This window comes from Rufibacter radiotolerans (genome assembly GCF_001078055.1).
GTDB classification, from domain to species: Bacteria; Bacteroidota; Bacteroidia; order Cytophagales; family Hymenobacteraceae; genus Nibribacter; species Nibribacter radiotolerans.
The window spans coordinates 343734-401404 of record NZ_CP010777.1; the positions used below are offsets into that span (position 1 = coordinate 343734).

The following is a 57671-nucleotide window of genomic DNA, read 5'->3' on the forward strand; positions in this document are numbered from 1 at the left end:
GTGGTGGTCTCTGGGTTACCAAACATCACCCCAATCTTCTCACGCAACTGGTTAATGAAGATACACAAGCAACCTGTTTTGTTGATGGTACCGGTCAGTTTACGTAAGGCCTGAGACATCAAACGCGCCTGAAGACCCATTTTGCTGTCACCCATGTCGCCTTCCAGTTCGCCTTTAGGCACCAGAGCGGCCACGGAGTCAATCACGATAATGTCAATGGCACCGGAGCTGATCAAATGGTCGGCAATCTCCAGGGCCTGCTCACCGTTGTCTGGCTGCGCAATCAGGAGGTTTTCTGTGTCAATGCCTAGTTTCTCTGCGTATGCTTTGTCAAAAGCGTGCTCAGCGTCAATAAACGCGGCAATACCACCTTTTTTCTGAGCCTCGGCTATGCAGTGCATGGTAAGGGTAGTTTTACCGGACGATTCTGGTCCGTAAATCTCTACCACCCGTCCGCGGGGAAGACCACCAATACCAAGGGCTATATCTAGGCCCAAAGAACCAGTGGAAATGGCTGGGACGTCCACTACCTGCGTATCATTCAGCTTCATGACAGTACCTTTACCATAGGTTTTGTCCAGCTTGTCGATGGTAAGTTGGAGCGCTTTTAATTTCTCGCTTTGTACACTCATGTTTGTGTTTTCTTTGCTTTTAATTTGTTGAATTTACAACTTCCTGAGCCAATCTGCAAACGCTTGCCGCGGCGTTTCAGCTGCTTTCCAGACTCATTCCGGAGGCGTATAAAGGAAACACCCAAAGTACCGGATTTGTGCCAAGAATTACTATTTTTTTTAGTTATTTTTTATTACTGAATGCTATTGAAAATAGCAACAGGTAATAGAAAGAGAAGCAGGCAGTTGCAGGATAAATCTCTGGTGGCCGGTCTTTTTCTCTATTCTCTTGCAACAACATTTCCCGCGTTTTAGTTACAGGCAGGGCAGGTATTTCCCAAGATTTTAGGGCCGTTCCTTTTAAACCCGTTTTTGCCTACCTTTCGGGTTAGGGCAATAGCGGTTGGCAGGGGCAAGCACCCTTTTTATTCTTTTCATAGCGGCAACGCAAACCTTATTATATGCCTAAGAAGTGGCTTTTACTGGCGACCGGCGCCTTTTTTCTGAGTTTATCGGGCTATGCCCAGTTAAACAATGCGGCCTTTGAAACCCGGCAACCGGTAAAGCCAGACCAGACCGGCGAGCTGCAGCTGGGCCTGAACGTACTGGGCTACCAGAAAAACAACGAGTACTTCAATGACATCGCCGAGGGCTACACGCTGTTTGGCTACCACCTCAACCCCCGGCTTATTTACCATGCCTCGCCCACGGTGCGGCTAGACGTGGGCGTGCAGGTGCAGAAAGACTTCGGGACTAAGAAATATTCCCTGGTACAGCCCACCTTCACGCTGCGGTACGAGGAAAACGGCATGGCCCTGCTGTTGGGTACCCTGGAAGGCCACCTGAACCACGGCTACATTGAGCCTCTCTATGACTTTGAGCGCGTCATGACCAACCGCCTGGAAAACGGCCTGCAGTTTCTGCTGGACAAGCCCGGCACCAAGGTAGACGTCTGGATTGACTGGCAGCGCTACCTGCGGCGCCTGGACCCGTTCCAGGAAGAGGTGGCCGGCGGGGTCTCCTCAGAGATTACGCTCTACCGCACGCCAGTTTCCCTGGGTTTTGAGGAAAACACCCCAGAAACGGAAACTTACATCGGCCTGCCGCTGCAGTTCACGGCCCAGCACCGCGGCGGCCAGATAGATGATACAGACCTGCCCCTGGTTACGCTTGCCAATGTGGCGGCGGGGCTGGTGTTCAAGAAAAGCTATGACAGAAAGGTGTTGAAGGCGCTGCATTTTCAGCCGTACGTGGTGGGTTGGAAGGATTTCTCCAATGAAAAGAACCTGGCCTTTACGCAAGGCGGGGGGCTGTACCTGAACGCGGGGGTAGACACCAAATACCAGAACGTGATGCTGAGCTACTGGCGCGGCAACGGGTATTACTCAGAGCTGGGCGGCAAGCTGTTCCCGTCGGTCTCCTCTAACTTTAAGACGCCAGATTATACCCAGAAAAACCGGCAGCTGCTCATTCTGCGCTTCATGCATGACATCAAGCTAATGGACGGACTGGACCTGACCTTGCGGGTAGAGCCGTACTATGACCTGGATTTTCCTAAGCTGGAATTCTCCAATAGCCTGTACCTCAATTTCAACTCTGATTTCTTTCTGGCCAAGCCCAAACGGAGGTAATGCCGTTTTGGGCCTGTTTTCCGGAAAACGGGCCTGAAACGCCTACCGAAGCTGGGCCGCCTGGTGGTCATGGCGCAGCAGCCGGTACACATTTATGGGGCGTGACGGAACGCCTGTCTCCTCCTGTACCAGGGGCGTATAGGTTCTGGTATAGGTGAATCCGCACCGTTCGGCCACCCGTTTGCTTCGGTCATTGCCTTCGGCGCAGCGCACGTTCACGCAATCCATGCGCAGCACCTGAAACGCGTACCGCAGCATGGCCTTGAGGGCCTCGGTGGCATAACCCTGCCCCTCTGCTTCTTCACTTAGGTAGTAGCCCACCTCGGCAAAAAGCTTTCCCCGCGCCAGGCGCCTGAGGGTAATATCGCCTATGTAGTCTTGTTCTTCCTGGCGCCAGATGCCAAAGCTATAGAGGTCACCGGCCCGCAGCTGAAGGGCCAGAAGCCTGAGGCGCCGTTCGGCGTCAGCCAGGGTCTGCACGGCCTTGGTGCGGTCCGGGAAATCTGACTGCAGGCGGGAGCGGTTCTGGTCCAGCAGTTGCCAGAACTCCTGGGCCATGCCGGGGCCATAGGGCTTAAGGAGAAGCCGGTCTGTGAGAAGCTCAGTCTGGGTAGCCGGCGAAGAAGAAAGTTGCCGCATAAGATTGCCTTGGGTCTGGCTTATGTGTACGGGCATCGCGGGCCGCAGATGTGGCAATGGTAGGTTTTTGTGTCGGGTTTCGGGCAAAATTACTTGTCCGTATTACTACGGCCTATGCCTGGGTGTTTTTCACAGCCGTCAGATAAACTCTGGCTTTGGGTTTGCCGTTAAGCACTTAGTTTAAAATCACATGCAAGACAGGACCATAGAAGAATCATTGCAGGAATACGGCCGGGGCATTATTGGGGGCTTGCTATTCAGTTTGCCCATGCTCTATACCATGGAGGTGTGGTGGACCAGCTTCCATATAGTGCCGTGGCAACTGGTTCTCTATATTGTGGTCACGTTTGTGCTGCTTTTAGCTTACAACACCTACGCCGGCCTCCGGCCCTCCGCCTCCTGGAAAGAGGTGGCCATTGACTCTGTGGAGGAAATGGGGCTGGGGCTGCTTCTGTCTTTTTTAATTCTTTGGCTTTTGGGGCGCATTGACCTGGGGGAGATGCCCCTGGAGCGCGTGGTGTACAAGGTAGTGGTGGAGGCCATGACGGTCGCCATTGGCGTTTCGGTGGGTACCGCCCAGCTAGGCGCCTCCGGCGATGAGGAGGAGGAACAGAAAGAGGAGGGAAATGAACCGTTGGGCCTTCAGCAGGCCTCCACCCTGGAAGCCGTGTTACTGGCCACCTGCGCCGGCATGCTGTTTGGGGCCAACATCGCGCCCACCGATGAAGTGGTGATGATTGCTGCCTCCGTGACCCCGTTTCAGTTGCTGCTCTTGTGTTTGGCCTCGTTGGCGCTGAGTACCCTGGTGTTGTTTTACATTGGGTTTAAGGGTGCGTATGAAACCCCGGCCAACGAGAAGCCCAAGCTCCTGGAGCTGCTCTGGAGCGTGAGTATTACCTATGCCACCGCCTTCTGCGTTTCTGCGGGCGCGCTGTGGTTTTTTGGCCGGTTCAACGGGGCCGGCCTTGAGTTTTGCATTGCGATGACGGTAGTACTGGCGATGGTTTCCTCCTTGGGGGCATCGGCGGGCCGGTTCTTGTTTGACCAGGAATATAAAGAACACCATGAAAAAAAATCTGCTTGAGTGGTCTGTCTTCGGGGTGAGTTTGCTCCTGATTCTGGCGCTAGTGGGCTACCTGGCCATCAAGTCCTTCTCCTACCAAGACAACCCACCCGACCTGAAGGTGATGATCATTCCGGAGCCGGGTAGGCAAGACCAGAACATCTACCGCCTGGAGCTCATGAACCATGGCGAGCAGGCCGCGGAAAATATTCAGGTGGAAGTGGCCCTGGTGTTGCAAGGACAGGAGCTGGAAACCGCCCAGGCCATGTTCCCGCTGGCACCCCATAAAAGCACCATGAAAGCCTGGGTCACGTTCAGGAGCCCCAGAGCCGCAAACCAGGAGGTAAAGGTGCATGTGCTGGGCTATAACCAACCGTAGGTAAGCGAAGGAATCCTTTAAAAGAGCATCGCCTGCCCCATAACATAATTGTTATAGGGCAGGCGATTTTTTATTGACCACAAGGCGTTTGGTGGAAGGACCCTGGGTATTGACTTAAGCGGAAGCTTATTGGTTCAGGAACGGGTATTTGTGCTGCAGGGGGCTATGCAGCTGCTGCTGGCGGGCAATCACCTCCATGGAGTGGGCAATCTCATTGAAATACTCCAGACGCCGGATCAGCTGCTCTTTCAAGAGTACGGTGCCTTCTGGGGTACGCAGGTACGCCCGCTTGTTTTCCAGGATCTTGTGCATCACGTCCTGCACCAGCTTTCCTTCCCGCATGTACAAATCATGGAACTCCACCAAGGCGTCAAAGCCGGGTTTGGTGACCTGGCACGGGAAGCCGGCATGCGATAACACATCACACAGCAGGTTTACCTCCAGCGGCATGGTAATGTCATAGGGCGTGGTACGGACATCAAGGCCTCTCTTAATGTAGGAGAAGATGGTTTCCAGGTTTTGTTCAAAGCGTTCGTAAAGGGCTGCGGCTTCCATGCAAGTTTGGTTTTAAAGGAATCAGGGGCAAAAGTACACAATGCGTTACTCTTTTTCACCACCTGCTGTTTCTTGTACCCAGAAAGGGTTTCTGTTTTAAGCCTGTTTTCCGGAAAACAGGCTTAAAACAGGTGTAAAATTTCCTGGCTCAGGGCCTGGGCCTGTTCCCGGAGCTCGGGTACGGCGTTAGATTCCCAAAGCTCGCCGCGCAGGGCCGCGCCCAGTGTGAAAAGCCCCTGGCACGGTTCCCCGTTGGCTTGCAATACCCGGTAATGCGCATCGGCTTTCAGGCCCATGCCCATGGGGTGCGGGAAGAGAAGGTCCTGCGCCAGCATTGATTTCACCAGCGGGTCCTTTAGTTTAGCGTACTCCAGTTGCGGGCCGGTGCAGTTAATGACGCGGTCGGCCAACAGTGTCTGGGTAGTGCCTAGTGTTTTTACCTGCACTTCAATCTGTCCGTTTTGTGGGTGAATTTTTTGAATGCGGCCGGGCATAATCTCCAGGAAACCGTCTTTGATGGCCTGCTTTATCTTAGCGTGCACTTGCGGCGGTAATCTATGCCGCGCCACCGTCCAGAGAGAGCCCAGCTTCTGGCTGAAGCGCTTCTTGTCTGCGTCTGAAAAGCGTTGCCAGAGCGCCTGGGTCTGGGCCCGAACCCCATTGATTAAAGGCTCCCAGTGGTCCTGGCCCTTTTCCTGAAGCGCTTTCTTGAACAGGTCCACCACCTCACGCAGAGAAGAAGCCCCGGCAATTTGCGTACTGAAGGCGGTGTCAAGGGTAGACGTGCGGTAGGGATAGGGTAGGTAGCCGTTGGTGGAGACGGCGGTAATGGTGCCGTTGAAGCCTTGTTTGAGCAGGGCCAGAATGATGTCAATGCTGGTCAGTCCCGTGCCTATCAACAGCAAGCGGCCCTGATCCGGGAGGTTTTGCCAGGCCTCAGGTTTCCAAGGGTTGTGGTAGTACAGGGGCGGGGCCAGTTGCGGGCTGGTTCCGCGCAGCGGCGAAGGTTGGAAATTGCCCAGGGCCAGCACCACCTTGTGCGCGGGTATTTGTTGACCATCCTTTAGTTGCAGCTGGTAGGGGAATTCTGCCTGTGCTGTATGCTGGAGGTGCACCACCCGCTGGGAAAGAACCTGGGCCGTGTTGTGGCCGGCCGGCTGGGCCAGGGCCTGGGTTAGCTGTTCCTCCAGGTACTGGCCGTACACTTTTCTGGGCATGAAGATCTTCTCCAATTCTTCAGGGGGCGTGTAGGCGTACAGCGGTTGCTGCCGCAGCCAATCCACGAAATGATGGGGCTGGTCTGGGTAGGCGCTCATGCGGCCGGCGTACACGTTCAGCAAAAAGAGGTCTGAGCCAGCGGAATATGCCACGCCTTTGCCCACCGGGTAGCCCTCATTCAGGAGCAGCACGTGCACGGGTGTCTGCTGCTGCCGGAGCAAATGCACGGCCACCATGGTCCCACTGAACCCTCCTCCCACAATAGCAATTACTTGGCGCATGGCATCTGTTCTTTTGAAAACCAACGGGAACGGAGGTGCTCCCTGGCAATATGTACCACGTGAACTGATTTTACCGGAAAAAGTTATGGGTGTTTTGCACCAGCGAAGAGTAGATCTTTCGTTTTAAGCCTGTTTTAGCCAAAACGGGCTCAAAACAGCCTAAAGAAGGCCTTTGATAATTTGCTCCACGGAAATGCCTTCGGCTTCGGCTTTGAAGTTGCGCACCAGGCGGTGGCGTAGGATAGGCGTGGCCACGGCCTGCACGTCTTCAATGTCTGGGGAGTACTTTCCTCTGATGAGGGCATTGCACTTGGCGCCCATGATCAGGTGTTGTGAGGCCCGGGGGCCGGCGCCCCACTCCAGGTACTGGGTAGCCTGCGGACCTGCCATTTCTGTGTTGGGCCTGGTTTTATGCACCAGTTGCACGGCATACTCCACCACGTTATCCGTAACGGGCACGCGGCGGACCAGCTGCTGGAAGGCAGAGATCTCGTCGGCGTGCAGGATCACAGTGGGTTTGTGCTGGCGGTCGCCGGTGGTGTTTTTGACAATCTGCAGCTCGGCCTGGTAGCTGGGGTAGGAGAGAGCCACGTGAAACATAAAGCGGTCCAGCTGGGCCTCAGGTAAGGGGTAGGTTCCTTCTTGCTCAATGGGGTTCTGGGTGGCCAGCACAAAGAACGGCCTAGGGAGCTTGTAATGGTGGCCGGCCACGGTCACGGAGTATTCCTGCATGGCCTCCAGCAACGCCGCCTGGGTTTTAGGGGGCGTCCGGTTGATCTCATCTGCCAGTACTATGTTGGCAAAAACGGGCCCCTTCACAAACTGGAACTGGCGGTTCTGGTCCAGGGTCTCTGAGCCCAGAATGTCTGAAGGCATTAAGTCTGGGGTGAACTGTACCCGGTTAAAGGTAAGGTCCAGGGAGTTGGCAATGGTCTGGATAAGAAGGGTCTTGGCCAGACCCGGAACGCCTACCAACAGACAGTGACCCTGACAGAAAACGGCCGTGAGCACCAGCTTCACTACTTCCTCCTGGCCAATAATGGTTTGAGAAATCTCAGCGGTCAATCGCTTATAGGCATGATGCAGGGCATCTGCGGCTTCTCTGTCAGAGGCAAAAGGAGGCATAGAGAACGGGTTAGTCGTCTAAATTGCAGGATTTGAATTCGGGGGCCAGGTCCACAAAAACAGTGTCTTTGTTTTTCTCAAACCAATCTGAGATGGCTCGGTTCCGTTTCTCACTCAACGCCGCGGCCGCGATCTTCTGGTAATCATCTTTCATGTTGGCCTGGTGCGGAGGAGTCTTTGATTTAAGGTACAAGATACGCATGGCTTCCTTGCCGTCTTCGGTGCGGTAGGGAAGCGGTATGCTGATATCTCCCACCTTTAACGTATCTGTCACAAAGAAGATGGACGGGTCCAGCTTGTCTACGGGAATATCTGTGGTAGGGCTGCCGGGTAAGGTAATCATACCGCCGTTTCCTTTGGTAGACATGTCATCTGAAAAGTCTTTGGCCGCCTTGGCAAACGAAATGCTGTCTTTCTGAATGAGGTTTCTAATGCTGTCTAAGAGCGCGGTGGTCTGCTGCAGGTCTACCTGGGCAGTAGCAGGCTTGATGAGGATATGGCGGGTGTTGAACTCCTCGCCGCGGCGCTCCAGCAACTGTATGATGTGGAACCCGAACATAGACTCAATCACCGGCGATGTCTCTCCGGGCTGCAGTTTCAAGGCAGCGGCTTCATACTCAGGTACCAGCTCACGTTTCTTGAAGAAACCCAGCACGCCACCGGCGGCGCCGGAACCTGGGTCCTGGGAGTATTGCTTGGCCAGGGCGGCGAAGTCCTCACCGGCCATAATGCGTTTTCTAATGGCTTCCAGCTGCTCACGGGCCGCCTGCTTCTGGGCGGTGCCGATCTGGGCGATCTTCACGATCTGGCCTACCTCTACCTCCGTGGAGAAATACGGCAAGCTGTCTTTGGGAATGCGGTTAAAGTACTGCTGTACCTCTTTAGGGGTCACCTTGATCTTGCCGGCAATCTCCCGCTCCATTTTCTGGGTGGTGAGCTGCTCGCGCAAGCTACGCTTAAGATCACTTCTGATCTCATTCATGGGTTTCTTGTAGTACTCCTCCAGTTTTTCCTCACTGCCAATCTGCGCCACAAAGTTGCTCAGGCGTCCTTCCAGTTCGGCATTAATTTGGGTTTCATCCACAATCACAGAGTCTATCTCGGCGCGGGCCAGTAACAGCTTGTTCTGCACCAGGGAGCGCAGGATCTCACAACGCAGGTTAGTGGACTTATAGCCTTGGCTTACGGCGTTGGCGTTCTGGAACTCCAGCTCTGAGCGCAGAATGATATGGCTTCCTACCTTCGCCACAATGTTGTCAATGAGGGTGACCTGTTGCGCGCGGGCGGTTTGCGTGAAAGCACCTAACGCGCAGAGTACAAGAAGGCATTTAAGGAAAGAAGAAAAGGGAATTCTGATTTTCATGGTATTCTTTATAGCGGTTGCCTTGTATAGAACCGCTTCTCTTGCAAAATAGTATAGACGTAAACAGACAAAACTAGGCAAACGGCTTCATTAAAAGAAACTTCTGCCCTGCTTACTTCTTAATAAGCTTCTCTACCTCTGGCTGGTTCACGCTTACCGGGTATTTCTGGCGCAGTTCCTTGATCCACTCCTGCTCCAGATAGGTCTGGTAGTCTGAGATCACCACGCCCCGGGTTTCTGACAGTTTCTTAGGCGCCGGTGCTTCTACCTTATCAATTTTGATCCAGAGGGAGCGGCCGTCCTGGGTAACGTTGTAAGTGCCTGGCTTCCAGGCGACGCCATCCAGGGCCTTGTTCTCGCCGCGCTGGAATTTGCGGGAGGTGACCTGTAAGGCCAGCGGGCTGTTCTGGTTAAAGCGGTCGGCCAGGGTTTGCGGGTCTGTGGAATATACCTGCAGGGCAACCCGGCGGGCCGGGCGGGCTTTAGGGGCAGCCGGCATTACAGTTACCTGGTTGGCTTCCACGCCTTTCTCTACCAGGTAATTCTTAATGGCGGTGGCACGGCGGGAAGCCAGGCCTGCGTTCTTCTTGTTGGCCACCTCACGGGTGTCTGCGTATCCGGTCACTTCCAGCACCAGGCTGGAATCTTGCTGCAGCGCCTGGGCTAGTGGCTCCAGCTGGGCCATGGCAGCCTTAGAAAGCGTGGTTTTGTCAGTGTCAAAGGCAATATCTGGCTGCTTGTGGCGCACGGATAGGAACCGACCTTGCGCCAATTGCTCCTGGGCCTGGGCCAGAACGGTAGGGTTAGCGGCGCTGATGATCGTAGCGGTGGCACGTTCGCCCCAGGTATACTTGTCACGGTTGGCCTCAAAGAAAGCCTTTAAGCCCACAGTGTCCTCTACCGCCTTGGCCCATACTTTCTCCTCCATTAATTGGAACAGCAGAATACCATCATGGTACTCGTTCACCAGCATGCGGTAATCTGGGTGTTTTTCCTCCAGGTGCGCGCGCTCATAGTCCAGCAGGCTGGTTTCTACAAACTTGTCATAGAGCAGGTTCATGGCGTGGGCCGGCGAAACGGTCTGTCTGGCGCGTTGGTTGGCTTCTACGTAGGTGGCAAACTGGCCCACGGTGTAGGGCTTGCCCTCAATGGTGAACAGGGTAGCCGCAGGCAGGTTCTTCGGCTCTGCCGGAACGGTGAATTTCCAGGTGCCGGCCGCCAGCGTAGAGTCTGCCAGCTTAAGGGCGGCCTCTTTAATGGCCGGGGTTTCCTGGAACTTGTTTTCTTTTTTGATGCGGCGCAGGAAAGCGGTTTTGTTCAGCTCTGAGCGCGAGTCTTTGGAGATACGGTTCCGGAGCGAGGTTTCCATCTCTTCATACGGCAGCAGTTCTTTGCGCTCCAGTAATTTGATGATGTGCCAGCCATAGGCCGTTTGCACCGGGGCTGAGACGGCGCCGGGCTTGTCTAAGGCAAAGGCGGCTTCCTCAAAAGAGGGAATCATGCGGCCGGTGCCAAACCAGGGCAGTTCGCCGCCTTCATCCGCTGAGGCGGCATCTTCTGAGAACTGCGAGGCCAGCTTGTTCCAGTCTTCCTGGCGCTGCACGCGCTTGTAGATCTCGTCTATCTTTTTCTTTGCCACCAGGGAGTCTGCCTTGGGCAGGCCTTGCTGGGCGCGTACCATGATGTGGGCCACGCGTATTTCGCCCTGGGCGGGGCGTACCTCGTTTACTTTAATTAAATGGTAGCCAAAGCGGGTTCTTACCGGCTGCGAGATCTGCCCAGCCGGGGTATTGAAGGCGGCATTCTCAAAGGGGTACACCATCTGCAGCGCCGTGAAATAACCCAGCTGCCCGGAGTTCTCTCTGGCCGAGGGATCATCTGAGAAGCGCTGGGCCAGGGTCTCAAACGGGGTGCCGCTCACGGCCTGCTGCCGAAGGCCCATGATCTTTTGGTAAGCCGCCAGGGTGTCTTTGGGGTCAGCCTCCTGGTCAACGCTCACCAGAATATGGGTGGCGTTCACTTCCTTTTTCATGCGCTCATAGGCTTCGCGCACCAACTGCTCGGTCACGTTCTTATCTGTGAGGTAAGGCTGGGCCAGTTGCTCTTTGTACCCGCCCAGCTCGCTTTTGAAGGCCTGCGTGGTGTCCAGGCCGCGGCTTTTGGCCTCGGCCACCTTCAGCTTGAAATTGGTGTACAGGTTCAGGTACTCGTTCACGCTGGCGCTGGAGTAGGCGCTGTCTGTGTTGCTGTTGTTTTTCTCGTAAACATAGGCAAACTCAGAGGCCGGCACCTTTTCAGGGCCAATGCTAAGGAGTACAGGTTCCGTGGCTTTCTTGGGAGAAGTACACTGGAACAGGAGCAGGGCACTCAGGCCCACGTATAAGGAGGAAACTCGCATAGGTGTCAGCAAAACGCAAAATGCCGGCCACTTTCTCTGTGCCGACCGTATTGCAATTTTACTCATTTTTTTTGGAGAGAACAGGCTACTATCTAAAAACATAGCGCCATAAAGAGAACAAGAGGGTTAACCTTTTTCTGTTTTTGGCCTGTTTTGGGTAAAACAGGCCAAAAACAGGTTTTATTGTGCCAGCGGGGCAAAAAGCCTTTCCTTTTTACGCCAGTTGCTTGTACAGGCGGCAAATATTGGTGTTGCCTCTCACGCTGTACTCCACTTTGTCCATGATCCGGTTGACCAGGGCTACGCCTACGCCGCCTTTCTTGCCGGTTCTAATGTTGTCATGGATGTTGGGCTCTGTGTAATTGTCCTGCTCAAACGGTGTGCCGTTGTCTGCCAACTCAAAGACAATCTCCTCGTGGTCATACTGAATGGTAAGACAGAGGAATTTTTTGTTGTCTTCGTGGTTGGAGTGGATAATGAGGTTGGCACAGATCTCGTCTACCGCCAGAATGATCTGGTTTAACGTGATATCAGACAATTGCACAGCGGAAAGCGTATCCATCACAAACGTGCGGATAGTTTTAAGATTCCTTCTGTCACAACTGACCCTAATCTTGTTAGTCATTGGCTATGGTCACGGCTTCTTCATAAGAAGAGACGATGGTCATCAGTAGGTCCAGACCCAGAATCTCAAAAACGTTACGTACTTTTTCCTGCATGTTGAAGAAGATCAGTTTGATCTGCGCATCCTCAAATCGCTGCAGGTGAGAGATGAATACGCCCAAACCGGCTGAGGAGATGTAGTTGAGGTTTTTGCAGTCAACCAGGATCTTACCAAACATCATAATGCTTGGGTTGGAAAGCTCTTCATCCAGCAGCACAGAGGAACTGGCGTCTAATTCACCATCTAAACTAATGGTGATGGTATTGTCGGAAATGGTGTGTTTTATTTTCATCGTGGTTCTTTACGATTCAATTATGTGTTAGGTTGACGCTGTTTGAACTTGATCACTAGTAAGGTTTGGTCATCATGCAGGATGTCACTGGAGAAATCAGACACGTCATTGATGATGGCGCTCTTGATGTCTTCTGCCTCCAGGTGGTAGGTCTGGGACAGCATGTATTTCAGTCTCTCTTCCCCATATTCGTCCTGGCGGGCGTTTCTGGCCTCCACAATCCCATCGGTGTAAATCACCATCACGTCACCGGGATTATAGTCATAATGCAACCGGTGAATGCGTTTGGCATATGAGGCGTCCCGCACAATTCCCAACCCTAGCCCTTCTGTCTGGAAGTAAAACGTATCTTCCATCATAGAGTTGTAGTAAAGGGTGTGGCAATGGCCCGCGCGCGCAAAGGAAACCCCCTGCATTTTATAGTCAATGATATAGAGCGCCGAGGTGATAAAGGAGGTACGCTCCAGACACCGGCTCAGGGCGCTGTTGGCCTGGATCATGAACTCATCTGGCAGTAAGTCCTGCTGCATGAGCCCATGGAAAATGCCTTTCATCTGCGCCATGTGGAACGCCGCCGAGATCCCTTTCCCAGACACGTCCCCTATAATGATGGCAATGCGCGATTCGCTCAGCTGCAGGTAGTCATAAAAGTCACCCCCCACTTCCTTGGCCGCCTGCGAGTAGGTACTGATATCAAACCAGGTGTCGGTGGGAAAGTTTTTGGGGTTAAGGCGTTCCTGCACCAGGCTGGCGATCTTCAGTTCTTCCTTGTAGCGCTCATTCTGGAGAGACTCCTGCATGAGGCGCAGGTTCTCAATGGTAAGCACGGTCTGGTTAGCAAACGATTGCACCACGCTAATGGTGTCTGGCTCAAAGCCCTGCTCTACCTCCTGCAACAGGTACAGGTGGCCATATTTGCGCTTAGACGAAGCCAGGGGAACCACCAACAGTGAATGGAAGGGGCTGTTCAGGCTCTTGAAATCTGGGATGAGGTGCAGGTTGCCGTTTACATACACCGCCTCTTTGGCCGTGGGGTTCTGTTCTACCAGCAGGTTGGCCATAGACTTGACCAACAACTGGGTCTGCTCGTCTGGGGCGGTGTTTTTGTGCTGGAAAGAGTTCAGGTGCGTCTCCTCGCCCAGTTCCAGCCAGGCGGCGTCTGCGCCCGATGCTTTAATGGCGCTTTCAAAGAGGAGAGTGTACACTTCATCTTCGCTCTGCCCTTGCTGAATATATTGGCTCAGGCGCTGGAAACTTAACAGGTCCGCGTTTTTCCGCTCAAACACCTTAGAGGTGGGCAAGCTGAACAAGGCCACCAGCAAAGAGGAAAGGGCATACAGGAAAACAAAAGCCAGCGACACCAGAATGAAGGGGTTGTCTGTGTAGTCCACCACCAGTTCTGGGGAATCTGCGTACCGGAACAGGAAATTCCCGAATAGCACCACACTCAGCAGAATGGCCAGCAGTAGGAAAATACTGCTCCATTTCTTGTCCAGGCTCAGGAAGGCCACCCACCGCAAATGAACGCACATGTACAGACTGAAGGCAAACAGCAGGCCCAGGTCCAGGATCAGGAAGATGTGGTTCATGTACTCCACATTGAACACCGGCACCAGCAGCGAGAGGTAGACCATGATCTCAAACCACTTCCACTGCAGTTGCAGTTCTTTGGTCTTCTGGTACAGGATCAGTTGCCGCCAGGTGTAAAAGGCCTTGCCCAGAAAGTACACCAGAAATCCGAACAGGAACTGGTAGAAGACATCCAGCAGGTAGGGGCTGTTCACCCAGTGCAGGTTCAGGCTGGGGTAGCCAATGTAAAGCAGCAGGCACACATACGCGCCCATGCCTCCTTTGGCAAAGAGGGTCCAGAGCGGCGTGGTAAACTCAACACTGCGCTGAATCTGCACATAGTGCCGCTGGTACAGGAAAACCGAGGCGATAAAGATAACAGACAGCAGGTTGCTGATGTAGGGAGAAGCCGCGTTGGTCTCCCCCTCATGTACCTGCCGGGCTAAAAATAACACATTCACCAATAGCAGCACCCAGCTCACGCTTCCGGTAAATAAAGTCAACCGTTTGATTGTTTTATCTTGGGGCATTGGAGAGGGTAACAGCTGCAGAGGTTAATGGTTTAAGTTTGGGGTAATACGAGAATTGTCTAAAAGTAACTAAAAAAATCCAGAATGTTATCTGCTGTAATTAGGCGCCTCGCGGGTAATCTGCACATCATGCGGATGGCTCTCGCGTAAACCGGCTCCCGTTATTTTCACCATCTTGGCTTTCTTAAGTGTCTCTATGTCAGGGGCGCCGCAGTAGCCCATACCGGCCTTAAGACCACCCACCAACTGGTAGAGAACCTCGCCGGCCAGGCCTTTATAGGGCACGCGGCCCACTATCCCTTCGGGTACCAGTTTTTTTACATCGTCCTCGGCATCCTGGAAATAACGGTCTTTGGAGCCTTCGCCCATGGCCTCAATGGAACCCATGCCGCGGTAGGTCTTGAATTTACGGCCTTCAAAAATCAGCATGTCGCCAGGGGCCTCCTCGGTGCCGGCCAGCAGGGAGCCAATCATGATGGTGCTGGCGCCGCCGGCAATGGCCTTGACAATATCCCCGGAGAATTTCACGCCACCGTCGGCGATCACTGGAACGCCGGTGCCTTCCAGACCTCTTACGGCCTCAATGACCGCTGAGAGCTGGGGAACCCCAATACCGGCAATAATACGGGTGGTACAGATGCTGCCCGGCCCTACGCCCACCTTCACGGCATCGGCGCCTGAGTCGGCCAGGGCTTTGGCGCCTTCGGCGGTAGCCACGTTACCGGCAATAAGGTCTACGTTAGGGAAGGCGGTCTTGATTTTGCGCACGGCCTCCATCACACCTTTGGAGTGTCCGTGGGCGGTGTCAACGCTGATCACGTCTACGCCGGCTTCCACCAGGGCCGCCACGCGGTCCAGCACATCGGCGGTCACGCCAACGGCGGCGCCTACGCGCAGCCGACCGAACTCGTCTTTGCAGGCGTAGGGGCGGTGCTTGCGCTTAAGAATGTCTTTATAGGTAATCAGGCCGGCCAGAACGCCGTTCTCGTCTACGACGGGTAATTTCTCAATCTTGTATTCCTGCAGGATGTCCTCGGCCTTGTCCAGCTCTATGCCTTTGGGGGCGGTGATCAGGCGGTCTTTGGTCATGATCTCAGAGACCTTGATGGCGAAATTCTTTTCAAACCGTAGGTCCCTATTGGTGATGATGCCCACCAGTTTCTTGTCGGCGGAAAGCACCGGGATACCCCCGATCTTGTGCTCTTTCATGAGCTGGATGGCCTCGCCGAGGGTAGCATTCTCATGCAGGGTGACCGGGTCCAAGATCATGCCGCTCTCTGAGCGTTTCACCTTGCGCACCAGTTCGGCCTGCAGTTTAATGCTCATGTTCTTATGGATAAACCCGATGCCGCCTTCCTGGGCCATGGCAATAGCCATGTCAGCTTCCGTGACGGTGTCCATAGCCGCCGAAACAAGCGGAATGTTCACCCTTATGTTGCGGGTTAGCTGGCTGGACGTGTTGGTGTCTTTGGGAAGTACCTCAGAATAAGCAGGTAGGAGGAGAACGTCGTCGTACGTGAGACCTTCAAAGAGGATATTGGGAGCGTGAGACTGCATGGCAAATAGCGTGAATGGTATTTGCCACGTAAAATTAAGGGAAAAGTTGAGTATTGCATTGTTTCCCTAAAAACTTTCTGTTTCAGAGATTCTGTTTTGAGCCCGTTTTCCTAAAAACAGGCTTAAAACGGTATGGCTTTAATAGACCGCGCAGGTGGGGTCTACCTCCAGCGCCCAGGCATGGATGCCGCCTTTCAGGTTGAGCAGGTTGGTGAAGCCGTGGCGCTGCTGCAGGAACATAAGGGCCTGTGCGCTCCGGAACCCGTGGTGGCAGATAAGCACGGTGGGCGTTTCTTTGTCCAAGCGCGGGGTTGCTTTGGGCAAATCATCCAGGGGGATGAGCTCGCCGCCTAGGTTACAGATGGCCCATTCCTCGGGCTCGCGCACGTCAATGAGTTGCAGCGGCTCCTGGCGGTCCAGGCGTTCTTTTAATTGTAGGGGCGTGATCTCTGGCAGCATGCGGCAAAGATAAAGTAAAATAAAGGACAGGAAAGCGGTCGCCGGGGGCGGAAGATACCGGTAAGCTCCTATTTTTGTGGCTCTTCACGTACCGGTCCTTGCTGTTTTAAGCCTGTTTTGGGTAAAACAGGCTTAAAACAGCAAGGACCGCCTAAAGCTTCTCTATGGATTTTCTCCTCCCCAGTGCCTGGAATTTAGATACCGTTGCCGAAGTGGTGGGCGTGATCACGGGCCTTTTGTGCGTCTGGCTGGCGGCCCGGCAGAATATCTGGACCTTTCCTACCGCGCTCATTAGTGTGTTCCTCTATATTCTGGTTTTCTACAAGGCCCGCCTCTACGCCGACATGGGTCTGCAGGTCATGTTTGCGTTCCTGAATTTTTACGGCTGGTACCTGTGGCTGCACAAGGGCAGCCAGCGGGCCGAGCGCCCGGTCTCGCGCATGACCAAACAGCAATGGGGCTGGCTGCTGCTGTTTGTGCCGGTGTTCACGCTGGGCCTGGGCATGTACCTTCACCATAACACCAACGCCGACCTGGCCTACTGGGACTCTGCCACCACCGCCGTGAGCCTGGGCGCCCAGTGGCTCATGAGCCGGAAAAAACTGGAGAACTGGCTCATCTGGATAGTGGTAGACGCGGTGTACGTGCCCATTTATATCTACAAAGAGCTTTACCCTACGGCGCTGCTGTACTTCCTGTACCTGGCCCTGGCCTGGTGGGGGTATATAGACTGGAAAAAGAGCCTGCGCGCGCAGGTCGCCAACGTGCAAGGCTAAGCCAGGGCCTTTCCAGAAATTGGTAGTTTACAGCCAAATAACTTGAAATTACGCTGAAAATAGAGGCGCGGCTGGCATGAATGGTCTTTTGACCCTTGTTTTGCGGGCTCATTCACCATTCGTCACGCAGTGACTGTTTCCCCTTATGAAAAAGTTCTTTCTCTTGTTTTTGTTGGTGCTGGCCTTGGCAGTACCGCGCGCCCAGGCCCAGAACACCCGCCGGCATGACACTAATTACAACGGCTGGTTTATGTACTTCGGGAATCACCGGCTCACAGATAAATGGGGCCTGCACACCGAGTTCCAGCTGCGGCAGTACAAAGTGATCTCCAAACAGCAGCAGTTGATGCCCCGGGTGGGCCTGACGTATAACCTCTCAGACCGGGCCATGGTTCTAGGCGGCTTTGCGTATGTGCACACCTACCCGTACGGCGACAACCCCGCGGCGAGTGATTTCCCGGAGCACCGCACGTTCCAGCAATTGCAGCTAAAAGACCAGCAGGGCATCTTTGGGTTGTCGCACCGGTTTAGGCTGGAGCAGCGCTGGATCAAGTTTGCGGGCGCCCAACAGTATACCTACCTGAACCGGGCCCGGTACCAGTTCCGGGTGACTATCCCGCTGCAGGGCCCTACGCTGGAGGACCGGGAGTTTTACCTGGGCGTGTATGATGAGGTTTTCCTGAACTTCGGGCCAAACGTAACCAATAATATCTTTGACCAGAACCGCGCGTATTCGGCCGTGGGGTACCGGTTCCACAAAGACGCCACCCTGGAGGTGGGGTACCTGCACCAGCACGTGGCCCAGCGCAACGGCATCTGGTTTGAAAGCAACCACACCCTGCAGGTAGGCCTCACCTATAACCTTGACTTCCGGAAACAAGCGCAAAAGACCCCGTAATAGGTTAGCTTGCCGGAAGGAGTTTCCAGAAATCTCTAACTCCACCGTCGGTAATTTCCGCCCTCAGACTTTTTTGCCTATTTGACCCGTTATTCTGTTTTGAGCCTGCTTTCCCGAAAACGGCCTTAAAACGCATTGAAACACCTACGCCTGAAAACCCCATACCGTGCTGAAAATAGCCATTACCGGACCTGAGAGTACGGGCAAATCTACCCTGGCCGCCCAGTTGGCCCACCACTACCAGGCTCCCTGGGTACCCGAGTACGCCCGTACCTACCTGGAGCAGCTGGGTCGGCCCTACGAGGCTTCTGATCTGGAGCAGATTGCTCTGGGCCAGCAGGCACTTTGGGTCGCTCAGAGCGCTGAGAATCCCGCGATTTTGCTCCTGGATACCGAGCTGTTGGTGCTAAAGATCTGGTCTGAGCACGCCTATGGAAGCTGCGCCCCATCTATCCAGGTAGGGCTACGGCAACAAGAGGTAGACCTGTATCTGCTCCTCAACGTAGACTTACCCTGGGAGCCGGACCCGCAGCGCGAGCATCCGCATTTGCGGCAGTATTTCTATGACTGGTACAAGCGGGAGTTAGAGGAGCTGGGGGCGCCGTACGCAGAGATTTCCGGCTCTGCCGAAGAAAGGGTGCAAAACGCCATTCAAGCCATTGACCGTATTATTCAGCGCTAAGAGCATGTTTAAATTCCTCCTTTGCGCTGAAAAAGGCCATAGTAAGAACCTGCTTTCGCCTTTTTCTTGCCCCGTAGCGCTGCTACGCGTCTCAAAAAACGCTTCCGCAGAACCTTGCTCTGGCCTTTTTCGCCTGCAAATTAGAAATCTAAATATGCTCTAAACCTTACGTCTGCCATGAACACCACTTACCTAGAAAATGAATACGTGCGCGTGGGCGTGAAACACCTGGGCGCCGAACTCTGCAGCTTCGTGAAAAATGACGGCAACCGCGAGTACATCTGGCAAGCCGATGCCGCCTACTGGAACCGCCATGCCCCGGTGCTATTTCCCATTGTAGGTCGGCTGCCCCAGAACCAGTACCTGCATGAGGGCCAGACCTACACGCTGCCGCAGCATGGCTTCGCCCGCGACATGCCGTTTGCCTTACTGAACCGGCAGGAAGACCGGTTGGTGTTTGAGCTTCGGGCTACGGCCCAGACCCGGGAGGTCTATCCCTTTGATTTCGCGCTGCGCATCATTTACACCTTGCAGGGCCACACCTTAACCGTGACCTGGCAGGTAGAACATTTGGGCGAAGGCGAGATGCTGTTCTCCATTGGCGCGCACCCTGCCTTCAACGTACCTCTATTGCCCGGCGGAACCTTTGAAGACTATTACCTGGAGTTCTCCCAACCCGAGATACTGGCCCGCTACCTGCTGGAGGAAGGCACCGGCCTGCAGAACGGGGAGACCGAACCGGTGCTGGACAACATGGCCGTGTTGCCGCTGCGCTATGAGCATTATAAGAAAGACGCGCTGGTGTTCAAGAATTACCGCTCAGACCGTGTGACCATCAAATGCGATTACCACCCCCATTTTGTGCAGATGCAGCTGGAGGGCTTCCCCTTCCTGGGTATCTGGACCAAGTGCGAAGGCGCCCCTTTTCTCTGCATTGAGCCTTGGTATGGCATTGCCGGCAGCGCCGGCCCTCCTGTGGAACTGAGCGAGAAAGAAGGCATGCAGTCACTGGGCACCAGGGAGGTGTTTGAGGCGAGCTATGCCATTACGATAGGGTAAGTTTTAAGTATTTAAGATTTAGCGGCCGTCCCTGTTTTGGGCCTGTTTTCTTAAAAACAGGCCCAAAACAGGGACGGCCGCTTTTGTTTGGGATTTAGCCTTAGCTCATGGTTGAAACCCTGAACTCTCCCGTAAAATGATAAGTATCAGGTAAGCAACGTATCTTACTCAGAAGCCAAGCGAAAACAGTTTGCTTTCTTTACCGGTTAGTTGACAAAGGGTACTGCACTGGGGTATGAAAAAAGGATTTCCTCTTATAGCACTGTTGGCGTTGCTGCTGGTTTCCTGTTCTGAAGAGCAGGAGCGGGTGAAGCCCCGGGTCAGCTCCATTGCCGAGTCTGTCTATGCCTCGGGTACTGTTAAAGCCACAGACCAATACACGGCTTATCCCAAAGTGAGCGGAATTGTGCAGGAAATTCTGGTCAAGGCCGGCGACACCGTCAAGGCCGGAGACCCGCTGTTTAAGCTGGAGAACAACGCCGCCACGCTCAACGCCCGCAGCGCCCAGCTGGCCCTGGAACTGAGCCAGGAGAACAGCCGAAGCAACTTCGGGCGGCTGGAGGAGGCGCAACTGGCCGTGCGGCAGGCGCGCGACCGCTTTCAGCTGGATTCCTCTTTGTACCAGCGTCAAAAACGCCTCTGGGAACAAAGGATTGGGACCCAGCTGGAGTTTGAGCAGCGGCGGCTGGCCTATACGTCTTCGCGCAGCAACTACCAGGCTGCCCGGGCCAACTACAACCTCCTCAGCCGGCAACTGAAGAACGAGTTGCAGCGCGCGGATGTGAACTATGACATCAGCCGTCAGCTGCAGAATGACTTTGTGGTGCGGGCCAGCATCTCGGGCAAGGTGTATGATGTGCTTATGGAGAAAGGCGAGTTGGTGAGTCCGCAGACGCCGCTGGCCATTATAGGGCAGGCCAAAAGCTTCCTGCTGGAGCTGGAAGTAGATGAGAACGACATTGTGCAGGTGCGGGTGGGCCAGCCCGTGGAGATTAGTATGGATAGCTATAAAGGCCGGGTGTTTGAGGGCGTGGTGGAGAAGATTTATCCCATCATGAACGAGCGGTCTAGAACGTTTCAGGTAGACGCCCGCTTCGTGAACCCGCCGGCCACGCTCTATCCCAACCTTTCCGCGGAGGCCAATATTGTGGTGCAGACCAAGAAAAACGCCTTGCTCATTCCCAGGGAATATATAGTGGACGACCGGTTTGTGCTCATAGAGCCCGACCAGAAACGCGAGGTGAAAATAGGCCTGCGCGATTACCGCAAAGCCGAGATTCTGCAGGGCCTGGACACCACCCAGTTCATCTATAAACCCAAGTAGGCATGAACGTTAAACTGATCCTGAACATTGCCGTGGGGCTGCTTCGGGCGCGCATGCGGCAGTCCATTGTGGCGGCGGCGGGCGTCACCTTCGGGATTGGGATGTTCATTGCGCTGGTCAGTTTCATGAATGGTCTTAACCAGTTGCTGGACGGCCTCATCCTGAACCGGCTGCCCCACGTGCGGCTCTACAATGAGATAAAACCCAGCCCGGTGCAGGCCGTGGAGCGGGCCCAAAAGTTTAACGGCTATGAGCACTTTATCCGGTCCATAAAACCTAAGGACCGAGGCAAGGAAATCTACAACAGCCAGGCTATCATCAAAGCCATCAAGGAAGACTCCCGGGTAATTGGCGTGGCGCCCAAGGCCATCACGCAGGTGTTCTACAACACGGGCACCATTGAGCTGGGCGGCGTGATAGACGGCATAGACGTGGTGCAGGAAGACCGGCTATTTAAGTTGAGCGACTACATCATTGCCGGTAATTTGCAAGACCTGGCCACGGTGTCTAACAGCATCATCCTGGGCAAGGGCATAGCGGAGAAGATGATGGTGGACCTCGGCGATGTGGTGCGCATCACAGCCCCCAACGGGCAGCAGGGAACTCTGAAAGTAGTGGGCGTGGTGCAGCTGGGCATCATGGAGATTGACAACATCCAGAGCTACGCCTCCATTGAGACGGTGCAGAAACTGCTGGGCCAGCCCTCGGCGTACCTCACGGATATACAAGTGAACCTTACCGACCTGAACCTGGCCCCGGCCACTGCCAAAGAATTTGCGGCCCTGTATGGTCTGGAAGCCACCGACATCCAGACGGCCAACTCGCAGTTTGAGACGGGCAGCAACATCAGGAGCATCATCTCTTACGCCGTGGGCGTGACGCTGCTCATTGTGGCGGGCTTCGGGATTTACAACATTTTGAACATGATGATTTATGAGAAGATGGACGCCATTGCCATTCTCAAGGCCACGGGTTTCTCGGCGACAGATGTGCAGTACATCTTCCTGTCTTTGTCCATGATCATCGGCGTGGCCGGAGGGGTGATGGGGCTGCTGCTGGGGTATGTGATTTCGGTGGTGATTGACAACGTGCCGTTCAAGACGGAGTCGCTGCCCACTATTGACACGTACCCGGTGTATTTTAACCCGGTCTATTATATGATAGGCATCAGCTTCGCGCTGGTGACCACGTACTTTGCCGGCCTGTTCCCGGCGCGCAAGGCAAGCAAGACAGACCCGGTCAGCATTATCAGGGGGAAATAACCATGGCAGAGAAGGTTCTGGAGGCATTTGGCATCAATAAGTATTTCTATGACCCGGTCAAGTTCCAGGTGCTGAATGACATTACGTTCAGCGTCACGCACGGCGAGTTCGTGTCGGTGGTGGGGCGGTCGGGCTGCGGAAAGTCCACGCTGCTTTACATCCTCTCCACCATGGACACCGACTACGAGGGCGAACTCTACCTGGACGGGGAACTCATGAGCCAGCGCACGCCCAAACAGCTGGCCCAGATCCGGAATGAGAAGATCGGGTTCGTGTTCCAGTTCCACTACCTCATCCAGGAATTCAGCGTGCTGCGCAACGTTATGCTGCCGGGCATCAAACTAGGCAAATACACCCTGTCCGAGGTGGAGGAACGCGCCATGGGCTACCTGCGCACGCTGGGCGTGGACGACCAGGCCCTCAAGATGCCCAACCAGTTGAGCGGCGGGCAGAAGCAGCGGGTGGCCATTGCGCGCGCGCTCATCAACGACCCGGTCCTCATCATGGGCGACGAACCCACCGGCAACCTGGACAAGAAGAACTCAGACATTGTCTTTGATATCTTCCAGAGCCTGTGCCAAGAGAAGAAACAGACCCTGCTTATTGTCTCCCATGACCCGGAGTTTGCCCAGCGTACGGACAGGGTGATAGAGATGGAGGACGGCAAAATCATCAGGGGGCATCACGCTTAAAAGAAAGGGCGTTCTTGCCTGATTTCTATTTTGGGCCTGTTTTTCATAAAACAGGCCCAAAACATAATGGGAGCAAGGCTTAAAGGGTGCGGTTCTTAATCTTTTGCAAACTCTGCCTGAACCTTTCCGAAGATTGTTTTTCCTTGCCTGCCAGATCTACGGCTTTCTGCTGCATGGCTTCAGCCTCCGCGTAGAGTTCCAGTCTGTAAAGCAAATGTGCCAGGGTGTCATAATAGCCTGAGGCGGGGCTAATTTCTACGGTGCGTTTGCTCCACAGCATGGCTTTGGTCAGGTAGGTGGGGTTGCGGGTACCGGTCTCATAGATGGAGAAGGCCGCATTGTTCAACTGGTTTAAAAAGTCAGACACCGCTGAAGTAGTGGTCACATACGTGGTTTGGGTGCTGGTTTGGCCTCCGGAAGTTGGTTTGGGTTGGCTCATCTGCCGCTTGCGGTTTTCTGCCTGGGCGGTCATTAGTTTTTTCACAGAGTCTTCTGAGATGGCCATGTAATAACGGTCATAAAAGGTAACTGCTTCCCTAAGGTAATTGGCCGTGTCTTGAATGGACTTGTAAAAGGATACCATATTGGATTGATACGCCCGCTGCCCGCGGGTGTAGTCCTGGTTCCAGGTGGAGCGGGCAAAGGTAGCTCCCTTTTGGGCCAGCGCCTTGTCTTTAGTCTGGGTGGCCTTCCGCATGGTGTTGCCTATAATGGTGTTGTTGATTTTGCTTCGTTGGGTATAGGGCAGCGTTTTATACACACTGTCCATTATGGTTTTGTTGGAGCGCGAGAATACAAAGGCCTTGCTGTCTACAATAGGGCCCTGCTCCAGGATAAATTGCACGGTAGAGAAGTTGTCAAAGGCGCTCACGGGTAACTGGTCCACGTAAGCCTCTAAAAGAGCGTGGTCGGTGGGCAGGCCCAGATTGGTGCGCAAGGTGATATACTGCTCCAGAAAATCAGGAGACTTTCTGCCCTTGTCAAATTCCCTTTGGAAGTAGCTGAGGTTGTAGGTGCTGCCCGCCTTTTCTTTAAACGCCTTTATGTCATTCAGGTACCGGGTGGGGCTGGACGAATACCCTTTGTTCCGGTGGATCAGGTGGCCGTCTGGGCTAAGGAACAGGTAGGTTGGGTATTCTTTGATGCTGTATTGTTGGGCAAGTTTGCTTCTGGCCGGCGAATTATGGAGCACCTGGACGTTCAAAAACTGGTCATTAAGCGCCTTCATCACCTGGGGATCCTCTATTCCATTGGTGAGAGGCCTGTTTTCCGGAAGTTTGCCAGGCAAAGAAACAGGCGGAACCAGATTTATAAAAACTGGTTTACCAGCTTGCTTGGCTTTGGCCAATACCTCTTCAAGAGTGCCGGTTTCATATTTGATCTTTTGAGCATTTGCCTCTAACGCCAGAAGGCCTGCCAAAAGGAAAGAAAGAATATAGACAAAAAGGGAAGGCTTCATGGGGAGGGTTAGCTAACAAGTATTCTGCTACAAGTTAGCTAAAAACAGGATGTCTTTAAATACAGGTAAGGTAAAGACCGTTTTGCCTTCGGCAGCTAGAAAAAGCGTTTTGGGCTTGTTTTCCATAAAACAGGCCCAAAACAGAAAACCTACCGTTGTTGCGAAGAAAGGGAAGCCGCTTCTTTGCCCTCCACTGCATCATGTACCATCAACAGCGTTCGGGTAGGGTAGGCGAACTCAATGCCGTGTTTCTCAAACTCCTCAAAGATCCGGAAGTTGATGTTCTGGTGAATGTCCATGTAGGTGTTGTACTCCTTGTCCAGCACGTAATACACCACCTCATAGTCCAGACTGGAATCGCCGTAGGCGGCAAAGTGGGCCCGGTCAAATTGCACCGGGTGCTGTTCCTTTACAATGCCTTCCAACAGGCGGGGTATCAGTTTGATGTTCTCCAAAGAAGTCTGGTAAATTATGCCCAGCTTAAAAGTGACCCTTCGGCGCATTAACTGCTTGAAGTTATGGATGCGCGAGCCCGTCAGGTCACTGTTGGCCACCACCAGTTGCTCGCCAGAAAGGCTTTTGATGCGGGTGGTTTTGAGGCCAATGTAATCTACGGTTCCAGACTTGTCGCCTATCACTATAAAGTCGCCGGTCTCAAAGGGGCGGTCAAAGAAAATCACGAAGTAGTTGAACACGTCGCCCAGAATGTTCTGCGCGGCCAGCGCGATGGCGATACCCCCAATACCCAGCCCGGTGATGATGGTGGTGACGTTGTAGCCCATATTGTCAAAGAGAAACAGCAGGCCAATTACCCAGATTACGGCGTTGATGATGAGCATGAGGCCACCCAGTTGTTTCACTTTCTCCTCGCCGCGCTCCTGTTTGCGCACGTAGGTTTTGAGCAGCAGCAGAATGGTGGAAGAGATAAGGCGCACAAACAGGAACGTGATCACCATGGTGGTGGCGATGCTGAGCACGTTCTGGGCTTTTCCAGAGAGGTTCAGGTAACTGATGCCCATATAGACGACGGCAAAATAAAGCGCCGGAATAAGAAACCGGTCAATGCCTTCCACCAGAAAATCATCAAAGTGCGTTTTGGTGCCTTCCACCCAGTTTTTAACCTTTTTCAGAAAAATGTGCTTGAAAGAGCGAATCAGGAGCAGGCCAATAACAATAATGCCTATGGCCACCAGGTAATCAAAAACGCTGTTGTGGTAGTAGGTCTTGAATAGTAAATCATTCATAAACGCAGAAAGGAAAATAGCCCCTCGGGCTGAGATGCCAGATGATGGACCGTATTGGGAATGAATACTCATACGGTTTTATTCCGGGAGGTAGTTATACCTAAAATCAACCTTAGAATAGGACCTTTCCTGACAACGAACCCAGCGGCCTATGGTCAGGAAGGTTTTTAATGCCATTAGCTCCTGAACTGGATCTATACCTCAAGTTAGTCTAAAAACCTATTTACTTTCCCCTGCCTCATAAAAGTCTGAGGTAAAACAAATTTGGATTTGCCCTTGAAATGCTCCAAATAGGTAAGAAAATACTTCCCAAGTCCGATTCTTTGACCAACAGATTGACTTAGAAGGAGGTGTCTGCTTCCTTATATACTATTGGTTAGCCGCTATCCAACAAAGCTATTTACCCTTTGCGGCCTGGGCGGCTTTCAGGTCACAGCCTTCTTTGCGGCGGGTATCTGCTATGGAGAAAATCTTCCAGCCGGTGGCGCTGCGGTAAAGTTGGAACGCGTCTACCCCGCAGTGGCTGAAGGTGTCGCCTACGTAAAAGGCGTACTGGCACCAGAGCGTGGCCAGGTCGCCGTCAATGGCCACTTTCACGTCCCAGATGCGCTCATCCAGTACCTGCGGGTGTTTCTGGCCAATCATCTCCACAAATTTCTGCATGGGTGTCTCCCGGGGAAGGACCGTGCCGTCTTTACCGGCGCCCACTGAAATAAGCCGGGCGTTAGGGGCCAGAACCGATCGGGCCAGGGTGCTGTCGCTGGCGCGCATGGCGTCAAAAAACTTCACCACCGCCTGTTCCACGGCTTTGGCCTCTGTGGCCTGCGGGGCAGGAGAGGTTTTCTTGCTCTGGGCAAGGGTACTGGTACTGAAAAGCAGACAGATACAGAAGAATAGAAAAGGCTGGCGCATGGTGGAAGAGTAGGAGGTAAAAAGTTAGGTGATTTTTGGTTTAAAAGGAATGGCCCGGTTTAGATGAAAACCAGCCGGTCCTGCAGCATGGCGCGCAGTTCAGGGGGAAGCCCGAAGTGGGTGTCCATGAAATCATCCAGAATCTGGCGGGTGTGCGGCGAGATCAGCTCCTGGATCTCTTCCATAGCCTGTCCACTGATCATGTAGGGCATGTAGGTGTAAAGCAGGTCTTTGCCATCGCACTGGGCGTAGATCTGGTATTCAGAGCAGGCTTCGCGCGGCGTGCCGGTGACCAGGCAATGGGACAGCCATTTATCCAACTGCAAAGGATTGGGCAACGCCAGAAGCGCCTCGCGCCGGGCCACCAGATTCACGTGTTTCTGAAAATAGGCTTCAATATTGGCTTTAGATTCTACAGAGAGTTCTTCGCGCAGTTGCTGGGCGCATTCTAAGCAGATGGCGTACTCAAAGATCACGTCCTGCAGCTTGGCTTCTGGGTAGTGGCGCACGGCTTTCTCTACCAGGTAGGGCACCCCGTTCTGCAGCAGGAACCCCTCACAGGTAATACAGGCATGGAACGGCTGGCCCGTGGCTACCGAGTGCAGCTCCTTCGGGATGGGCTCAAATTCATGGTCCAGGTGCAGGGGTGGTAAATCCATGGCAGGTCAGGCTAAGGAAACAAATTGTCAAGGTGCCTAAGTTACCGGTTTTCAGGTTTGCATGGAACAGCGGAAAGCTGTTTTTGGCCTGTTTTCTGAAAAACAGGCTCAAAACGGGAATCATGCTTTACTACAGTTCAGGAGGAAATCGCCATATTTGGCGTCTTTACTTTCTTTTGCGTCTGCCATGAAACCACTGTACTCTTTGCTCTTCTGTGTTGCCCTGTCGCTGGCTTCCTGCACTTCCAATCCCTACGCTACCACCAACAAGGAATATAAAAAGAAAACCAAAGCCTACGCCAAGTCCCTTCGGGCCAGGCCCGTAACCAACCCCGGTGAAGACAGCCTGGTGCAGGGCGATTACTGGGTGGGCACCACCAACTTCAGCATGCGCAAGCCCAATTACGTGGTCATCCATCACACGGCGCAGAAGTCCACCGACCAGACCCTGAAGACCTTTACCATGCCCAAGACGCAGGTGAGCGCCCATTACGTGATTGGCCGGGACGGCAAGGTGTACCATATGCTCAGCGACTACCTGCGGGCCTGGCACGCGGGCTCGGGTAAGTGGGGCAATACCTCAGACCTGAACTCCTCTTCCATTGGCATTGAACTGGACAACAACGGGTACGAGCCGTTCCAGGAGGCCCAGATCAACAGCCTGCTGCAGGTGCTGGCCATCCTCAAGAAAACCCACGGCATTCCGGTGGCCAATTTCATAGGCCACTCAGACATTGCCCCCAGCCGCAAGGTAGACCCTAACCCCACGTTCCCCTGGAAACAGCTGGCCCAGGCCGGTTACGGCATCTGGTATGATGAGGAAGCGGTGCGTAACTCGGTGTTTGAAACCGTTATTCCACCGTTCACAGATTCCACGGCCCAGGTGCGCTTAGACAGCGTGGCGGTGCCCGCTGATAGTAGTTTGGTGCCTGTGCCCGTTGTTATGGCGCCTTTGCCGGTGGTGGCCGTAGACACCATCCCAGCCTCGTTCCAGCCCAAAGACGCCTTGCGCATTATTGGCTATGACGTGCAGAACCTGGAGGCGGCCATTAAGGCGTTTAAACTGCATTTCATCCAGAAAGAAGTGAATGGCGTGCTCACCGATGACGACAAGAAAGTGCTCTACCACCTGTACAAGAAAAGCCTTTAGGGAATTGATTTGCCCATTTTGCGTGTTGCGCCAAGGAGGAACAGGTTCTGTTTCAGGGCTGTTTTCCAGAAAATAGCCCCGAAACAGATAAGCTACTTCGGGAAAGCCCACACTTTCCTGTAACTTTGTAACGTTTTGAGAAGGGCGTACTATGCCCATGAACAACCGCATGCCAGAAGAAATAGAAATTACCCCTTCGCGTACAAAATTCAATAAATGGATCAGGACCCTCTGGAAGCTGTTTGGCTTAGGGGTGGTGTTTGTGGTGGTGTATTTTGTAGCCGTAGACCTTAACTTATTTTACCTGTTTGGAGCCTCGCCGGGCTTAGATGACCTGGAGAACCCGCGCAGCAACCTGCCCTCTGAGATCTATACCGCAGACGGTGTGATGGTGGGCCGCTATTTCCGGGAGAACCGTGACCCCGTTCCGTTTGACAGCATCTCGCCTATGATGGTGAAGGCCCTGGTGGCCACCGAGGATGAGCGTTTCTACGAGCACCAGGGCATTGACCCTATCTCAGTACTGGCGGCTGTGAAAGACAACCTGAAAGGCGATTCAAGGGGAGCCAGCACGCTTACCCAGCAGTTGGCCAAAAACCTCTATAAAACCCGCACCAAGAACACCAAAGGGGTGTTGGGCTATATACCGGGCATCTCCACGGTGGTGGCCAAGACCAAGGAGTGGAACACCTCCATTAAGCTGGAGCAGCGCTATACCAAAGACGAGATCCTGGGCATGTACCTGAACACGGTAGACTTCGGGAGCAACGCCTTCGGGATAAAAGTGGCCGCCAAGACTTTTTTCAGTACCACCCCAGAGAAATTGAAGCCCGAGGAGGCCGCCATGTTGGTGGGCGTGCTCAAGGCTCCTACTACCTATAACCCTAAGTTCAACCCAAAAAATGCCCTGGCCCGCCGCAACGTGGTGCTCCAGCAGATGGCACGTAACCAAGTGATTACCCCGGCCCAGGCCGATTCCCTGAGCCAACTCCCCATCACCCTTAAATACCAGGTAGAACAGCACCTGGACGGCGTGCCGGCCTATTACCGCCAGGCCGTGAACGAATTTGTGCGCACCTGGGCCGAAAAGCACGAGCTGGACATGTACTCAGACGGGCTTAAGATCTACCTCACCATTGACTCGCGCATGCAGAACCTGGCCGAAGAGGCCCTGCGCGAAAAGATGAAGACCCTTCAGAACCGGTTTGAAGGACACTGGCGCAACCGTAACCCCTGGGTAGACGACCAGGACAACGAGATTCCGGGCTTCATTGAGAGTGCCATCAAACGTACCGGGGTCTACCAGTCGCTCAAGAACAAATACGGCAATGATACCACCGCCATTAACCGGGCCCTAAACGAGCCCAAGGTGATGACGGTGTTCAGCTACAAAGGCCCCAAGGAAATGACCATGAGTTCTATGGACTCCCTGCGGTACTACAAACGGTTCCTGCGCGCCGGCATGATGACCATGGACCCTTTCACGGGGCATATTAAAGCCTGGGTGGGCGGCATTGACTATGAGAACTTTAAATATGACCACGTAAAGCAGGCCAAGCGGCAGCCGGGCTCTACCTTCAAGCCTTTTGTATATGCCGCCGCCATTGACCAGGGCTATTCGCCGTGTGACAAGATTCAGGACCAGCGCGTGACCATTAAGTACGTGGAGAACGGCAAGCCCATGGAGTGGACGCCTAATAACGCAGACCATTCCATCTCCGGTCGGCAGATGACGCTTCGGCACGCCATGGGTCGGTCCATAAATACCGTTACCGCGCAATTGACCGAGGCCATTGGGCCCGAGGCCGTGCGCAAGTTCGCCCGCAGGTTGGGGATCACCAGCCCCATGCAGGCGGTGCCTTCCATTGGCTTAGGCTCCAATGACGTGAACATCTATGAGATGGTGAATGCCTACAGCACGTTCGTAAACAACGGTTTCCTAAACAAACCTATGTTAGTGCTGCGCATTGAAGACCGGAGTGGGAACGTGATTGAGCAGTTCAACCCACAGCAGAAAAGGGTGATCACCGAAGAGACGGCTTTCCTGATGGTGCACATGCTCAAAGGCTCGATGGAAGAACCCGGCGGTACCTCACAAGCCCTGTGGGAATATGACCTCTGGAAGAAGGGAAACCAGATAGGCGGTAAAACCGGTACTACCTCTAACCACTCAGATGGCTGGTACATGGGTGTGTCCAAAAACCTGGTGACAGGCGTGTGGGTGGGCGGCGAAGACCGCAGTATTCACTTCAGGACCTCCGCCACGGGCGAGGGCTCCAAAACGGCCCTGCCTATTTTTGGCCGGTTCATGGAGAAAGTGTACAAAGACCCTAATCTGGGGATTAAACTGGGGACCTTCCCAAAGCCAACCGTGAAAATCAATAAGCCCTACAACTGTATTACCGTGATGCCACGTAAGCCTAAAATTGTAGACTCAACGGCCGTAGACAGCATGCTGCAGCAGATGAATGACAGCATTATCTCTGCGTTCTAATACTTACGCAAACATTAAAAAGAAAGGCCCGGTCACTTATGAAAGTGCCGGGCTTTTGCTGTTGGAATGCTCCTTCTTTTAGAAGGGTAGGTGGAGCGGAAAGGGTTTAGGCAGACGGAATAGGTTCTAATATAGGCACGGTGGGGCTGGGCACTATGTTGTAAATTTTCAGAAGCTTCTCTACAATGCGGTCAGCAGCTTTGCCATCCCAGAGGGGTACAATACCCCCTTTTTTCCAATCGCCTTTTAATAGCTTATCTAGATAAGGCTTCAGGTTAGTGGGGTCTGTGCCCACCAGTTCATTGGTTCCTAGGGTTATGGTTTCCGGCCTTTCGGTGTTGTTTCTTAAGGTTAGGCAGGGTACTCCCATAACAGTTGTCTCCTCTGTGATGCCGCCAGAATCTGTTATTACTCCTTTTGAATTCTTAACTAGGTGATTGAATTCCAGATAAGACAAGGGCTCTACCAGGCAAAGACGCTCATGCTCTATGTGTAAGCCCTCCAGTATTTTTGCTGTTCTGGGGTGCACTGGGAATATAACCGGGAAGTCATTGGTGCCGTCAATAATCGCTTCCATCATGGTCTTAAGTTGGCCTTCCTCGTCCACGTTGGCGGGTCTGTGCAGGGTAAGCGTAAAGTAGGATTTCTCTTTTAGCCTTTCCCCATTCACGCAAATCTCCGGATCTTTAAGCCTATCCATATTGGAGAGCAGTGTATCAATCATAGTATTCCCCACAAAATGGATTTTGTCAGGAGAAACACCGTTGGCCCTAAGGTTTTGGTTGGCCACCTCTGAGGTTGTGAAAAAATGATCTGTGATGCTGTCCGTGACTATCCTGTTTATTTCTTCAGGCATGGTCATGTCTCCGGAGCGGATTCCGCCTTCCACGTGGGCTACATCTACACAGAGTTTTTTAGCCGTAATGGCGCAGGCCATAGTAGAGGTAACATCACCCACCACCACTACTACATCTGGTTTGTTGCTCTCAAGTTCCTTTTCAAAGCGCGTCATGATAGAGGCCGTCTGCTCAGCCTGAGAACCTCCACCTGCTTCCAGGTTGGCATGGGGCTCAGGAATGCCCAGTTCTTCAAAAAAATTACCAGACATCTTTTTATCATAATGCTGGCCCGTATGTACAAGCCTATAGCTTACCTTATGCCCGGCGCTAATCGCATTCTCTATGGCCTTAATAATAGGGGCGATCTTCATAAAATTTGGCCGTGCTCCAGCAACAATTGTAATTTTCATACCATAGGGAGTTATGTAATTGGCAAAACATGATGTAAAATGGTTTAAGCGTATGCTTCCTGGTTCTTTTTGCTCTTGAACATTTCCTTAAAAAGGGCGAGTAAAAAGTAAGAGTTGCAAATGGCGTAGCGTTTGGCAAGCCTTTGAGGGTCCTGAATCGTTCTAACCAGCCACCGTAAGCCCAATCTTTTGGTAAGGGAGTCCAGTTTGACGTCTCCTACAAAATATTCATAGCTACCCCCAACACCCATAATTACATTGGCATTAAGCTGGTTATGGTATTTGATGATAAACTCTTCCTTTCTGGGGGAGCCAAAGGCTACAAATAAGAAGTCAGGGGCAAAAGAGGCAATTCTGGAAACAACATTGGCTTCTTCTTGCTCTACATTATAGTAGCCATTTTGGTAGGCCACCTTATCTAACAACTGAGGGTAGTCCTGTGCAATCTTCAGGTGCACTCTGTCCAGCAGTTCTTGAGGAGAGCCCAGGAAGAAAATTTTATACCCAGATAAGCTTGACTCTTTGATTAGCTCCACCATAAGCTCTGCACCAGAGATAGAGGAGATTTTGTGTCCGTGCACCAGATATTCAGCAAACACGATGGATTGGCCATCTGGTATGGTATGCGTGCCAGACTGGAATATCTTTTCAAGGTTAGAGTCTCTGGAGCCCTGGTATAGCTTAAGGGTATTCAAAGAGACAATAGTAGATACCTTATTCTCAGAAATCCTGGTTTTGAGCTCCTGAATAAGCGTGCTTCTGTCTTTGAGGTAAAGGTTATAACCAAATAGCTTTTCCATATTATCTTACATTAGAGGTTATTCTACATTGCTTTTCAACTTAACTCGTGGTCTAATTGCACTGATGGCTGATAGATGGCAGACACAGATCTGGAAAGTGCCTCTTCATAAACTGCTTTCACTCGTTGGGCAATAGTTTCTGAGTCTAAGCCCAATTCTTTCAGGCGTTCTTCCCCTTTAGTGCGGTTCATGTTTTCTGAGAATTCCAGGGCCTGGCGTATTTTGTCAGCTACATCTGCTGGCTCAAAAGAAGAGACGTAGCATCCTGCCGTTTCGCCCATCACCCATTTCACATCGCCCATGTCTGTAGCCACAATAGGGCAGTTGCAAGCCATGGCTTCTTTTACCACGTTGGGGGACCCTTCCATGAGAGAGGGTACCACCAGCACATGAACCGAATTCAGGTATTTGGGTATGGCATCATGCGCAACCGGGAATGGATTGATAAGTTCTACCTCAGGCAGGTTTAGCAGGTCCAGGGCCTTTTTGGCTAATGGGAAGTTCTTTCTGATGTTGGTTTTGTTGCCTAGAAAGAGGACCTGTTGTTTGCTGTTATCCAGCGCAAGTTCCTCCCGGTAATCTTGCGGGGAGGGGCTGAATTTTTTAAGGTTTACTCCGTTAGGAATAATATGGGATTTGTGCTTTAAGTAGACGTGCTGGTCTATATTGGCAGATTTGGAAATGATAGCCGTAACAAAGGGCTGAATAAGATAGGTCAGGAAAATGTTTAACCAACTGCTCAGTTGAATTTTGTTAACCCCAATATACTCCCCATAGGCGTCAGACCCCATTAAGGACAGGACCACGGGTGTTTTGCCGGCACCAATGACCGCAGACCAACCAGAAAGTGTAAAGTGGGCATGGATAAGGTCATAGGAGTTGTTCTTTAAAAACTTGCGGAGCCTTAGCCCAGCTTTTAGATAACCCATGATCCCTTTGCCCACAACCGGGAAATAATCTACCTGGGCACCAACCTTACGGAGAGATTCACCCTGTTCTTTGATGAAGGGAACAATGTCAAAGGTTCTACTATTACCGCTGCAAACAAAAAGGACTCTCATAACCAGTGCATATAGTGGTAAGAAAAAGGGAACTCAAAAGGTGTTAGATTTTAAGGCTTCGGCAGCAATTCTTTTATGGGAGGAGGGGTCACCCTAAAGAAATTATGTTCTCTAGGCAAAGGAATCTCTTCTGCCGGTTCAGGTACCGGTGAAGATTGTATGCCAAACTTTATACTAGCCAAAAGCAGCATTAAAAGCGGAGCAAAGGTTAAGGTGCCAATAAAGCGCCCCGGCAGTAACACTAGTAGAAACATGATAAGAAGCGGGTAATACACCACCTTAGCCTGTTTTTCTATTCTATGGTTTCCCATGAAAAAGTAATGAACAACGCAGTAAGCGAACAGGAAAAACCCAAACAGTCCAGTGCTGAAGAAAATCATGTTGAGGTCACTATGGATCGGGCGGTCACGGCCAAAGTACCTGGTGCCAAACTCATCGGTGTCAAAGAATTTCACCCCAAACAAAACTTCCAGCAAGCTGCCGGTTTTTTCATGGTAGTCCATGATGTAAAGCGTTTCCAGAACCCTTCCTTCTTCTTCATAGGTGTCCAGGTTCTGAATTCGGTCCCGCTTTTCCAGTTGAGCGGTTAATCTGGCTTCATATAAGGGGTAAGAAAAAATAAGGGCCGCAACCATGAATACAGTGAGCCCCACCATTTTAAAGATGAGCCTTCGGTTGAGCAGGGCATACACAAACAAGGCCCCAAACAGCATGCCCAAGGCAGTTCTTCTGGTGTTAATCAATAGAATACAGACATTTATAATCATAAACACTGCATCATTTATTTTGACTAACAGGGTTTTGTCTTTGTTTGTAAGGAAGTAGTGAATGGCTAGGAACACCACAATTGGGATGATGTAAATTCTGGAGGTTATCAGATAACCCGTAGAGAAAGCCTCAGTGTAAGACTCCCCAATTTTAAAAATATTGGCATATACCACATAAGCCGGTAATGTCATCAACAAGACCCGGTTATACTTCTCAAACCCTTTCAGAAAATCAGTGGTTTGGGCAAAGTGTTTACCTAAGGGGATCATGAGTAAGGTAATGACTATGGCCAGCAGGTTTCTGGTGGAGGCAAGGGAGTCCCCGCTATTGATAATCCATAAGACTCCCAGATACGCAATTAGGGCAACCAGTACAAAGTCATAGTTCTTTAAAGCATTATGCCGGATGATATATAGCAGCAGTAATGCCAGGGGTATGAAATAACGGAGGGCCGCAAATATCTTGTCGTCTTTGTAAAACCCGTCAAACATGTCAAAGAACACGAAGAAGAGGGGCAGTGAAAAGACAGCTGCTTTGAAATTATAGAAAGCCAGAAAGATCAATATGGCGGCTAGGGCAAATAAGATCATAGTTCCTACATCATGTTATTAAACCAGACCCAGGTGCTGCATAATGTGTTCTGCGGTTAAAGCAGGGGAGTGCTGGGTAGAAATAATGAATTTGTTTTTACACCCTGAATTCTTGTAAATCTGGAACAGATAGTCATTACATCTGTGTAATTCTTTTAACCGTTGGTCTGCCGGCATTCTATCAAACCTGCTTAAGTTGGTGCTTCTGTTCTGGATTCTCTCACTTGCCGTTTCTGGGTCAATGTCTAAGTAGAAAACATAGTTGACCTTGAAATAGAACGGACGGGGCGTGGTAGCAAAGTGCTGGTAAGAATTGTGATTAAATATGGTGGCAGACCACAGTTCCTGAATGATCCATTGTTCCAGCAATACAATGTCAATTGCTTTAGAAGCTATGATCTGCTGTAAGGCAGTGTTAAAAATAGAGAGTCTTACATATCGGTAAATAGAGGAGGCGCTGAAAATCCGCTGAGCGACCAACGATAAAGAGTAAGAAAATAAAAGGTGGCCTGTTGAGAAAAGCGTAGTGGTAAACAGGAGCAGCTTACGGTATAGGGAAAGAGATTGAATATGGTCCTTCACGTCCTGCAGTGTTAGTACCTGCAGATCTTTTTCCTTAAGAAGACCAGAAAGATGTCTGCAGACAGTTGTTTTTCCAGCCCCCGGCGGACCTGCCAGTTCCACTATGGTAGCAGGGTGACTTAGGGGCACAAAAGAAGAGTGGATGCTGGTAGGTTTAATTCCTGAAGTAATTTCGGTTATAGAGTCCATTGGGCATGTATCTGATTTAGGCATATGCCTTCCAAATTTCTTGTTTGACGGTTGTGAGCACCTGGCTTAAAGGTTGAGCCGCATCAATAGTGATCACCTGGCTATTTTTGCCAAACCGTAGCTCTTTGATACCGGCTATTTTTGCTTCTAATTTTGGCAGTGATACATCTCCCGGTTTTCTGGCTTCCACCACCTGGGCATCGGCAATCAACTTAAAGATGAGATCTGGGGAGTGGCTCTTAACGGAAGCGTAGAGGTTGGCCTCATATCTGGCCATAGCCCTGAAAAGCAGATTGCCAGACGTAACCAGGTGGTGCAAAAGCGGTCCGTCATTAAAGCCTTTGATCTGGTTTTGGGGAAACCTGTCACAGATAACCAGCATGCCCATTTGTTTCGCCTCCTGCATTCTGCGCAGGTTGGTTTTCTTTTCCTGGGCCACCAGCAGGGCTTCAACGCACCTGTATAAATTCGCCAGGAACCCTTCTTTTTGTAAACCGGCTGGATCGGTTTTTTGAACCTTGCCCGTTTTTTTTCGGGCAGGAACTACCGCCTTTTTTAGCTTAGATAAAACAGTTCTGGCCCAGGAGGCAGTGCCATCTCCTCTGCCAAAGTAAATGCTGTAGACATCTAGTTTCTGCTGAAAAGTCTTGCGTAGGTTAGCCGTCACCGTGGACTTGCCCGAGCCGTCTGCGCCTAGGAAAGCGACAGTAAGGCCACCGCGCGGGTTTATTCTTCTGGAGACCATGGGCCGGTCTAAAAGCTTGGGAAGCTTTCCTAGGGTCCTGACCATTACCTCTCTGTACCAACGGGAAAACAAGGCGCTAACCGGTGAATACAATTTGTTGTTCCTGAATTCTGCCCTTACCAGGCGCGAAAGCTGAAACAGGTCCTTTCTGTTAGTGCCGTGTAGAATCAGGTTGAGAATGGGGTAATAGTTGGAGACAATGCCTTGCAGCATGGCTACTACCTGCGCTTGGGTGGCATTAGCCTTCAACCATTTGTACTCCTGTAAAAGCCTGCCGGTATAACTGGTTTTGTTGAAAAGGTATATCAGGAAAAGGTCTCTGGTTCTTAGTTTAAGCGCCTCTCTGAAGTAAAGCAGGATTAACTCAAAGGCAGGGTGTGAATGGTAGATGCCATGAAAGCTATTAAAGACCCGCGTCTGCAGGATTTGGTCTTCAAAGGTAAGTTGGTAGCCTTTGAGATAATTTTCGCCCATGGTGAGCCTGAAATGGGCATGCACATGCACTACCTTTCCGGAAGGTGAATCAAAGCCTATGTAGTCTTCAATGTCTTTATACTGTTTTTGGTCCAAAGAAGAAAATTTCCTGAAGTCAAGCTCCTTAAGCAGAAACAATACCTTGTCTTTTTGGCTGGTATCAAAGAGAATGTCCAGGTCTGTGTCACCTAGCATAGAAGCACTCAGGTTCTCATTGCTTTTCCAGTGGCAATACAAAATGTTCTGTTCATGAAAAGCAGAAAGAAGGGCTTCTATAATGCTAAGCTTGTGAAGAGGTTCTGCAATCTCGGGGGCAGGGGACTTATCAATTAGAGTTTCCATGGTACTGTGTTTTTATCTCTGGGGACGTTTACTTTTTGAACCTATTGGTAATTAGTTTCCCGAATAAGCTTTTAAGATCATCACTTATAATTAAGGTGGGGAAAAACTTAATCAAACCAGCCGCCAGCAGCATGATGACCAAGGCGTTCAAGAAAAGCGTGAGTAAGTGGGAATCAGTTAAAGACCGAAGCGTTGTGACCAGGAAGTAACTGGCGGTTCCGGTGATAAGGCCAAGAATGATCCCATGCATGTGTACTTTGGCCATTTCTGCCCACCCAATGCCTGTAAGCTTAATACTTAGGTGGGCCATCAGTAGGAAGTTCAGCACTAAGGCCAATGCCACTCCCCAGGCTACCCCTGAAAGGCCCCAGAATTGGCCTATATAAGAGCCAATACCCACCGTGGCCGCGTAGAGCACCTGGCGCCAGGCCCTTTTATAGACAGCCCCTGTGGCCCTAGCCAGGGAATCACTCATTTTATAGCTCATCCTGAAAAGCAGGCTACAAGCCAACACCTGGAAAGGGAGAATGACATCAGTCCACTTAGGGCCTAAAAGGGTTAAGACTATCTCGGGGGCCAGGAGCACAAACTCAATGCTCAACGGAATAGAGACAAGTGCAATAAGACTTACTCCCGTGAGGTACGCTCTGCCTAACCGCTGTTTGTCATCCTGCACCTTGGCCATGGCCGGGAAAAGGGATTTGTCCAGGGCGTTACCAAAAAGCCCAGCCGGCATAACCATAAACTGGTAGGCGCGTCCGTAAATACCCAGGGCGGCGGCCCCCAGCATACGGCCCACAATCAGATTGTCTCCCTGGGTAGCTAAGAAGTTGCCAATCCTGGCCATGGTCATGCCGCCGCCAAAAGAAAGTAACTCCATGAAGGCGTTCTTTTCAAAGCCTGGCTTCTTAGGAAACGGTTGGGCAATGACCAAAAAGATAACATTCAAAACAGCCTGTAAAAGGTGCGCCGCCACTAAGGCCCAGACGCCCCAACCTATGTAGGCCAGGAAAATCCCGGCAATGCCAAACCCAAGGGCATAGGAGGAAACTTCAATGGCGGCAAGGGTTTTGAACCTCATCTCCCGTTGCATGAGAGCATGCCCGATCAGGGTAAAAGAGTCTATCAAAAAGATGCAGGAAATGGCTCTTAAAATTGGAGTCAACCCTTCCATCTTAAAAAAAGATGCAACCAAAGGAGCTGATAGTAGGAGCCCTACTGCAAACAGGAGACCCATGCCCAATGACATGGTAAAGCCGGTGGTCAGGTGCCTGTTTTCTAGTTCCTGCCGTTGCACAATAGCGGGCCCTACCCCCATCTGGGTGAACATTTTTGAGAAATCCACCACTATCACGGCAACCCCTACCAACCCAAACTCCAGGGGGCTTACCAACCTGGCCAATACTGCCAGCACGCCCACTTTAAGAGTCACCTGAATTCCGCTGCCGGTAATAAGAAACAGGAAGCCGGAAAAAGTACGCTCCGTCAGTTTCTTGTCTTTGGAAAGGGGGGCACTCTCAATGGGTAAAGTAGGCGCTTGTTGTAAAAGATCAGACATTGGGGTAATGAAATGGTAAGGCAATTGTAAGCATTTAAAAGAATCTCTATCCGCCGGTCTCAGAACGAACACACTTCCTGAAAAGCAGTCAAAGAGTGGTTAATGCGGCACTTCCTCTGCATGTAACTTGGTTACTTTTTCAACGGGGTAGAACCCCTTGAACCACTCGGTGAATTTCCTTAGGCCGTACTGAATAGTGGTGTTGGGTTTGTAGTTAAAGTTATTGATCAGGTCATCTACATTGGCCCAGGTGGAAATGACATCCCCCGCCTCAATGTCTTTCATCTCTACAATAGCCTTTTTCTCCATACAGCTCTCCAACTCCTTGATAAAGGTCATGAGCTCAATGGGTTTGTTATTACCTATGTTGTAGATACAGTAAGGCGCCGTAGACCGGGAAGGATCTGGCTTGTTGGCATCCCAGGTGGCAAGCGGCTCTGCGGGCTTGTCCATGACATTGATAATGCCTTCCACAATGTCATCTATGTAGGTGAAATCTCTTTTCATCTTGCCATAGTTGAATACCTGAATGGGCTTGCCATTGAGAATGGAGTCTGCGAAGAGAAAGTACGCCATATCTGGTCTTCCCCAGGGGCCATAGATGGTAAAGAAGCGAAGCCCCGAGGTAGGTATTCTATAGAGGTGGCTATAGGTGTGGGCCATGAGTTCATTGGCCTTTTTGCTGGCGGCATATAGGGAGACGGGGTGGTCTACCGCATGCTTTACAGAGAAAGGCATGGTTTCATTCAGCCCATAGACACTGGAGGAGCTGGCGTAGACCAGATGCTTGATTCTATTATGCCTGGCCGCCTCTAGCACATTCAAGAAACTGACCAGGTTAGACTGGGCATAGGCATCTGGGTTGGTAATGGAATACCGCACACCGGCCTGCGCCGCTAAATGCACAATCACGTCAAACTCCTCTTTATTGCAGAGCGATAACAGTTCATGCTTGTCTTCCAGGTTCATCCGGATAAAGCGGTACCCCGGGTACTTCAAACTTTGAACCTCCGTGTGCCAGGCCACTGACTCCTCGGCAATGCCACTTTCCGCTAACCTGGCAAACTTGAGCCTGGGGTCATAGTAATCATTGATGTTGTCAATCCCTACTACCTCATCGCCTCTTAAAAGCAATTGCTTCGCTAAATGAAAGCCAACGAATCCGGCCGTGCCTGTAACTAAAACCTTCATATCTGTCTTTGGGTTAGGTGCTGATGACGAAAGGGGGAATTGCCTTTGATGATGATTGTGTAGCAGAAATCACTCTTCTTTAATTGCCTTTTGCAGCAAGTTGAAAGAAGCAGACGGAGGTAGACACTTAAAACGTCACAGAAAGACGTAGCCGGTTAAAGGCTTTTTTCCAGACGGTTGATGACTTGGTAACTAATAAATGGGTGTTGTCTAATCCTGTATTTTTAAACCCGGAAACCCTCTTTGGAATATCAAAAATCAGCGGCAGCGTACTGCAACACTTCCACACTGGCCTTTGGTACTTCGGCGTACATGGTGAAGCCGAGAGAAGGAAGGGCTACTTTCAGGGTCTTGTTTTTAATGGCGATAACGGTGCCTTCCTTATCTGTGAGCGATCCTTCGTTTACTCTAACCGTGTTGTAGAGCGAAATTTCTGTGCCGGCTACAAAGACATTGCTGTGGCAGGTAAGAAACTCACGTATGGTGTCAATTTCTTCTTCTCTAATGACAGCCGGTTTGCCCAGCCAGTTAACCAGGCTAAGCACCCCATTGGTTTTTTTCAGGTCATAGAGTTGCTTTTCGGGGACCCGCACAAAGACATAGGAGGTGAACAGCGGTTCTAAAACTGTTTTCTTTCTGTCACTCCACTGCCTGGTGACCCTGTTTAAAGGACAGTAATTGGTGATCAGCCTTTCTGTGAAGGAGGCAGCCACTTTCTTTTCCCAGCGTGGCTTGGTATAAACCGCGTACCATTTCTCATGCATAGCCATGGACCCTTAGGGCAATTGAGGGATCTTTAAACACAGAGCTTCGCTTGCCTCAGTCACAGCCAGTAACCGGGTGCAGAAGGAAGAGGAAATCATTTTTCTAAGTGTAAAGGCACCTAGAAGGCGGGTAGAGTACTATTTATGCCCTTAGGCAAGTGCGTTGTATTTATGCTTTTGCTCTGGTCTTATAAGCCTGGTAGGCTTTCTCACCATAGTTGTATTCATGCCCGTAGCCATAGCCGTAGCCATAATGCTTGTCAAACAAGCCTCTTGGCTTCACGCCATTGAATACAATGGCAACGTTGTTCAGCAGTTTTATTTTGTTGCTCATGGCCAGGCCTTGCAAGATCCTTTTTGGGGTATAGGAATGCCGCATGACCAGAAGCGTAATGTTGCAGTACTCTGCCAGCAGGGAGGCGCCTGTGACAATATCTATGGGAGGAGTGTCCACAATTATATAGTCAAACTCCATCTCAACGTAGGCAAACAGGCTTTCCAATTGGCCATTCAGCAGCAGCTCAGTGTGGTCGCCAATCTCAATGCCCGCGGGTACCACAAACAGGTTGTCAAAGTCAGTGTGGTGGATAATGCTCTGCGGAGTGGCTTCTCCCTTCAGGAATTCAATAAGGCCGTGTTGGTGCTCCATATCAAACCGGGAAGTGGTAGCGGCTTTCATCAGGTCAAAGTCCATTAGTACTACCTTCTTGCCGGAAGTGGCCAGACTGTACGCCAGGTTGGTGCTCACAAAGGTCTTGCCTTCTCCTGGTATGTTGGAAGTGACCATGATTTTCTTCTTGGTGAACGTGCGGCCGTAAAGACCCAGGGAGGCCCGCAATTGCCTGAACTGCTCAATAGTGAAGGCTTCTGTAGGCGCCTTGAAGGGGCCAGGCTCATTGTTTTTGACAAAGGCCAGTTCTGCCACAATAGGGGCATTGGTGTGTTTCTCAATCTCTGACCTGAACAACAGTTTGCCTTTGAGCAACTCACTGCCAGATACCAGAGCCACCCCAAACACGCAGGCCATCATGGCTGCAATCAGGTACAGGTACAGGGGTCTGGGGCTTACCGGGCCCATGGAAGATTGGGCCATATCAACTATTCTGGTGTCTTCGGCGGTAGGGGCATAAGACAGAACGGTTTCCTCCCTTTTCTGCAAAAGGAAGTTATAGGCGTTGTTTTTGGTTTCTAGTTGGCGGCTTATCTCAAGCAATTCCCTTTCCTTTTTAGGAATGGTCTGTAAAACGGCGTTGTACTGGCTGCTGGTGCTGGACAGGTTGGCTCGGCTGGCTTGCAAGGCAACCCGCTGGTTCTGGATGTTCTCTAAGATGCTGGGCCGTAGTTTCTCAATTTCGTCTACCACCGATACCAGAATAGGGTTGTTCTCTGCGGTGGTCTTCTTCAGGCGCTGGTACATCATTTCAGACTCATACAGCTTGTTTAAAAGCTGCGACAGTACAGGATCATTAATGCCTAACGTGGAAGGGACAATGCCATCTGAGTTGCCTTTGAGCACAATATACCGCTGTACCTTGTCCAGAACCGCCAATTGTTGGTTGATCTCGGCAATGCTGCGGTCATTCTCGCCCACGTTGTTGAGGAATACTCTTCCCTGTTCACTCAGGTTCACCACCCTTTGCGTGGATTTGTACCGCACCACCTTGTTCTCCAGCTCGGCCAGTTCTTTGCCTACCATCTTGATCCTTTTCTCTACAAAGTCAAGGGTATTGGCCGCCAGCTTGTTTCGCTTGATAATGGCCACCTGGTTGTACGCCTCAATAAGGTTATTGAGAATGGCTTCCCCTCTCTCCGGAGACGGGTCTTTCAGGGAGAAATTGACGGCGGTAGACAGTTTGTTTTCTGCCTGTATGTTCAGGTTACGGCTTATCTCATCTATGGCCCGTTTGGGGGCTACAATGGAGAAGAACAGGGTGTTTTCAGTGGAAGCAGTCTGGTGGGCGTTTCTGGTGAACTTCATTACCCCATAAGGGGTTTTGACCCACGTGTCCAGGGGATATTTTTTGGTGTTTATTTTTACCTTGTTCTGGGAGGCCAAGTAAGTGAAATGGATCTTCTCCCTTTCCTGCGCTTCCTCAGGATACCTTAACTCTATTTGGATAGGGGAGGTGGCGTACGCCGGGATTTCCCTGAATTTCTCCTCTTCAAACACCGGAACATAGAGGTGCAGTTTATCAACCACTTGCTGCATTAAGGCCCTTGATTGAATGACCTTGATCTCGTTCTCTACAATGTTGTTAGAGGTGAAAGCATCAATGGATTGGGTCATTCTGGATTCATCTACCCCCTTCTTTTCATCTTTGATGATAATGGTGGCTGATGTCTCATATAGCGGAACTGCAATATAGTTCAGGTAAACCCAGGCCCCTGCCAAGGAGAGGCTGATCAACACAGCAAACAAGGGCCAGAAAGGAACAAATTTATACGCAAAGGAAGCGTGTAAATTATCGTCTGGGGTGGTAGGTGTAGTACTAGTCATAAGTACCTGTATTAATGTGAATTAATTCAATAAACGGTCCATTGCTACTATCACTACGGTAAGTCCGCTAAAGACTAAAGGCAGCCATTGTCTGGCCGGGTTAGCCGAAGCAACTTTCGCTTTGTCTGGTTCTACATAGACAATGTCATTTGATTGCAGGTAGTAGTAAGGAGAGGTGAAAAAGTCTTTTGAATTCAGGTTGATCCTCTTCACTATCTTCTTCCCCTCTTCTTCCCTGATCACCATCACATTGTGCCTCTTTGCATAGATAGTGAGGTCTCCGGCAAGGCCTAGAGCCTCTAATAGGGTAATTTTCTCACTAGGCGCGTTTACCACCGTGGGGTGTGCTACTTCGCCTAGCACGGTTACTTTGTAGTTTAGGTACCTTATGTTAATGATAGGGTCAAGTAACAGTTTCCGGTTCACCAGGTTTTTGGAGATCTCATCTCTCAGTTGCTTTTTGGTAAGGCCCGCAGCTTTAATATTGCCCAAAATAGGGAACTGGATATAGCCGTCTGAGTTCACTAAATACCCCGAAACACTAGTGCTTCGCCCAGCCGCCATGTTCACAGATTGTGCATCGCTTTCATTGGGGCTGTTGAAGATCTTACTGGCTTCTGGGTTAAGGCTACTGACAGAAATACTAAGCAGGTCGTTTTTCTGAATTAAGGGTTCTATTGCTTTGACTTCTGTTGGAATGACGGAGTCTTCCACGTCATTAAAGTAGACCACCTTCCTACTATTTACGCAGGCTGTAAAAACAAGTAAGGATAAAAATGTAAAGAAAATATTTAACAAAATATTCTTTAGGCTGAGATTCATATCCTTCTTATGGTTAGGTAAATGACGTTAAGGATTAAGCTTTATTTAATGGTTTTATTAGGTTTAGCTGCTGCTATCCTGCTTTATTTTTTAAAGGTGTCTATCGGGCTATTTTAAAAGCAGGAGCCTTACTGCCTTAGCATAGGCGGCCGTTGTCTCAAGCCTCACAAAATACAGCCCCCGGGTGAGCTGGCTCCCGTCCACCTCGGCTGTGATTAGGTCTCCTGGGGGCGCGGTTCCCTGTTTAAGGACCCGTAATTTTTTGCCCATCTCATTGTATAGCGCCAAGGTATAGTCTCCGCCCCCCGGTAAGGAGAAGCGGGTGGTTGTGCTTGAAGAAAAAGGGTTCTGGGAGGCAGTAAGAAAAGCTTCTCCTTTTGCCGGCCCCGCCTTCAGCCCGGTAACGGCCAGACTGCTGGAAGCGGCCTGGGCAGTGGTAGCCCCGTCAGAGACCAGCCAGCCCACAGCCTTCAGACTGGTGGATGACGTGACGTTGGTGGCCATGATCACCGTCTCTGGGTTATAGTTTTCCTTGCTGCTGGAAACGTAGTTGTAAAGGCCTTTAATAAGCGTAAAAGCCCCGCCAAAGGTAATATTGGTGATAGGAGACTCTTTGTAAAGAATATCACCACCGCTCTCCAGCGAGGAGTAAATAATCTTCAGCTTGCCAGTGGTCTCATTCAAAATAACACAGGGCCGGGTGCCCCCGTCATTGGTCACTTCATAGGCGTTGTCCCAGACGCCGGTAGGGCGGCGCACCAGTAAGGCGAGTTTGGGGTAGCCTAACGTCTCATAACTGGTTTTCACCGCGCAGTACAGGGTCCCGTCTGAGGCTACCTTCATGTTCAGATGGTCATCGGCAAAGCCGGTGCCTATATTGAGGGCCGATTGAGAGGCCGGTAATTCATCATCAGTCCAGGTGCCAGGGTCTGTGCCGTTGGCGTGGGTCCTGAACCCAAACCGTCTGGTATTCTGGTTAGACCAGAGAACCCCTATCTTGCCGGGCATGGCAATCACGGCGCAGATATCATCGTCCTGTATACCGGAGGCAAGGGCAATGGGCTTGCTCCAGGTGGTGTACGGCAAATCGCTCCAGCGCACCAGCACCGCGCTGGAACTGTCCGAGGCAATCCACATGCGGCCATTGCCGTCCACGTCCAGGGTGGCGGTTTCTGTTCCTTGTTCAAACGTAAGTGATACCCGGGCGGGCTGCGTCTGCCACAGCTGGTAAGTGCCCGTGGCGGGTACGTACTGGAGGTTCACCAGATAAGAGGTGTTGTTGCCCCTAAACAGCAGTATGTGGGTAAGGTCACCTACCTTCTTGCAGTCAGCGCGGGCAGAGGTGCCGGCAGAGACTTTGAGTTGGCGGGTCCAGGAGGTGCCGTCCAGGCGCCACAGGTAAATGCCGGTGCTGTCTGGTAAGACGGTCCAATACTTGCCGGCATGCGCCCACGTTTTTGCCTGGGGCTTGTCTGCCGTACTGGTGGTAATAGGCAGTGGGGTAAGGCTAGTGACGGTCGCAAAGCCGGGTTGGGAAGTGACGGGCTGGTTAATAGTATAAGTCTGGCCACTGGTATAGCCGCCTGTAAGGGAGTTGCCCGCTAAATCTTTGATGCCCGTGCCGGAAGCCTTTAGATCCAGGCGAAGGGTGCCGTCACCAGCTACCCCGGTCACGGTCACGTCATAGGCAATATTATCTCCGTTAACAGGGGTTACGGAGGAAATGGTGCCCATAGCAGACCCGGTGGCGCTGAGGGAGAAGTCTGCCAGATCCACGCCTTTCACCTTTTCTGAGAAGGTAGTCCTGAAGGTAAGTTGTGTGTCTGCCGTAATGTCTGTGGAAGGGCTTTGCCGGTCAATACCCACTACCGTTGGGGGGGTTCTGTCCTGGGAGACTAACTCCAGGTCAAAGGCCATGTCTGGGGTATTGATTTTCCGTTGGTGTACCTCTATCGCTACCAGGTTAACGCCCGGCACAAAAGCGGAGCCCTTGAACGTGAAGGTTTGTATTTTGGAGCCGTTGTCACTGGCGTCTTTTGTAGCCACCGTGTTGTAGGCAATGGGGCCGGTGGGCATGTTATTGCGCAGTACCTCTATGCCGTTCACATACACCACCAGGCCATCGTCGCGCTTTACGTTGGCGGTTATGGTGCCCAGCGCAGAAGGGTCTGCCACGGAAATGGTTTTGCGGAAGTACGTGGTGATGTATTTATTGGCGGCGGGGCCTGAGTTTATCAGTGTAGCGGCATCCTCAATTCCGTAGCCAAATTTACCTACCCCCGTTTTCCAGCCGGATTCATCAAAGGTGCCTTCTGGGGCAGGTAACTGACTACGCCAAACGGTGCCCTGGTTAGACCCGTTGTCCAGATATTTCCAGGCAGAGCCTAAAGAGACCAGGGTTGTCTGCCCGACTACCTGAATGGCCAACAGCGTAGCCAGAGCGAATAGGAAAGTAAATTTAGCATGCATAACCTATACTTCTGCGCGTGGAGAAAGGAGGCTGAGAGTTCTTTTGGGAAAGAAGAGGCCAGAACTGTAGTGCGTTTACTTCACTGGGGTGCGTGAAATAAACCAATCAGAAAAATATTTCCTGCTTTTAACCAGCTAAGGATCCTGTAAAGGGCCAACGCTGTAAAAGCATCCGGTGGAGCTAGCTTAATTATTTTTATTAACTTAAATTACTATTAATTATGTATTAAACCAAATTTTAACTAAAAATTTATAACAATATTTATCTTTAATATACATATTTGAATATATTTAGTTTGTAGAATGTGGAATTATTTTTCAACAAATGCTGAAGGAGTAAGAAGTGCGTTTTGAGGCTGTTTTTTGAAAAACGGCCCCAAAATAGATAGAGTGAATTTTTCGAGAAGAGGTATGTGGCGCCCCAGAGGAGTAGTTCTTAGGTAATAGATTTCCCATGATTCCATAACCTTCAGGTTGGAAGGCTATTGAAGAAGCATGTCTGTTTTGGGCCTGTTTTTAAGAAAAGAGGCCCAAAACAGACATGCTTCTTCAAGTCAGCAAAATTAACCTATCAGGTAAGTTTGGATTACCGCGTGCGCACCAGTTTAAGGGTCTTTTTCTCGCCAGTAGCGGTCATTAACCGGACAATGTAGAGGCCTTCCTGCAGGCTAGATCCGTCAATAGTGGTGGTGGTCACTTCCCCGGCCTGCGCTACTCCTTCCTTCAAAAGCCCCACCTGCAAACCGTTCCTGTCATAAAGAGCCACTGAATATTCCCCGCCCTGTGGAAGGGTGAACGTGAGGGTATTGCTCTGGGTGAAAGGATTGGTAGAAGCGGAAAGCTGCGTAGAAACGGGGGCGGTATAACTGGCTGCCACGGCAGTGGCGGTAGTACCTCCGTCAGAAAACAACCAGCCTACAGCCTTCTCAGTGTTAGAGGCCAGTACCACCGTTTCTGGGTTATATGGGTCTTTGGCACCGGTCACGTTGTTGTAATCGCCTTGAATTAAGGTATTGGCAGACCCGAAGGAAATATTGGAAGTAGAGGACTCTTTATAAAGAATGTCACCGCCGTTTTCTACAGAAGTATACAGCACCCTAAGCTTGCCGGCGGCCTCATTGAGCGTGACTATCCCGCGGGTACCGCCATTGGTGCCCTCCGTAGTAACGGTATAGGCATTGTCCCAGGTGCCGGCTGGGCGGCGTACCAGCAAGATCACTTTGGCATAGCCGGGGGTGTCATAGCCGGTTTTCGCGGCGCAGTACAAGGTCCCGTCTGAGGCCACTTTCATGTTCAGGTGGTCATCGGCGAAGCCTGCCCCCTTGCTAAGCGCTGATTGGGAGGCCGGAGATTCATCTGCGGTCCAGGTGCCGGGGTCTGTGCCATTGGCGTGGGTCCTGAACCCAAACCGCTTAGTGCTTTGGTTAGACCATAGTACCCCAATTTTACCGGGCATGGCGGTCACGGCGCAGATGTCATCACTGGTAAGGCCAGAAGCAACGGTGATGGGGCTGCTCCAACTCTTGTAAGGCGAATCGCTCCAGCGGACTTCCGCCGCTGAGGGGCTATCACTGGCAATCCACATGCGGCCGTTGCCGTCTACGTCAAGAGTGGCGGTTTCAGCACTAGAGTTCAGGGAAAGCGCTACCCGGTTAGGTTGGGTTTTCCAAAATTGGTAGGTACCAGAGGAAGACACGTACTCAATGTTTACCAGGTAAGAAGTACTGCTGCCCCTAAACAACAGGATATGGGTTACATCACCCACCTTTTTACAATCAGCGCGGGAAGAGGAGGAATTGACCCGCAGCAGTTTGGTCCAGGTAGTGCCATCCAGACGGAACAGGTAGGTACCGTCGCCTGAAGAGAGTACGGCCCAGTGTTTCCCGGCGTGGGTCCAGGTTTTAGACTGGGGCTTCTCTGCCGTGTTTTTGGTAATGGAAACCGAACTCAAGGAAGTTACGCCGGCTGGGCTAGGTTGGGTAGTGGATTTTTGGATAGTGTAGGTCTGGCCTGCGGTGTAGCCGCCACTAATGGCATTGCCGGCCATGTCCTGGATGCCGGTGCCGGAAGCCTTTAGGTCCAGACGAAGGGAACCCTCACCGGACACGCCGGTTACCTGCACGTCATAGGCTATATTATCCGCATTAACGGCGGTTACGCTGCCAATTGACCCAACTGCGCTCCCGGTGGCGGTTAAGGTAAAGTCATCTGCGCTAACGCCCTGTACTTTCTCAGAAAAAGTTGCCCTAAACGTTAGTTGGGTGGCGCTGGTAGTGCTTTCACTGGGGTTTTGCCGGTTTATGCCAGAGACCGTGGGAGCGGTCACATCTCCCGGCTGGGCTCCTCCGGAAGCTTTAAGTTCCAGGTCAAAGGATAAATCTGAGCTGCTGGCAGATTTTTGGTGAACCTCTACGGCTATGACATTGGTGCCGCTGGCAAAGGAAGAGGCATTAATGGTAAAGGGAACGGTGGCCTCCCCGCTACTTGAGGCCAAGGTAGTATAGGAAACGGGCCCGGTGGGCATCGTGGACCTGAACACCTCCACGCCGTTCACATAAACCACAGCCCCGTCATCCCGCTTCAGGTTCCCTGAGTAGGAGGTGTTGAGGGAGGCGTCTGTAATAGAGATGGCTTTCCTAAAATAGGTGGTAATGTATTTGTTGCTTGAGTTGCCTCCGTAACTCACCACCGTAGCCTCATCGCCATCACCATAGCCTAATTCCCCAGCCCCTGACTTCCAACCGGAATCATCAAAAGAGGTGGCTTGCCAGGCCGTACCCTGGTTGGAACCATTATCAAGGTACCGCCAAGTGGAGCCAAAGGAGACAAGTGTGGTTTGGGCCGCTAATGGGAAGGAGAGGAGAAGCGTAATTACTGAGAAAAGAGTAAGCTTTTTCATGATGGAGAATACTTTTCAATGGAAGCGCATTATTTGTTGGAGGATATTACAGGAAGGCTTCTCTACAGGAGGGAAGGATGGTTGGAAGTAATTAGTTGGGATTGACTACACTGCCCACGAGCCTGCTTTAGAAGCCTAGGCGTCTGGGGTGTGCATATTTAGTTGAGCCCTGGTGGGCTATGTACTTGGCGGATGGTAGACGATACTCTTTTGCAGGTACATAATCTGGCTCCTATACTAAGTGGTATATAATTCAGGATGAAATGGTATAAAGTAAACCTGGTTTTGAAGGAATATCCTTAAAACCAGATAAATAGATGGGGGACGACAGGCAGAACTAACAAAAAAGTATACGGGCTGATTATCTGTTAGGTGATAAATATTGAGAAAATAATTATAAAATAATGGAAAATAGGTACTTAAAGAGCCTATTCAGTAGTGAAATTTTCAACTATTAGAATAACTACTGATACACACTAGGAATAACTTCTGGGAAAGGCTCGGTATGAAGCAACGGGGAAGGGGTTTGTACTTAGTTGTTTTCTGAGGATTAATACTTGAGTTGACAGAGCTACTTGTTATTGTCTTCTCCTTTAGCTCTCCCAGCAGGTTTGCGCAAGCTTCTGGCTTCACTCCTTTAAATTAAATAGCTGGGCTTGCCAACCATCATCAGATAGCAAGAATATTGAACGGCTCATGAATAGGGAGCCAGAAGTGGTTGGAAGCCAAAGACAGAACCGGCCTGCCTGAGAAATTTGGTGACTTTGGATGAGGCATTGCCCTATGTCCATACTTCAGGCACACGAAACGAGGTGGCCACTAAATTTATTGTTTTAAATTATCTGATAAATACGGATTTAATTAAGAAAATAGGCAATAAATAGAGGTTAATTACTGTGAAATGTTAAAACAATATATAGGGTATTAACACTTGTCTTATTGTATGTAATAAGAGGTTTTTTTGCCAAGTATGCAAATTGGATAGAAGGGAGAGGAGAAAATGTGGGAAATTAAACTTTAAAGCGGGTTTTTAGGCTTAAAAATGGTTATCCACAAAAAAGTTTGGTACTTAAGTATTAAAAATTATTGTAAAACAAACAAAATAGGGGTAAAAATAGACAATTTCAAGAACTACGTATGAAGTTTTGAATGGTTTCACTTTTCGTAAAAAATTTGTTTCTAAGTTTGTACTACGAGATTCATTTACAAACAGTTACAAAACTTTTTACAAACAGATGAAATTTAAAATCAATCGCGCATTACTACCCATTTTTATGGGAGCAATTTTCTTTTCATGTGAGAAAAATGAACTAGATGAAATGAATGTAAATTCAGAAAATGCTAGTTCATTAACCAGTTCTAATTTAATATTTGAGGAGACATTTGAAGGTTCAAATCCTTTTTCTACTGCCCATTCTATGGAAGTAGGAGATTGGGATTACGCCCTTCAATATGTGTCTAGCCCAGTTTATCAAGGCACGAAAGCAGCCCGTTTTGAAATTCGGGAAGATCAGCCCCTTATCAAGGATGGCAAGAGAGCTGAGGTAGTGATTGTAAAAGGTTCTGAAGGTGATATTGGAAAGAACACCTGGTATTCTTTTGCGGCTTTTTTCCCTACTGATTATGAGTATGATGATGCCCGTGAAGCCATCAACCAATGGTACCAGGACGGAAGCCCTTCTACTTCTATCCGTATCCAAAGAGACCGTATCATCCTAGAGGCAGGTACTACTAGTGGCAATATTGTAGAACATGACCTGGGTGCTGTTCCTAAAGGCAAGTGGACTGATTTCGTTTTCCACTTCATCCACTCTACTGGTTCAGACGGCCTGATAGAAGTTTGGTTGAATGGTGCTAAAGTGAAAACCATCACTGGTGGTAACATGTATAATGATGTGCTTCCTAAGTGGAAAGTTGGTATCTACAAGTCGGCCTTCAAATACGGTACTTCTGATGTAACCAAGAGAGTTCTCTATTATGATAACATCCGGGTAGGTAATGAAAAAGCCACTTTGGAAGAAATGAGAGCCGGTTCAAGTGCAGGTACTACCGCTACAACTGAGCCTACTACAGATGCTACTACCGGTACAACCACAGGTACTACTACTGGAACAACCACAGGAACTACTACCACTGGAACTACTACCACTGGAACTACTACCACTACCAGCGGAACGCAGCAAGTGGTAAGCTACACCCTTGTGAACGCTACTACAGATAAGGATATCATGACCATAACTGAGGGAGCTACCATTAGCATGAGTGCTGTGGGTACATCCAAATTCAACATCCGGGCTAACACTAACCCAGGTACAGTTGGCGTTGTGAAATTCGACCTGACAGGCGCCGCAACTAAGTCTAGATTAGATGATGTGGTACCTTATGCCTTGTTTGGTGATGACAGAAACGGTGATTACTATAACTGGTCTGGAGTAGTGGGATCCTATACGCTAACTGCCACTCCTTTCGCCGGAAACAAAGACAAAGTAGGTGCTGCCACAGGACCAGCTTACACTGTTAAATTCAACATTGCTAAATAGTAAAAGTTGTCTTACGGCCTAACTGCCCCTTGCTACTTTCAATGAATCTCAATAAGCTCTGGAATCTCAAGATGTGAGATTGGATTGCTGAAATCATAGAAGAGGTTGTTAAGTCAAAGCTAATCCGGGTGACCGGTATGAAAAAAGGAGCCGCTAACATTAGCGGCTCCTTTTTTTATACCCTGGTATGTGTGAATGAACTGGATATGCCATCTTTCCCCTGAAGAGAAACTGCCGCTAAAAGGTGTATTACCCTTACTCTTTTATTTTTTGGTTTGGCAGGTAATCATTCTTATAAGAAATAAGTATATTAATAGAGTATTATTCCTTTAGTCCTATGCGGAATCTTTGCTTCTTACTTCTGATTGGCTGCCTGGGAGCCTGGTTGGGTAACCAGAATATAATGGGTAATACCCAGATTGCAGATATAAATGGCACTCAGAGCCCCTCCATAGCAAGTTCCAAGTTGTTGTTCGAGGAGACTTTTGAAAATGGAAAACCCTTCTCCACCGCCCACGGCATTGAAACCGGCGATTGGGATTACGCCCTTAACTACGTTTCAAAACCAGTTTTTAGGGGAAAACGGGCAGCACGCTTTGAGATCAGAAAAGACCAGCCTTTGGTGCAGAATGGTAAAAGATCTGAGATAACGGTGGTAGGGGCAGTGACCAACAAGCATAGGTGGTATTCCTTCGCGGCGTATTTTCCGGCAGACGGCTTTGTAAAGGATACTGAGCGGGAGGTCATTTGTCAATGGCACCAACGGCCAGATTATCACCTGGGGGAAAAGGCTGCCAGCCCTGCTACCTCCTTGCGGGTAAATAAAGACCGGTTTGTGCTGGATACTGGGTTTAATGCTGAGCAGGTGTCAACGGGCGTTACAGAAGAGTCCAGAAAGAAAATAGACCTGGGGCCGGTAACCAAAGATACCTGGCATGAGTTTGTGTTCCATTTTATCCATTCCTATGGACCAGACGGTTTGGTAGAGGTGTGGCACAACGGTACTAAGGTAGTAAGCCAAAAGGGAGGTAATATGTATAACAGCGCGGCTATGCCTAAGTGGAAAATAGGCCTGTACAAAGCTGCCTTCAAGACTGACAAATCTACCGTGACCAGAAGGGTTATTTACCTGGATAATATTAGAGTAGGCAATGAAAAAGCCACGTACGTAGACATGGCCCCAGGAAACGAAAAAAGTAAATAGCCAGTAACAGGTTGCTTAGGTGGGCTAAGGTAAGCAAGAAGGCGTTTTGAGCCTGTTTTCTGGAAAACAGGCTCAAAACGCCTTTTCTGGTTTCAGGCAAATTATTAGAGAATCAAATTCCCCAGTGATTTGCCCAAGGAAGATCACCATTCATGAAGTAACCGCACGGTAGCTCCCTCATCTTTAGTGCGAAGCCTCACCAAATACAGCCCTGCCGAGAGAAGGGAACCGTCCATTTCCACCGTGTTTACTTTTCCGGGCTCTGCATTCCCTACTTTAGGGGCGCCCATGATCACTCCTTTACAGTCATATAAACTGATGGTATAATCTCCCCCTTTTTCAAGCACAAAACTTACGGTAGCTTTTATCAGAAAGGGATTGGGCGAAGCTTGAATGGACAATTCACGCTGTAAAGGTGCGTCTGAAGCTAAAAAAGAAACGGCCTGCAGATTGAGGGAGGCTATATTTGTAGCGAGCAGAAGCACTTCACTGGAATAATTCGTTTTGCTGGTGGTAATATAATTATGCTGCCCCTCAAGTAAAGTGTATGGTTGGCTGAACTCAAGTTTTGACGTAATAGCCTCCCGGTACAAGAGGGTTCCTCCGCCTTCATTAGAGGTATAAATGACCTTGAGCTTCCCTAACTCTTCATTTAAGATAACAATGGGTCTGGTGCCATTTGGAGACACTTCATAGAGATTGTCCCAGGAGCCTTTTGGCCGCCTCACCAGAAGCGCAAGCTTGGGATGCCCTGGAGTATCATAACTGGTCTTTGCTGCGCAGTACAGGGTGCCGTCTTTATCGGCTACCATATCCAGATGGTCATCAGCCATGCCCATGCCAATATTCACCGCAGATTGTGAGGCGGGTATTTCCAAATCAGACCAGGTGTTTGGGTCTGCCCCGTCTGAATGGGTTTTTAAGCCAAAGCGTTGGGTGGTTTGATTAGACCAGAGAACGGCTACCTTTTTTAAGGCCGGTATAGTGAGGATAGAGCACTTCTCATCCTTCTTGCCCCCAGTGCCTAACGTGATGGCGGAACTCCAGGTGGCGTAGGGAGAGTCACTCCATTTTACCTTTGTTGCGCCAGCGGCAATGTAGGCCACCCACATGCGGCCCTTGCTGTCAATATCCAAAGTGGCCACATTGGTACCAGCATCCAAGGCAATGGCTACCTTATCTGGGGTTTTTTCCCATAAAAAGTAAGACTGGGCCACCGGATTATACTCCGCAGATACCAGGTAGGTGGCGTTGTCACCCCTAAAAAGAAGGATATGGACATACTTGTTGTTGACTTTGCAATCTGCCCTGGCGTATTCCCCTACAGAAATCTTCAGGTTCTTAGTCCAGGTAGAGCCGTCCAAGCGCCAGATGAAGGTTCCCTCACTGTCTGTGAGTACCGCCCAGTATTTGCCGGCATGAGACCAGACTTTTGACTGAGATTCTTCAGAGGTGCTTGTGGTGATTGGAAAAGACTCAAGTTTTGTGACAGTAGCAAACTGAGCTACTAGATTAAAGGAGGTAAACCATGTGCATATTAGTAATAGCGTAAATTTTTTCATGTTGGTAAGCGATTAAGAACAAATATGGCTGGTGAAGCATAGCAGACATAAAACCGGATTCTGGAAAAAGAATACCAATCATATGCGTAAACGGGGGGCTGGGGTGCTATTCCGGGCTCTTAGCTAAAGCAATTTTAACCTAATGTTAAAAGGCAGTGGTGTGTACTTTCCTACTGAAAATAGTAAGGTAGATAATCTTGATATCAAGCCACAGCGACCAGTTCTCTACATACCATAGATCATGGGCGGTACGCTGCGTTTTTTGTTCTTTTGTGTCTGTGGGGCCACGCCAGCCGTTTACCTGGGCCCAACCGGTAATACCTGGTTTGAAATAGTGCCTTACCATGTACTTGTCCTCGGTTTCCTGGAATTGCTGGTTCAGGAACGTGCGGTGCGGTCTGGGCCCTACCACGCTCATGTTGCCAATCAAGACATTAATAAACTGAGGGAGTTCATCCAGGCTGTACTTGCGTAACACCTTGCCTATAGGGGTTATTCTGCAGTCATCTACTTGGGTTGAGAGAGTGCCGCCCGCCGCTGAATCATTTTCGCGCATACTCCTGAATTTAAAGACCTTAAACGGGGCGCCAGATTTGCCTATTCTTATGGGGCAATAAAACACCGGACCCGGGGAGTCTAGTTTGATCAACAGGGCAATGGTTAGGAAAACCGGTGATAAGAGAAGGAGTGCAAAGGTGGCGAAGATCTTATCAAAGGAGTTTTTCAGGAGAAAGGCAAAGGTCTCATCCAGGGGCAGCTGGCGCACGTGCAGCACATCCATATTGCCGTGGCGCTTGATCTTATAGTTCTTCCCGAAGACACTCTCATAGTCTGGAATGTACTTCACCCTGATGCCGTGGTAATCGGCGGCCTCCAGAATGCTTTTCATCTTCTTAGAGGGCTTAACGGGCAAGGCAATCACGATCTCATCTACCGGGTTATCGCGCAGGTATTCCTTCATGCCTTTCAGGTTACCCACCACCTTCTCGTTCTTTACCTGGCATTCTTCCTTCTTGCATTGTACGAAGCCCTTGATCTGGTAATCCGGGTCATGGTCCTCGTAGTAATGCTCCTCTATATTTTTGGCGATAGCTCCAACGCCAGCTATGAGGGTGTATTTTTTATTGCCTTTCTTAACTGGTTGGCCCAGGGTAGGGCTGTCCTTTGGCTGAGGGTCCTCTTTGCCGTCTGGGGCAGGGTCTGGAGTAGAAGGAGTAAAGTTGAAGCTCCTGGTAAAAGAAGTATCCTCCCGCGGCCAGGCGGTTCCTCCCGTAGAGCCGTTCAAATTCAGGAAAATGAGGTTATTGAAAACAGACGCGATCACCAGGCTGATAGAGAACGCCACCGCTGAGTTAATGATGGGAACGGCAAAGGCAAACAATGAATAAGTGAGCAGGGTTAGGGCAATGAGAATGGAGTACCTGATTTTTTTCCTCTGGGTTTTAGAATTAATGATTCTGCCGGTATAGGACTTATAAAGATCAAGGCACTGGTCTGCCAGTATGCCTAAAAAGGCCAGGTTGGCCAGAATGAACCAGGCGGGTTCCTGTTTTCCAGTGTTCTCCAGAAAGTAAAGCGTAAGAAGAAATAAAAGGGTGATAGTGATTAAATGCCTGCCAGAGAAAGAAGGGGGCCGCTTGTGTATTAAGTGTTCCATAACCTTGCAATATTTGATAGAAGAATAAATCCTAGCATTCCCTTTCCCCAATAGCCATAAGGGAATTCTAAACCGAAGTGTTACCAGGGTGCAGGAGAGATGAATTAAAGTAGGAAGAGTGGCAAAGGACCCGGCGCTAAAGAGCTATTGCTTTCACCGGGCGAATTGCCAGAGAATTTGTTTCCTAATGATCACCCCTGCCCTGGTGGCAATTACTGTTTCCGCCTCAAACCAAAAGCTGCCTTTACTGCACTAAGCGGCCCTTTGTAGCTTGATAGGAGTATTTGTCAAATGGTCTTGAGTAAGACAATGAAGAAAAGGTGACCTGGAGGTATTCTGTAGATCAATCAGCTGGTTCTTGTGCTTAGAGGCAAAAAAGAAACCTATTAAGAACAGGAAGGTACTTTGACGGACAAATCAGAACACGGTCACTTTTAGGGAAATAAGAAAGAAGTCTTTCTTATGGTGGTTTCCTATAAGAGTTTTAGAGGCTTTTTAGTCAGAAATCAGGTCTTGTCTCCACGCTTCATACTCTGTCTGTCTATAGTCGCTACCCGTGAATTTTCTGGAGCATATAAAAAATATAGGCCTGTAGCCTGCTGAATGGTAACAAGCAGGTTGCAACTGGAAGGAGAAATTCTCTGCCTATATTAGGTGGGGGTGCCAAAAATAATTACTTTCTTACTACTGATCTGGCGGAATTTGGGGAATGACTTTCTCCATATGCTTTTAATTAATAAAAATGCTACTGTTTACAGCAAAA

The 57671-nt window shown here is 50.6% G+C and carries 45 protein-coding genes (1 of these 45 only partly in view); 14 read left to right on the forward strand and 31 right to left on the reverse strand.

Annotated elements, in window-relative coordinates; genetic code table 11:
- Positions 1 to 632, reverse strand: the 5' portion of a protein-coding gene (gene recA / locus TH63_RS01475) for a recombinase RecA (protein ID WP_048919365.1). The gene continues 406 nt to the left of window position 1, outside the view; the window shows 632 of its 1038 coding nt (coding positions 1-632); the start codon lies at positions 630 to 632; its stop codon lies beyond the left edge, outside the window.
- Positions 633 to 1072: 440 nt separating this feature from the next.
- On the opposite strand from recA, the gene TH63_RS01480 reads away from it, so the two are divergent.
- Positions 1073 to 2242, forward strand: a complete 1170-nt coding sequence (locus tag TH63_RS01480; protein ID WP_231583525.1) for a hypothetical protein — start codon at positions 1073 to 1075, stop codon at positions 2240 to 2242.
- Positions 2243 to 2284: 42 nt separating this feature from the next.
- On the opposite strand, the gene TH63_RS01485 is transcribed toward TH63_RS01480, so the two are convergent.
- Entirely contained in the window at positions 2285 to 2881 is a 597-nt protein-coding gene (locus TH63_RS01485) for a GNAT family N-acetyltransferase (protein WP_197088614.1), read from the reverse strand.
- 190 nt (positions 2882 to 3071) lie between these two features.
- On the opposite strand from TH63_RS01485, the gene TH63_RS01490 reads away from it, so the two are divergent.
- A complete protein-coding gene (locus TH63_RS01490; protein ID WP_048919367.1) occupies positions 3072 to 3965 on the forward strand; it encodes a TIGR02587 family membrane protein in 894 nt (297 codons plus the stop codon).
- Positions 3946 to 4323, forward strand: coding sequence for a hypothetical protein (locus tag TH63_RS01495; protein WP_048919368.1), 378 nt, complete (start codon positions 3946 to 3948; stop codon positions 4321 to 4323). The genes TH63_RS01490 and TH63_RS01495 overlap by 20 nt, the downstream gene beginning before the upstream one ends.
- A gap of 126 nt (positions 4324 to 4449) precedes the next feature.
- Here TH63_RS01495 and TH63_RS01500 read toward each other — a convergent pair whose 3' ends face one another.
- From TH63_RS01500 to TH63_RS01545, 10 genes are all read right to left on the reverse strand, one after another.
- Positions 4450 to 4878, reverse strand: coding sequence for a hypothetical protein (locus TH63_RS01500; protein ID WP_048919369.1), 429 nt, complete (start codon positions 4876 to 4878; stop codon positions 4450 to 4452).
- A gap of 122 nt (positions 4879 to 5000) precedes the next feature.
- Positions 5001 to 6377, reverse strand: coding sequence for an FAD/NAD(P)-binding protein (locus TH63_RS01505; RefSeq protein WP_048919370.1), 1377 nt, complete (start codon positions 6375 to 6377; stop codon positions 5001 to 5003).
- Positions 6378 to 6536: 159 nt separating this feature from the next.
- A complete protein-coding gene (locus TH63_RS01510) occupies positions 6537 to 7502 on the reverse strand; it encodes an AAA family ATPase (RefSeq protein ID WP_048919371.1) in 966 nt (321 codons plus the stop codon).
- A 10-nt stretch (positions 7503 to 7512) separates the two neighbouring features.
- Positions 7513 to 8865, reverse strand: coding sequence for a peptidylprolyl isomerase (locus TH63_RS01515; protein ID WP_048919372.1), 1353 nt, complete (start codon positions 8863 to 8865; stop codon positions 7513 to 7515).
- Positions 8866 to 8977: 112 nt separating this feature from the next.
- Positions 8978 to 11263: a peptidylprolyl isomerase gene (locus TH63_RS01520; protein ID WP_048919373.1), complete on the reverse strand. Its 2286-nt coding sequence runs from the start codon at positions 11261 to 11263 to the stop codon at positions 8978 to 8980.
- A 214-nt stretch (positions 11264 to 11477) separates the two neighbouring features.
- A complete protein-coding gene (locus TH63_RS01525; RefSeq protein WP_048919374.1) occupies positions 11478 to 11888 on the reverse strand; it encodes an ATP-binding protein in 411 nt (136 codons plus the stop codon).
- On the reverse strand, positions 11881 to 12219 hold the full coding sequence (locus TH63_RS01530; RefSeq protein WP_048919375.1) for an STAS domain-containing protein: 339 nt from the start codon (positions 12217 to 12219) through the stop codon (positions 11881 to 11883). Before TH63_RS01530 ends, TH63_RS01525 begins: the two co-directional genes overlap by 8 nt.
- Before the next feature lie 20 nt (positions 12220 to 12239).
- Positions 12240 to 14291, reverse strand: a complete 2052-nt coding sequence (locus TH63_RS01535; RefSeq protein ID WP_231583527.1) for a PP2C family protein-serine/threonine phosphatase — start codon at positions 14289 to 14291, stop codon at positions 12240 to 12242.
- A 114-nt stretch (positions 14292 to 14405) separates the two neighbouring features.
- Positions 14406 to 15875 carry an IMP dehydrogenase gene (gene guaB, locus TH63_RS01540; protein WP_048919376.1) on the reverse strand — a complete coding sequence of 490 codons (1470 nt, stop codon included), beginning with the start codon at positions 15873 to 15875 and terminating at the stop codon, positions 14406 to 14408.
- A gap of 138 nt (positions 15876 to 16013) precedes the next feature.
- Positions 16014 to 16334: a rhodanese-like domain-containing protein gene (locus TH63_RS01545; RefSeq protein WP_048919377.1), complete on the reverse strand. Its 321-nt coding sequence runs from the start codon at positions 16332 to 16334 to the stop codon at positions 16014 to 16016.
- Between the two features lie 164 nt (positions 16335 to 16498).
- Here TH63_RS01545 and pnuC point away from each other — a divergent pair, with 164 nt between their 5' ends.
- The 7 genes from pnuC to TH63_RS01580 all read left to right on the forward strand — a co-directional run bounded on the left by pnuC (position 16499) and on the right by TH63_RS01580 (position 23027).
- Positions 16499 to 17110 (forward strand): nicotinamide riboside transporter PnuC, encoded by a 612-nt coding sequence (pnuC, locus tag TH63_RS01550; RefSeq protein WP_048919378.1) that lies wholly within the window; start codon positions 16499 to 16501, stop codon positions 17108 to 17110.
- A gap of 145 nt (positions 17111 to 17255) precedes the next feature.
- Positions 17256 to 18008, forward strand: a complete 753-nt coding sequence (locus TH63_RS01555) for a DUF2490 domain-containing protein (RefSeq protein ID WP_048919379.1) — start codon at positions 17256 to 17258, stop codon at positions 18006 to 18008.
- 166 nt (positions 18009 to 18174) lie between these two features.
- Positions 18175 to 18690 (forward strand): AAA family ATPase, encoded by a 516-nt coding sequence (locus TH63_RS01560; RefSeq protein ID WP_048919380.1) that lies wholly within the window; start codon positions 18175 to 18177, stop codon positions 18688 to 18690.
- A gap of 177 nt (positions 18691 to 18867) precedes the next feature.
- Positions 18868 to 19749, forward strand: a complete 882-nt coding sequence (locus TH63_RS01565) for an aldose 1-epimerase family protein (RefSeq protein WP_048919381.1) — start codon at positions 18868 to 18870, stop codon at positions 19747 to 19749.
- A gap of 235 nt (positions 19750 to 19984) precedes the next feature.
- Positions 19985 to 21073 (forward strand): efflux RND transporter periplasmic adaptor subunit, encoded by a 1089-nt coding sequence (locus TH63_RS01570; RefSeq protein WP_048919382.1) that lies wholly within the window; start codon positions 19985 to 19987, stop codon positions 21071 to 21073.
- 2 nt (positions 21074 to 21075) lie between these two features.
- Positions 21076 to 22335 carry an ABC transporter permease gene (locus TH63_RS01575; protein WP_048919383.1) on the forward strand — a complete coding sequence of 420 codons (1260 nt, stop codon included), beginning with the start codon at positions 21076 to 21078 and terminating at the stop codon, positions 22333 to 22335.
- A 2-nt stretch (positions 22336 to 22337) separates the two neighbouring features.
- On the forward strand, positions 22338 to 23027 hold the full coding sequence (locus TH63_RS01580) for an ABC transporter ATP-binding protein (protein WP_048919384.1): 690 nt from the start codon (positions 22338 to 22340) through the stop codon (positions 23025 to 23027).
- A gap of 79 nt (positions 23028 to 23106) precedes the next feature.
- Here the strand turns inward: TH63_RS01580 and TH63_RS01585 are convergent, their stop codons facing one another.
- From TH63_RS01585 to TH63_RS01600, 4 genes are all read right to left on the reverse strand, one after another.
- Positions 23107 to 24486, reverse strand: coding sequence for a thioredoxin domain-containing protein (locus tag TH63_RS01585; RefSeq protein WP_048919385.1), 1380 nt, complete (start codon positions 24484 to 24486; stop codon positions 23107 to 23109).
- Between the two features lie 149 nt (positions 24487 to 24635).
- Positions 24636 to 25802: a mechanosensitive ion channel family protein gene (locus TH63_RS01590; RefSeq protein ID WP_231583528.1), complete on the reverse strand. Its 1167-nt coding sequence runs from the start codon at positions 25800 to 25802 to the stop codon at positions 24636 to 24638.
- 324 nt (positions 25803 to 26126) lie between these two features.
- Entirely contained in the window at positions 26127 to 26642 is a 516-nt protein-coding gene (locus TH63_RS01595; protein ID WP_076606378.1) for a nuclear transport factor 2 family protein, read from the reverse strand.
- Between the two features lie 59 nt (positions 26643 to 26701).
- Positions 26702 to 27301 (reverse strand): hypothetical protein, encoded by a 600-nt coding sequence (locus TH63_RS01600; RefSeq protein WP_048919387.1) that lies wholly within the window; start codon positions 27299 to 27301, stop codon positions 26702 to 26704.
- Between the two features lie 187 nt (positions 27302 to 27488).
- On the opposite strand from TH63_RS01600, the gene TH63_RS01605 reads away from it, so the two are divergent.
- Both TH63_RS01605 and TH63_RS01610 read left to right on the forward strand, forming a co-directional pair.
- Positions 27489 to 28451, forward strand: coding sequence for an N-acetylmuramoyl-L-alanine amidase (locus TH63_RS01605; RefSeq protein WP_048919388.1), 963 nt, complete (start codon positions 27489 to 27491; stop codon positions 28449 to 28451).
- A gap of 169 nt (positions 28452 to 28620) precedes the next feature.
- On the forward strand, positions 28621 to 30945 hold the full coding sequence (locus TH63_RS01610) for a penicillin-binding protein 1A (RefSeq protein WP_197088615.1): 2325 nt from the start codon (positions 28621 to 28623) through the stop codon (positions 30943 to 30945).
- Positions 30946 to 31051: 106 nt separating this feature from the next.
- Here the strand turns inward: TH63_RS01610 and wecB are convergent, their stop codons facing one another.
- The 13 genes from wecB to TH63_RS01675 all read right to left on the reverse strand — a co-directional run bounded on the left by wecB (position 31052) and on the right by TH63_RS01675 (position 49945).
- A complete protein-coding gene (wecB, locus tag TH63_RS01615; protein ID WP_048919389.1) occupies positions 31052 to 32194 on the reverse strand; it encodes a non-hydrolyzing UDP-N-acetylglucosamine 2-epimerase in 1143 nt (380 codons plus the stop codon).
- A 44-nt stretch (positions 32195 to 32238) separates the two neighbouring features.
- Positions 32239 to 32994: a WecB/TagA/CpsF family glycosyltransferase gene (locus TH63_RS01620; RefSeq protein ID WP_048919390.1), complete on the reverse strand. Its 756-nt coding sequence runs from the start codon at positions 32992 to 32994 to the stop codon at positions 32239 to 32241.
- A gap of 35 nt (positions 32995 to 33029) precedes the next feature.
- The gene (locus TH63_RS01625) at positions 33030 to 34055 is read right to left on the reverse strand and encodes a glycosyltransferase (protein WP_048919391.1); all 1026 of its coding nucleotides are present in this window, start codon (positions 34053 to 34055) and stop codon (positions 33030 to 33032) included.
- Between the two features lie 50 nt (positions 34056 to 34105).
- Entirely contained in the window at positions 34106 to 35413 is a 1308-nt protein-coding gene (locus tag TH63_RS01630; protein ID WP_048919392.1) for a hypothetical protein, read from the reverse strand.
- Positions 35414 to 35431: 18 nt separating this feature from the next.
- Positions 35432 to 36184: an AAA family ATPase gene (locus TH63_RS01635; protein WP_048919393.1), complete on the reverse strand. Its 753-nt coding sequence runs from the start codon at positions 36182 to 36184 to the stop codon at positions 35432 to 35434.
- A gap of 16 nt (positions 36185 to 36200) precedes the next feature.
- Positions 36201 to 37745, reverse strand: coding sequence for a hypothetical protein (locus tag TH63_RS01640; protein WP_156180295.1), 1545 nt, complete (start codon positions 37743 to 37745; stop codon positions 36201 to 36203).
- A gap of 28 nt (positions 37746 to 37773) precedes the next feature.
- Positions 37774 to 39303, reverse strand: coding sequence for a lipopolysaccharide biosynthesis protein (locus TH63_RS01645; RefSeq protein WP_082161519.1), 1530 nt, complete (start codon positions 39301 to 39303; stop codon positions 37774 to 37776).
- A 99-nt stretch (positions 39304 to 39402) separates the two neighbouring features.
- Positions 39403 to 40494, reverse strand: a complete 1092-nt coding sequence (locus TH63_RS01650) for an NAD-dependent epimerase (RefSeq protein WP_048919395.1) — start codon at positions 40492 to 40494, stop codon at positions 39403 to 39405.
- Between the two features lie 251 nt (positions 40495 to 40745).
- On the reverse strand, positions 40746 to 41258 hold the full coding sequence (locus TH63_RS01655) for a UpxY family transcription antiterminator (RefSeq protein WP_197088616.1): 513 nt from the start codon (positions 41256 to 41258) through the stop codon (positions 40746 to 40748).
- 169 nt (positions 41259 to 41427) lie between these two features.
- Positions 41428 to 43755 (reverse strand): GumC family protein, encoded by a 2328-nt coding sequence (locus TH63_RS01660; RefSeq protein ID WP_048919397.1) that lies wholly within the window; start codon positions 43753 to 43755, stop codon positions 41428 to 41430.
- 21 nt (positions 43756 to 43776) lie between these two features.
- Positions 43777 to 44487: a polysaccharide biosynthesis/export family protein gene (locus TH63_RS01665; RefSeq protein WP_231583529.1), complete on the reverse strand. Its 711-nt coding sequence runs from the start codon at positions 44485 to 44487 to the stop codon at positions 43777 to 43779.
- Between the two features lie 198 nt (positions 44488 to 44685).
- On the reverse strand, positions 44686 to 47046 hold the full coding sequence (locus TH63_RS20050; RefSeq protein WP_048919399.1) for an Ig-like domain-containing protein: 2361 nt from the start codon (positions 47044 to 47046) through the stop codon (positions 44686 to 44688).
- A 586-nt stretch (positions 47047 to 47632) separates the two neighbouring features.
- On the reverse strand, positions 47633 to 49945 hold the full coding sequence (locus TH63_RS01675; RefSeq protein WP_048919400.1) for a T9SS type A sorting domain-containing protein: 2313 nt from the start codon (positions 49943 to 49945) through the stop codon (positions 47633 to 47635).
- A 1418-nt stretch (positions 49946 to 51363) separates the two neighbouring features.
- On the opposite strand from TH63_RS01675, the gene TH63_RS01680 reads away from it, so the two are divergent.
- On the forward strand, positions 51364 to 52485 hold the full coding sequence (locus TH63_RS01680) for a polysaccharide lyase (RefSeq protein ID WP_048919401.1): 1122 nt from the start codon (positions 51364 to 51366) through the stop codon (positions 52483 to 52485).
- Positions 52486 to 52888: 403 nt separating this feature from the next.
- Positions 52889 to 53689 carry a polysaccharide lyase gene (locus tag TH63_RS01685; protein ID WP_197088617.1) on the forward strand — a complete coding sequence of 267 codons (801 nt, stop codon included), beginning with the start codon at positions 52889 to 52891 and terminating at the stop codon, positions 53687 to 53689.
- A 143-nt stretch (positions 53690 to 53832) separates the two neighbouring features.
- On the opposite strand, the gene TH63_RS01690 is transcribed toward TH63_RS01685, so the two are convergent.
- Both TH63_RS01690 and TH63_RS19745 read right to left on the reverse strand, forming a co-directional pair.
- Complete coding sequence (locus TH63_RS01690; RefSeq protein ID WP_156180297.1) at positions 53833 to 55251, reverse strand: T9SS type A sorting domain-containing protein; 1419 nt, start codon at positions 55249 to 55251, stop codon at positions 53833 to 53835.
- 145 nt (positions 55252 to 55396) lie between these two features.
- A complete protein-coding gene (locus tag TH63_RS19745; protein WP_053093718.1) occupies positions 55397 to 56908 on the reverse strand; it encodes an exopolysaccharide biosynthesis polyprenyl glycosylphosphotransferase in 1512 nt (503 codons plus the stop codon).
- Between the last annotated feature and the right edge of the window lie 763 nt (positions 56909 to 57671).

What these genes read in the sequence shown, in the direction of transcription:
- TH63_RS01480 (WP_231583525.1), top strand. Translation starts at nt 1,073, where the DNA reads ATGCCTAAGAAGTGGCTTTTACTGGCGACCGGCGCCTTTTTTCTGAGT.
- TH63_RS01485 (WP_197088614.1), bottom strand. Translation starts at nt 2,881, where the DNA reads ATGCGGCAACTTTCTTCTTCGCCGGCTACCCAGACTGAGCTTCTCACA.
- TH63_RS01490 (WP_048919367.1), top strand. Translation starts at nt 3,072, where the DNA reads ATGCAAGACAGGACCATAGAAGAATCATTGCAGGAATACGGCCGGGGC.
- TH63_RS01495 (WP_048919368.1), top strand. Translation starts at nt 3,946, where the DNA reads ATGAAAAAAAATCTGCTTGAGTGGTCTGTCTTCGGGGTGAGTTTGCTC.
- TH63_RS01500 (WP_048919369.1), bottom strand. Translation starts at nt 4,878, where the DNA reads ATGGAAGCCGCAGCCCTTTACGAACGCTTTGAACAAAACCTGGAAACC.
- TH63_RS01505 (WP_048919370.1), bottom strand. Translation starts at nt 6,377, where the DNA reads ATGCGCCAAGTAATTGCTATTGTGGGAGGAGGGTTCAGTGGGACCATG.
- TH63_RS01510 (WP_048919371.1), bottom strand. Translation starts at nt 7,502, where the DNA reads ATGCCTCCTTTTGCCTCTGACAGAGAAGCCGCAGATGCCCTGCATCAT.
- TH63_RS01515 (WP_048919372.1), bottom strand. Translation starts at nt 8,865, where the DNA reads ATGAAAATCAGAATTCCCTTTTCTTCTTTCCTTAAATGCCTTCTTGTA.
- TH63_RS01520 (WP_048919373.1), bottom strand. Translation starts at nt 11,263, where the DNA reads ATGCGAGTTTCCTCCTTATACGTGGGCCTGAGTGCCCTGCTCCTGTTC.
- TH63_RS01525 (WP_048919374.1), bottom strand. Translation starts at nt 11,888, where the DNA reads ATGACTAACAAGATTAGGGTCAGTTGTGACAGAAGGAATCTTAAAACT.
- TH63_RS01530 (WP_048919375.1), bottom strand. Translation starts at nt 12,219, where the DNA reads ATGAAAATAAAACACACCATTTCCGACAATACCATCACCATTAGTTTA.
- guaB (WP_048919376.1), bottom strand. Translation starts at nt 15,875, where the DNA reads ATGCAGTCTCACGCTCCCAATATCCTCTTTGAAGGTCTCACGTACGAC.
- TH63_RS01545 (WP_048919377.1), bottom strand. Translation starts at nt 16,334, where the DNA reads ATGCTGCCAGAGATCACGCCCCTACAATTAAAAGAACGCCTGGACCGC.
- pnuC (WP_048919378.1), top strand. Translation starts at nt 16,499, where the DNA reads ATGGATTTTCTCCTCCCCAGTGCCTGGAATTTAGATACCGTTGCCGAA.
- TH63_RS01555 (WP_048919379.1), top strand. Translation starts at nt 17,256, where the DNA reads ATGAAAAAGTTCTTTCTCTTGTTTTTGTTGGTGCTGGCCTTGGCAGTA.
- TH63_RS01565 (WP_048919381.1), top strand. Translation starts at nt 18,868, where the DNA reads ATGAACACCACTTACCTAGAAAATGAATACGTGCGCGTGGGCGTGAAA.
- TH63_RS01570 (WP_048919382.1), top strand. Translation starts at nt 19,985, where the DNA reads ATGAAAAAAGGATTTCCTCTTATAGCACTGTTGGCGTTGCTGCTGGTT.
- TH63_RS01575 (WP_048919383.1), top strand. Translation starts at nt 21,076, where the DNA reads ATGAACGTTAAACTGATCCTGAACATTGCCGTGGGGCTGCTTCGGGCG.
- TH63_RS01580 (WP_048919384.1), top strand. Translation starts at nt 22,338, where the DNA reads ATGGCAGAGAAGGTTCTGGAGGCATTTGGCATCAATAAGTATTTCTAT.
- TH63_RS01585 (WP_048919385.1), bottom strand. Translation starts at nt 24,486, where the DNA reads ATGAAGCCTTCCCTTTTTGTCTATATTCTTTCTTTCCTTTTGGCAGGC.
- TH63_RS01590 (WP_231583528.1), bottom strand. Translation starts at nt 25,802, where the DNA reads ATGAGTATTCATTCCCAATACGGTCCATCATCTGGCATCTCAGCCCGA.
- TH63_RS01595 (WP_076606378.1), bottom strand. Translation starts at nt 26,642, where the DNA reads ATGCGCCAGCCTTTTCTATTCTTCTGTATCTGTCTGCTTTTCAGTACC.
- TH63_RS01600 (WP_048919387.1), bottom strand. Translation starts at nt 27,301, where the DNA reads ATGGATTTACCACCCCTGCACCTGGACCATGAATTTGAGCCCATCCCG.
- TH63_RS01605 (WP_048919388.1), top strand. Translation starts at nt 27,489, where the DNA reads ATGAAACCACTGTACTCTTTGCTCTTCTGTGTTGCCCTGTCGCTGGCT.
- TH63_RS01610 (WP_197088615.1), top strand. Translation starts at nt 28,621, where the DNA reads ATGCCAGAAGAAATAGAAATTACCCCTTCGCGTACAAAATTCAATAAA.
- wecB (WP_048919389.1), bottom strand. Translation starts at nt 32,194, where the DNA reads ATGAAAATTACAATTGTTGCTGGAGCACGGCCAAATTTTATGAAGATC.
- TH63_RS01620 (WP_048919390.1), bottom strand. Translation starts at nt 32,994, where the DNA reads ATGGAAAAGCTATTTGGTTATAACCTTTACCTCAAAGACAGAAGCACG.
- TH63_RS01625 (WP_048919391.1), bottom strand. Translation starts at nt 34,055, where the DNA reads ATGAGAGTCCTTTTTGTTTGCAGCGGTAATAGTAGAACCTTTGACATT.
- TH63_RS01630 (WP_048919392.1), bottom strand. Translation starts at nt 35,413, where the DNA reads ATGATCTTATTTGCCCTAGCCGCCATATTGATCTTTCTGGCTTTCTAT.
- TH63_RS01635 (WP_048919393.1), bottom strand. Translation starts at nt 36,184, where the DNA reads ATGGACTCTATAACCGAAATTACTTCAGGAATTAAACCTACCAGCATC.
- TH63_RS01640 (WP_156180295.1), bottom strand. Translation starts at nt 37,745, where the DNA reads ATGGAAACTCTAATTGATAAGTCCCCTGCCCCCGAGATTGCAGAACCT.
- TH63_RS01645 (WP_082161519.1), bottom strand. Translation starts at nt 39,303, where the DNA reads ATGTCTGATCTTTTACAACAAGCGCCTACTTTACCCATTGAGAGTGCC.
- TH63_RS01650 (WP_048919395.1), bottom strand. Translation starts at nt 40,494, where the DNA reads ATGAAGGTTTTAGTTACAGGCACGGCCGGATTCGTTGGCTTTCATTTA.
- TH63_RS01655 (WP_197088616.1), bottom strand. Translation starts at nt 41,258, where the DNA reads ATGCATGAGAAATGGTACGCGGTTTATACCAAGCCACGCTGGGAAAAG.
- TH63_RS01660 (WP_048919397.1), bottom strand. Translation starts at nt 43,755, where the DNA reads ATGACTAGTACTACACCTACCACCCCAGACGATAATTTACACGCTTCC.
- TH63_RS20050 (WP_048919399.1), bottom strand. Translation starts at nt 47,046, where the DNA reads ATGCATGCTAAATTTACTTTCCTATTCGCTCTGGCTACGCTGTTGGCC.
- TH63_RS01675 (WP_048919400.1), bottom strand. Translation starts at nt 49,945, where the DNA reads ATGAAAAAGCTTACTCTTTTCTCAGTAATTACGCTTCTCCTCTCCTTC.
- TH63_RS01680 (WP_048919401.1), top strand. Translation starts at nt 51,364, where the DNA reads ATGGAAGTAGGAGATTGGGATTACGCCCTTCAATATGTGTCTAGCCCA.
- TH63_RS01685 (WP_197088617.1), top strand. Translation starts at nt 52,889, where the DNA reads ATGGGTAATACCCAGATTGCAGATATAAATGGCACTCAGAGCCCCTCC.
- TH63_RS01690 (WP_156180297.1), bottom strand. Translation starts at nt 55,251, where the DNA reads ATGAAAAAATTTACGCTATTACTAATATGCACATGGTTTACCTCCTTT.
- TH63_RS19745 (WP_053093718.1), bottom strand. Translation starts at nt 56,908, where the DNA reads ATGGAACACTTAATACACAAGCGGCCCCCTTCTTTCTCTGGCAGGCAT.